Source organism: Pseudomonas sp. Snoq117.2, from assembly GCF_900110545.1.
Lineage (GTDB): Bacteria > Pseudomonadota > Gammaproteobacteria > Pseudomonadales > Pseudomonadaceae > Chryseomonas > Chryseomonas benzopyrenica.
The window spans coordinates 275703-331970 of sequence record NZ_FOED01000001.1; the positions used below are offsets into that span (position 1 = coordinate 275703).

52 protein-coding genes, 1 tRNA gene and 4 pseudogenes (2 of these 57 running past the window's edge) are annotated in these 56268 nt (G+C 64.9%); 20 read left to right on the forward strand and 37 right to left on the reverse strand.

Translation table 11 applies throughout. The features are described from left to right. From hrpA to BMZ43_RS01445, 3 genes are all read right to left on the reverse strand, one after another. Positions 1-584, reverse strand: the 5' portion of a protein-coding gene (hrpA, locus tag BMZ43_RS01435; protein ID WP_093249206.1) for an ATP-dependent RNA helicase HrpA. 3442 nt of this gene lie to the left of the window's left edge; 584 of the gene's 4026 nt are visible here — the first part of the coding sequence; the start codon lies at positions 582-584; its stop codon lies beyond the left edge, outside the window. Positions 585-726: 142 nt separating this feature from the next. Beyond that, positions 727-1506: an SGNH/GDSL hydrolase family protein gene (locus BMZ43_RS01440; RefSeq protein WP_093249211.1), complete on the reverse strand. Its 780-nt coding sequence runs from the start codon at positions 1504-1506 to the stop codon at positions 727-729. Between the two features lie 152 nt (positions 1507-1658). Next, on the reverse strand, positions 1659-3338 hold the full coding sequence (locus BMZ43_RS01445) for a long-chain fatty acid--CoA ligase (RefSeq protein ID WP_093249216.1): 1680 nt from the start codon (positions 3336-3338) through the stop codon (positions 1659-1661). A 259-nt stretch (positions 3339-3597) separates the two neighbouring features. Between BMZ43_RS01445 and BMZ43_RS01450 the strand changes: the two genes are divergently transcribed. After that, positions 3598-4068, forward strand: a complete 471-nt coding sequence (locus BMZ43_RS01450) for a MaoC family dehydratase (RefSeq protein WP_017642763.1) — start codon at positions 3598-3600, stop codon at positions 4066-4068. 153 nt (positions 4069-4221) lie between these two features. Here BMZ43_RS01450 and BMZ43_RS01455 read toward each other — a convergent pair whose 3' ends face one another. The 17 genes and pseudogenes from BMZ43_RS01455 to BMZ43_RS01525 all read right to left on the reverse strand — a co-directional run bounded on the left by BMZ43_RS01455 (position 4222) and on the right by BMZ43_RS01525 (position 22244). Then, positions 4222-4797: a DUF1349 domain-containing protein gene (locus BMZ43_RS01455; RefSeq protein ID WP_093249221.1), complete on the reverse strand. Its 576-nt coding sequence runs from the start codon at positions 4795-4797 to the stop codon at positions 4222-4224. 53 nt (positions 4798-4850) lie between these two features. After that, entirely contained in the window at positions 4851-5918 is a 1068-nt protein-coding gene (locus BMZ43_RS01460; protein ID WP_017642761.1) for a protein-glutamate methylesterase/protein-glutamine glutaminase, read from the reverse strand. Further along, positions 5918-6415: a chemotaxis protein CheD gene (locus BMZ43_RS01465; RefSeq protein WP_256562846.1), complete on the reverse strand. Its 498-nt coding sequence runs from the start codon at positions 6413-6415 to the stop codon at positions 5918-5920. The genes BMZ43_RS01460 and BMZ43_RS01465 overlap by 1 nt, the downstream gene beginning before the upstream one ends. An 11-nt stretch (positions 6416-6426) precedes the next feature. Beyond that, positions 6427-7239: a CheR family methyltransferase gene (locus tag BMZ43_RS01470; RefSeq protein ID WP_093249227.1), complete on the reverse strand. Its 813-nt coding sequence runs from the start codon at positions 7237-7239 to the stop codon at positions 6427-6429. Between the two features lie 2 nt (positions 7240-7241). Next, entirely contained in the window at positions 7242-7724 is a 483-nt protein-coding gene (locus tag BMZ43_RS01475; protein WP_093249230.1) for a chemotaxis protein CheW, read from the reverse strand. After that, positions 7724-9385: a methyl-accepting chemotaxis protein gene (locus BMZ43_RS01480; protein WP_017642757.1), complete on the reverse strand. Its 1662-nt coding sequence runs from the start codon at positions 9383-9385 to the stop codon at positions 7724-7726. Before BMZ43_RS01480 ends, BMZ43_RS01475 begins: the two co-directional genes overlap by 1 nt. Before the next feature lie 354 nt (positions 9386-9739). Beyond that, a complete protein-coding gene (locus BMZ43_RS27115) occupies positions 9740-12043 on the reverse strand; it encodes a methyl-accepting chemotaxis protein (protein WP_093249234.1) in 2304 nt (767 codons plus the stop codon). Between the two features lie 57 nt (positions 12044-12100). After that, on the reverse strand, positions 12101-12607 hold the full coding sequence (locus tag BMZ43_RS01490) for a chemotaxis protein CheW (protein WP_017642755.1): 507 nt from the start codon (positions 12605-12607) through the stop codon (positions 12101-12103). A 3-nt stretch (positions 12608-12610) separates the two neighbouring features. Then, positions 12611-13705 (reverse strand): methyl-accepting chemotaxis protein, encoded by a 1095-nt coding sequence (locus tag BMZ43_RS27120; protein WP_371913852.1) that lies wholly within the window; start codon positions 13703-13705, stop codon positions 12611-12613. A gap of 51 nt (positions 13706-13756) precedes the next feature. Then, positions 13757-14785, reverse strand: a pseudogene (locus tag BMZ43_RS27125) (MCP four helix bundle domain-containing protein); the annotation flags it as partial. Between the two features lie 48 nt (positions 14786-14833). Next, a pseudogene (locus tag BMZ43_RS27130) lies at positions 14834-15694 on the reverse strand (methyl-accepting chemotaxis protein); the annotation flags it as partial. Positions 15695-15751: 57 nt separating this feature from the next. Continuing rightward, a pseudogene (locus BMZ43_RS27135) lies at positions 15752-17272 on the reverse strand (MCP four helix bundle domain-containing protein); the annotation flags it as partial. Between the two features lie 20 nt (positions 17273-17292). After that, the gene (locus BMZ43_RS01505; RefSeq protein WP_093249242.1) at positions 17293-19458 is read right to left on the reverse strand and encodes a chemotaxis protein CheA; all 2166 of its coding nucleotides are present in this window, start codon (positions 19456-19458) and stop codon (positions 17293-17295) included. Continuing rightward, positions 19455-19760, reverse strand: a complete 306-nt coding sequence (locus BMZ43_RS01510; RefSeq protein ID WP_068384874.1) for an STAS domain-containing protein — start codon at positions 19758-19760, stop codon at positions 19455-19457. The genes BMZ43_RS01505 and BMZ43_RS01510 overlap by 4 nt, the downstream gene beginning before the upstream one ends. 18 nt (positions 19761-19778) lie before the next feature. Next, on the reverse strand, positions 19779-20150 hold the full coding sequence (locus BMZ43_RS01515; RefSeq protein WP_007162125.1) for a response regulator: 372 nt from the start codon (positions 20148-20150) through the stop codon (positions 19779-19781). A gap of 11 nt (positions 20151-20161) precedes the next feature. Continuing rightward, entirely contained in the window at positions 20162-21190 is a 1029-nt protein-coding gene (locus BMZ43_RS27065; protein ID WP_371913853.1) for a methyl-accepting chemotaxis protein, read from the reverse strand. 286 nt (positions 21191-21476) lie between these two features. Continuing rightward, positions 21477-22244, reverse strand: a complete 768-nt coding sequence (locus BMZ43_RS01525; RefSeq protein ID WP_064307183.1) for an FCD domain-containing protein — start codon at positions 22242-22244, stop codon at positions 21477-21479. A gap of 221 nt (positions 22245-22465) precedes the next feature. Here BMZ43_RS01525 and BMZ43_RS01530 point away from each other — a divergent pair, with 221 nt between their 5' ends. From BMZ43_RS01530 to BMZ43_RS01545, 4 genes are all read left to right on the forward strand, one after another. After that, positions 22466-24160 (forward strand): lactate permease LctP family transporter, encoded by a 1695-nt coding sequence (locus BMZ43_RS01530; RefSeq protein WP_093249253.1) that lies wholly within the window; start codon positions 22466-22468, stop codon positions 24158-24160. Between the two features lie 73 nt (positions 24161-24233). Further along, positions 24234-25058, forward strand: coding sequence for a (Fe-S)-binding protein (locus BMZ43_RS01535; protein ID WP_093249257.1), 825 nt, complete (start codon positions 24234-24236; stop codon positions 25056-25058). Between the two features lie 5 nt (positions 25059-25063). Then, positions 25064-26509: a LutB/LldF family L-lactate oxidation iron-sulfur protein gene (locus BMZ43_RS01540; protein WP_085984321.1), complete on the forward strand. Its 1446-nt coding sequence runs from the start codon at positions 25064-25066 to the stop codon at positions 26507-26509. Further along, positions 26506-27174 (forward strand): LutC/YkgG family protein, encoded by a 669-nt coding sequence (locus tag BMZ43_RS01545; protein WP_017642745.1) that lies wholly within the window; start codon positions 26506-26508, stop codon positions 27172-27174. The genes BMZ43_RS01540 and BMZ43_RS01545 overlap by 4 nt, the downstream gene beginning before the upstream one ends. A gap of 340 nt (positions 27175-27514) precedes the next feature. Here BMZ43_RS01545 and BMZ43_RS01550 read toward each other — a convergent pair whose 3' ends face one another. The 3 genes from BMZ43_RS01550 to BMZ43_RS01560 all read right to left on the reverse strand — a co-directional run bounded on the left by BMZ43_RS01550 (position 27515) and on the right by BMZ43_RS01560 (position 30318). Continuing rightward, positions 27515-27985 (reverse strand): MEKHLA domain-containing protein, encoded by a 471-nt coding sequence (locus BMZ43_RS01550; protein ID WP_017642744.1) that lies wholly within the window; start codon positions 27983-27985, stop codon positions 27515-27517. A 104-nt stretch (positions 27986-28089) separates the two neighbouring features. Next, entirely contained in the window at positions 28090-29211 is a 1122-nt protein-coding gene (locus tag BMZ43_RS01555; protein ID WP_017642743.1) for a YncE family protein, read from the reverse strand. Positions 29212-29313: 102 nt separating this feature from the next. Beyond that, entirely contained in the window at positions 29314-30318 is a 1005-nt protein-coding gene (locus tag BMZ43_RS01560; protein ID WP_068384855.1) for a ribonuclease Z, read from the reverse strand. A 186-nt stretch (positions 30319-30504) separates the two neighbouring features. Here BMZ43_RS01560 and BMZ43_RS01565 point away from each other — a divergent pair, with 186 nt between their 5' ends. Beyond that, a complete protein-coding gene (locus BMZ43_RS01565) occupies positions 30505-31749 on the forward strand; it encodes an acyl-CoA dehydrogenase family protein (protein ID WP_068384850.1) in 1245 nt (414 codons plus the stop codon). A gap of 67 nt (positions 31750-31816) precedes the next feature. On the opposite strand, the gene BMZ43_RS27140 is transcribed toward BMZ43_RS01565, so the two are convergent. Beyond that, positions 31817-32248, reverse strand: a complete 432-nt coding sequence (locus BMZ43_RS27140; protein WP_371099722.1) for a methyl-accepting chemotaxis protein — start codon at positions 32246-32248, stop codon at positions 31817-31819. Positions 32249-32356: 108 nt separating this feature from the next. Continuing rightward, positions 32357-33133 (reverse strand): annotated as a pseudogene (locus BMZ43_RS27145) (PAS domain-containing protein); the annotation flags it as partial. 211 nt (positions 33134-33344) lie between these two features. On the opposite strand from BMZ43_RS27145, the gene BMZ43_RS01575 reads away from it, so the two are divergent. From BMZ43_RS01575 to BMZ43_RS01590, 4 genes are all read left to right on the forward strand, one after another. Further along, positions 33345-34511, forward strand: coding sequence for an acyl-CoA dehydrogenase family protein (locus BMZ43_RS01575; protein ID WP_093249261.1), 1167 nt, complete (start codon positions 33345-33347; stop codon positions 34509-34511). A gap of 10 nt (positions 34512-34521) precedes the next feature. Next, positions 34522-35607 carry a sigma-54 interaction domain-containing protein gene (locus BMZ43_RS01580; RefSeq protein ID WP_068384840.1) on the forward strand — a complete coding sequence of 362 codons (1086 nt, stop codon included), beginning with the start codon at positions 34522-34524 and terminating at the stop codon, positions 35605-35607. Positions 35608-35684: 77 nt separating this feature from the next. Next, a complete protein-coding gene (locus BMZ43_RS01585) occupies positions 35685-36545 on the forward strand; it encodes a pirin family protein (protein WP_093249264.1) in 861 nt (286 codons plus the stop codon). A 59-nt stretch (positions 36546-36604) separates the two neighbouring features. Next, the gene (locus BMZ43_RS01590; RefSeq protein WP_007162786.1) at positions 36605-36946 is read left to right on the forward strand and encodes an FKBP-type peptidyl-prolyl cis-trans isomerase; all 342 of its coding nucleotides are present in this window, start codon (positions 36605-36607) and stop codon (positions 36944-36946) included. A 13-nt stretch (positions 36947-36959) separates the two neighbouring features. Here BMZ43_RS01590 and BMZ43_RS01595 read toward each other — a convergent pair whose 3' ends face one another. Next, positions 36960-37148, reverse strand: a complete 189-nt coding sequence (locus BMZ43_RS01595; RefSeq protein ID WP_093249267.1) for a hypothetical protein — start codon at positions 37146-37148, stop codon at positions 36960-36962. Between the two features lie 224 nt (positions 37149-37372). Next, positions 37373-40048 (reverse strand): glycoside hydrolase family 5 protein, encoded by a 2676-nt coding sequence (locus tag BMZ43_RS01600; RefSeq protein WP_093249271.1) that lies wholly within the window; start codon positions 40046-40048, stop codon positions 37373-37375. A gap of 443 nt (positions 40049-40491) precedes the next feature. Here BMZ43_RS01600 and xth point away from each other — a divergent pair, with 443 nt between their 5' ends. After that, positions 40492-41280 carry an exodeoxyribonuclease III gene (gene xth, locus BMZ43_RS01605; RefSeq protein WP_017640341.1) on the forward strand — a complete coding sequence of 263 codons (789 nt, stop codon included), beginning with the start codon at positions 40492-40494 and terminating at the stop codon, positions 41278-41280. A 6-nt stretch (positions 41281-41286) separates the two neighbouring features. Here the strand turns inward: xth and BMZ43_RS01610 are convergent, their stop codons facing one another. Further along, complete coding sequence (locus BMZ43_RS01610; RefSeq protein ID WP_017640340.1) at positions 41287-41679, reverse strand: hypothetical protein; 393 nt, start codon at positions 41677-41679, stop codon at positions 41287-41289. 273 nt (positions 41680-41952) lie between these two features. On the opposite strand from BMZ43_RS01610, the gene BMZ43_RS01615 reads away from it, so the two are divergent. Further along, the gene (locus BMZ43_RS01615; protein WP_256562847.1) at positions 41953-42777 is read left to right on the forward strand and encodes a sigma-54-dependent transcriptional regulator; all 825 of its coding nucleotides are present in this window, start codon (positions 41953-41955) and stop codon (positions 42775-42777) included. 249 nt (positions 42778-43026) lie between these two features. Further along, entirely contained in the window at positions 43027-43911 is an 885-nt protein-coding gene (gene rfbD, locus BMZ43_RS01620; RefSeq protein ID WP_017640338.1) for a dTDP-4-dehydrorhamnose reductase, read from the forward strand. A gap of 71 nt (positions 43912-43982) precedes the next feature. Here the strand turns inward: rfbD and BMZ43_RS01625 are convergent, their stop codons facing one another. Continuing rightward, positions 43983-45551, reverse strand: coding sequence for a catalase (locus BMZ43_RS01625; protein ID WP_017640337.1), 1569 nt, complete (start codon positions 45549-45551; stop codon positions 43983-43985). Positions 45552-45811: 260 nt separating this feature from the next. Between BMZ43_RS01625 and BMZ43_RS01630 the strand changes: the two genes are divergently transcribed. Then, on the forward strand, positions 45812-46072 hold the full coding sequence (locus tag BMZ43_RS01630) for a hypothetical protein (RefSeq protein ID WP_017640336.1): 261 nt from the start codon (positions 45812-45814) through the stop codon (positions 46070-46072). Positions 46073-46160: 88 nt separating this feature from the next. Continuing rightward, entirely contained in the window at positions 46161-46367 is a 207-nt protein-coding gene (locus BMZ43_RS01635; RefSeq protein ID WP_017640335.1) for a carbon storage regulator, read from the forward strand. Between the two features lie 21 nt (positions 46368-46388). Here BMZ43_RS01635 and BMZ43_RS01640 read toward each other — a convergent pair whose 3' ends face one another. After that, positions 46389-46859, reverse strand: a complete 471-nt coding sequence (locus BMZ43_RS01640) for a hypothetical protein (RefSeq protein ID WP_064307200.1) — start codon at positions 46857-46859, stop codon at positions 46389-46391. A gap of 577 nt (positions 46860-47436) precedes the next feature. On the opposite strand from BMZ43_RS01640, the gene BMZ43_RS01645 reads away from it, so the two are divergent. Beyond that, entirely contained in the window at positions 47437-47721 is a 285-nt protein-coding gene (locus tag BMZ43_RS01645) for a hypothetical protein (protein WP_017640333.1), read from the forward strand. A gap of 58 nt (positions 47722-47779) precedes the next feature. On the opposite strand, the gene BMZ43_RS01650 is transcribed toward BMZ43_RS01645, so the two are convergent. The 5 genes from BMZ43_RS01650 to dapA all read right to left on the reverse strand — a co-directional run bounded on the left by BMZ43_RS01650 (position 47780) and on the right by dapA (position 51592). Beyond that, positions 47780-47869, reverse strand: a tRNA-Ser gene (locus BMZ43_RS01650). A gap of 80 nt (positions 47870-47949) precedes the next feature. Beyond that, positions 47950-48660 (reverse strand): phosphoribosylaminoimidazolesuccinocarboxamide synthase, encoded by a 711-nt coding sequence (gene purC, locus BMZ43_RS01655; RefSeq protein ID WP_007162774.1) that lies wholly within the window; start codon positions 48658-48660, stop codon positions 47950-47952. A 157-nt stretch (positions 48661-48817) separates the two neighbouring features. Beyond that, positions 48818-49576 (reverse strand): MBL fold metallo-hydrolase, encoded by a 759-nt coding sequence (locus tag BMZ43_RS01660; protein ID WP_068384812.1) that lies wholly within the window; start codon positions 49574-49576, stop codon positions 48818-48820. Further along, positions 49515-50699 (reverse strand): outer membrane protein assembly factor BamC, encoded by a 1185-nt coding sequence (gene bamC, locus BMZ43_RS01665; RefSeq protein ID WP_093249280.1) that lies wholly within the window; start codon positions 50697-50699, stop codon positions 49515-49517. Before bamC ends, BMZ43_RS01660 begins: the two co-directional genes overlap by 62 nt. A gap of 14 nt (positions 50700-50713) precedes the next feature. Next, a complete protein-coding gene (dapA, locus tag BMZ43_RS01670; RefSeq protein ID WP_093249282.1) occupies positions 50714-51592 on the reverse strand; it encodes a 4-hydroxy-tetrahydrodipicolinate synthase in 879 nt (292 codons plus the stop codon). Positions 51593-51745: 153 nt separating this feature from the next. On the opposite strand from dapA, the gene BMZ43_RS01675 reads away from it, so the two are divergent. Together BMZ43_RS01675 and BMZ43_RS01680 are read left to right on the forward strand one after the other, a co-directional pair. Further along, positions 51746-52306, forward strand: coding sequence for a glycine cleavage system transcriptional repressor (locus tag BMZ43_RS01675; protein ID WP_007162770.1), 561 nt, complete (start codon positions 51746-51748; stop codon positions 52304-52306). A 22-nt stretch (positions 52307-52328) separates the two neighbouring features. Beyond that, on the forward strand, positions 52329-52802 hold the full coding sequence (locus BMZ43_RS01680; RefSeq protein WP_017640329.1) for a peroxiredoxin: 474 nt from the start codon (positions 52329-52331) through the stop codon (positions 52800-52802). Here the strand turns inward: BMZ43_RS01680 and BMZ43_RS01685 are convergent, their stop codons facing one another. After that, positions 52803-53057 (reverse strand): sulfurtransferase TusA family protein, encoded by a 255-nt coding sequence (locus BMZ43_RS01685; RefSeq protein WP_017640328.1) that lies wholly within the window; start codon positions 53055-53057, stop codon positions 52803-52805. A 95-nt stretch (positions 53058-53152) separates the two neighbouring features. Here BMZ43_RS01685 and BMZ43_RS01690 point away from each other — a divergent pair, with 95 nt between their 5' ends. Further along, positions 53153-54592: a M48 family metalloprotease gene (locus BMZ43_RS01690; RefSeq protein WP_017640327.1), complete on the forward strand. Its 1440-nt coding sequence runs from the start codon at positions 53153-53155 to the stop codon at positions 54590-54592. Positions 54593-54610: 18 nt separating this feature from the next. On the opposite strand, the gene nadA is transcribed toward BMZ43_RS01690, so the two are convergent. Then, positions 54611-55669: a quinolinate synthase NadA gene (gene nadA / locus BMZ43_RS01695; RefSeq protein WP_093250943.1), complete on the reverse strand. Its 1059-nt coding sequence runs from the start codon at positions 55667-55669 to the stop codon at positions 54611-54613. Between the two features lie 211 nt (positions 55670-55880). Here nadA and BMZ43_RS01700 point away from each other — a divergent pair, with 211 nt between their 5' ends. Continuing rightward, a protein-coding gene (locus BMZ43_RS01700) for a pyruvate kinase (protein WP_064307204.1) crosses the window boundary here: on the forward strand, positions 55881-56268 show its 5' end (the start). 1466 nt of this gene lie beyond the right edge of the window; the window shows 388 of its 1854 coding nt (coding positions 1-388); it begins with the start codon at positions 55881-55883; its stop codon lies off the right edge, out of view.

Here is a 56268-nt window from a genome sequence, read left to right on the forward strand (position 1 = left end):
TCGTGGGCCTCGTCGACGATAAGGGTGTCATAGCGCTCGAGAAAGCGGTCGTGCTGGGTCTCGGCCAGCAGGATGCCGTCGGTCATCAGCTTGATCAGGGTGGCGTCGGTGCTCTGGTCTTCGAAGCGCACCTGATAGCCCACCAGCTCGCCCAGCGGCGAACCCAGCTCCTCCGCTACCCGCGCACCCACGCTGCGTGCCGCCAGCCGGCGGGGCTGGGTGTGGCCGATCAGCCCTTGTACACCCCTGCCCAATTCCAGACAGATCTTGGGCAACTGGGTGGTCTTGCCCGAACCGGTCTCGCCGGCGATCACCACCACCTGATGGCCTTCGATGGCGCGCTTGATCTCCTCGCGCTTGGCCGCGATCGGTAGGGCATCGTCGTAACGGATGCGTGGCACGCTGGCACGCCGCGCCTCGACCTTGGCGCAGGATGCCTGAAAGCGTTCCAGCCACTGCGCCTCGCGGACTGGATCGGGCTGTTTCTGCAAGGCCTGGAGCTGGCGTCTCAGGCGATGGCGATCGGCGTTGAAGGCCTGATCCAGGTTGGCGGCAAGACGGGCAACGGCGGGGGTATCGGTCATGAAACTCTTTCGACGGCGGTCGTTTGGACCGGTAAGTGTAAAAGAGTTGGGGGGTGTGGCGGGGCTTTACAAGAACGGCGGCCGGAAAACCGCCCGGAAAGCGGATCCTGCGCGACGGACGTCGCGCAGGACTAGCACAGGATCAACGCTTGGCCTGGACACTGGCCATGTTCAATCCGGCCGGCGGCGTGCGCAGCGCCATGTCGAGGGATTGCAGCGCCTTCCAGGCATCCTGCTGCAGGTCGGCCGGATCGGCATGATCGAACTTGATCTTCTCGCCGGCGGCCGGCAGCGGCGGACGGGTGCCGTAGATCAGCGCATAGAACACCGAGGCGGTCAGGTAGGTGCCAGTAAAGGACGGGTGGCTGCCGTCGGGCAGGAACAGCCCCGGCTGCGGCTGATCGGCCAGGGCCTTCTGCCAGGCCTGGCCCACCGGGGCCAGCAGCGCGCCGGTTTCCTTGGCCAGGGGGGTGTAGACGCTGTCCAGCTGCGCCTGCATGGTCGGGTTGTTCTGCCGTGCCCAGGTCAGGTAGAGGATCGGCTGGGCGCCGTCCTTGCGCGCCAGATCGGCGATCAGGCGGACGTACCGACGGGTGAGGTCCGGATTCTTCACCGGCATCATGCTGTGGTCCTGGATCACCACGTAGTCGTAGTTGGCCTTGGCCAGCTCGTCCTGCACGTCGTGGCGCTTCCAATGTTCCTCAAGGCTGGCGCCGCTGAAGGTCACATGCTTGACGTCCAGCGGGCGGGATTGACCGGCCTCGACGGACATTTGACGGACCATCGCCGGCAGATCGTTGACGAAGGTATAGCTGTTGCCCACGAACAGGACGCGGATGGGTTCACCCGCCTGGACCTGGCCGAGCATGCTGGAGCCCAGCAGGAAGAGACCCAGCAAGGCCTGGCGTACGCAAATTCGCATGGTGTGTCCTCAAGGAGAGAGGTCGAAGAGATGACGGCAAAATGCCGCCTGCGGTTTATACCCGAACCTCTTGCGAAAACCATGCTTGGAAACCGGCGACACCGCTACCAGTCGACGAGAGGTAGCGGCGCAGGGGACATGGTGAAGTCCTGTTACGCCTTCTTGAGTTCGGCGTCACGCAGTTCGCGGCGCAGTATCTTGCCAACGTTGGTGGTCGGCAGGCTGTCGCGGAATTCCACCAGCTTGGGTCGCTTGTAGCCGGTGACGTTGTCGTGCATGTGCTTGAGCACCTGCTCGGTGGTCAGGGATGCACCCGGCTTGGGCACCACGAACACCTTGATCTTCTCCCCTGCCACCTCGTCGGGGATGCCGATGGCCGCGCACTGCAGCACCCCGGGTAACTGGGAGAGCACCTCTTCCAGTTCGTTGGGATAGACGTTGAAACCGGACACCAGGATCATGTCCTTCTTGCGATCGACGATGCGCAGATAGCCATCGGGTTCGATGACGGCGATATCGCCGGTGCGCAGCCAGCCTTCGGCGTCCAGGACTTCGGCGGTGGCCTCGGGGCGCAGCCAGTAGCCCTTCATCACCTGAGGCCCCTTGACGCACAGTTCACCGGGGGTGTCGAAGCCCAGGGCCACGCCATCGGCATCCACCACCTTGCAGTCGGTACCTGGTACCGGTACGCCAATGGTGCCCAGCCGGCGACGCTCCAGGGGATTGAAGCTCACCACGGGACTGGTCTCGGTCATGCCGTAGCCTTCGCAGATGCCGCAGCCGGTCACCTCTTCCCAGCGCAGGGCCACGGACTGCTGCAGCGCCATGCCACCAGAGAAGGTCACCTTGAGCTGGGAGAAATCCAGCTGGCGGAACTCCTCGCTGTTGCACAGGGCGGCGAACAGGGTGTTGAGACCAACGAAGCCGTTGAAGCGCCACTGCCTGAGTTCCTTGACCAGCGCGGGCAGGTCGCGGGGATTGGTGATCAGGACGTTGTGGTTACCCTGGATCAGCATGGCCATGCAGTGAATGGTGAAGGCATAGATGTGGTAGAGCGGCAGCGGCGCGATCATGACCTGGGCACCGCCGCCCAGGTACTTGGTCATCAGCACCTGGCACTGCAGCATGTTGGCCACGAGATTGCGGTGGGTCAGCATGGCGCCCTTGGCGATGCCGGTGGTGCCGCCGGTGTACTGCAGCACGGCGACATCCTCCGCCGCCGGGTCGGCGTCGACGAAATCGACGTGCTCGCCCTTGGTCATGGCATCGACGAAGCGGATGGAATGGGGAATGTGATAGGCCGGCACCATCTTCTTGACGTGGCGGACCACGGCGTTCACCAGCAGGCGCTTGAAGGTCGGCAGCAGGTCGCCGACCTCGGTGATGATGACGTGCCGGATGTCGGTCTGCGGCAGCACCTGTTCGGCCAGGTGCGCCATGTTGGCCAGGCACACCAGCGCCCGGGCGCCGGAATCCTTGAACTGGTGCTGCATCTCACGGGCGGTGTACAGCGGGTTGGTGTTGACCACCACCAGGCCGGCGCGCATGGCGCCAAACACCACCACCGGGTACTGCAGCACATTGGGCATCTGCACGGCGATGCGATCGCCGGGTTGCAGGTCGGTGTGCTTCTGCAGGTAGGCAGCGAACTGACCGGACAGCTCATAGAGTTCGCGGTAGCTCAGCGTCCGCCCGAGATTGCTGAACGCCGGGCGCTCGGCGTAGGTCTGGCAGGCCTCGCGGAATACCGCCAGGACGTTGCGATAACGGTCCAGGTCTATGTCTGTCTGGATGCCCTCGGGATATTTGTCACTCCAGAAATTCGGCATCATGCAGCCCGCTCCCGCTCTATGGTTATTGTTCGTTGGCGTGCCGTGATCAGCGCTGAACCGGCCCTGCGAGCCTAGCAGCTTTGCCCTGCCCGCAACAGCATCAATATCCGCCCTGAACGTCACCTAATGACCATAAAGTCATTTATGGTCACCTTCTCTATCGGCTTTTCCGGGCGTCGATTAGCCTCAGACGACCAGCCTGGGTAGAATGCCCGGCTTCGCGGCGTCTGCCGCCTTGCCACAGCTGCCGGAGCGCCTCATGAGCCTGACCGAAAACATCCCTTATGAAGCCCTCGAGATCGGCCAAAAGGTGACCGTGACCCGCACCATCGAGCAGCGCGACGTGCTGCTGTTCGCCGCCCTCTCCGGGGACTGCAACCCGTTGCACCTGGATGCCGACTTCGCCGCCAAGACGCTGTTTCGCGAGCCCATCGCCCACGGCATGCTCAGTGGCGCCCTGATCAGCGCCGCGGTGGCCTGCAACCTGCCGGGCCCAGGCACTCTTTATGTCGACCAGACCATGACCTTCGAAAAGCCGGTCAAGCTGGGCGATACCCTGACGGTGGAAATCGAGGTGCTGGAAAAGCTGCCGAAGTTTCGCGTGAACCTGGCCACCCGCGTGTTCAACCAACACGGTGACAAGGTCGTCGATGGCGTCGCCAAGGTGGTCGCGCCGCGCAAGGCGGTGCAGGTGCAGCAGGTAGAACTGCCCCCCGTCACCGTCGGCTGATGTTCAGCCACGATCTGCTGCGCGTCGGCCTAACTGCGTTAAAAACGCCTTCGGAATGCTCATTTACCATCTGTAAACTCCGCTTCCTCAGGCGTTTTCGCCTTGTTTGGCTCTAGCTCGCTAGATCGTAAAACATAGCTTATCAACACTACCTCAACTCAGATCGGCCAGGCCTCGTTGCAGCGGGGCTTGCAGACTGAACTCGCTGAACGCCACTTCCATGCCGCCCCGCTCCGGGGTGCCACAGACCGGACCGACCCGGTATTCCGCAGCGGCTGGCAAGCTGGCCAGGCGCAGCAGCGGCCAGCGCTGACCGTCCAGCGAGGCCTGCACCCGCAGGCTACCCTGGGTCAGGGTGACCCTCAGCCACACCTCTTCCCGCTCGCCCAACGGTGCGCCCACGGCCAGATCCGAACGGCCCTGGGTCAGGACGCTAAGCAGTTGCGGCGTGTCGTCGAAGTAGCCGATGCCAGCGCGCAGCCACTGCTGCTCGTCGATCCGCACCATCAGCCCGGCATGGTCACCCTGGTTCTTGCAGCGCGCGACGACCCGCACCTGCGCGGTGAAGCCGCTGGTAACCCGGGCGCCGAAGAAGTGACCACTGTGGCGCTCGGCACCGTCGTGGGTCTGACGCCAGAAGTCACTGTGGCGATCGGTGATGACCCGGAGCCGCTCGGGCTCGGCCAGCCAGGTCTCGGGTTCATTGATCCATTGGCAGATGTCGAACATGGGGCTCTCCTCGCGTGCTCGCGCTTGGAGTCCGGGCTGCCCCGCAAGTTCGTCTAGGCGCCGCCTTTGAGGATGGCGGCGGCGATCTGGTTGAGACCGATTTCCTGCTCCACGGCGCCGAGTTTCATGGCCTCCTTGGGCATGCCGTAGACCACGCAGCTGTCTTCGTCCTGGCCGAGGGTACGGCCGCCGGCTTCGCGTAGTTCCTTGAGGCCACGGGCGCCGTCGTCGCCCATGCCGGTCATGATGATGCCGAGGGCGTTGCTGCCGGCCGCCCGCGCCACCGAGCGGAACAGTACGTCCACCGAAGGTCGATGGCGGCTCACCGGCGGGCCATCGACCACGTCCACGTGGTACTGGGCACCACTGCGCTTGAGCAACATGTGCCGGCCACCCGGGGCGATGAGCACCCGTCCCGGGGTGACGCGATCACCGTGCCGCGCTTCGCGGACCTCAAGGTCGCAGAGGCGATCCAGGCGCTCGGCGAAGGCGGCGGTGAAACGCTCGGGCATATGCTGCACGACGACGATGCCGGGACAGACCCGCGGCAGGGAGGTGAGCACGGCTTCCAACGCCTGGGTACCCCCGGTGGAGGTGCCCAGCGCCACCAGCCGCTCGGTGGTCCGGGCCATGGCCGTGCCACCGGCGGGTAGGATGACATCGGCGCTGAGCTTGGGCGCTGCCACCACGGGCGCCGCCCGCGGCGCCAGGCGCTTCAGATTGGCGCGGGCTGCCGCCTTGATGGCATGCACCAGGTCCTCGGTCGAGCCCTGGAGGAACTGCTTGAGATTGGCCTGGGGCTTGGTGACGATGCTAACCGCGCCGGCCGCCATGGCCTGCAGGGTGGTGGCAGCGCCCTTCTCGGTGAGGGTGGAGCAGATCACCACCGGGGTCGGCCGCTCGGACATCAACTTCTTGAGAAAGGTGATGCCGTCCATGCGCGGCATCTCCACGTCCAGCACCAGGACGTCCGGCCATTGCTTGCGCATCTTGTCCATGGCGAACACCGGATCGGCCGCTACGCCGACCACCTCGATGCCCGGATCCAGGGCCAGGCTCTGTGCCAGCACCTGACGCACCACGGCTGAATCGTCGACGATGAGAACCTTGATCTTATTCATTAGGGGTAGTCCGGAGAGGAGGAATTTGCGCTCAGGGTCGCCTGCTGGAGAGAGACAGCGCCCGTGCGCAGATCGAGGATCAACTTGCGGTGTCCGATACCTTCGACATGGGTCTTGTCGCACCTTAGACCATAGGCGGCCAGCAAGGCGCGCGCGGCCTCCACGTTGCGCTGCCCGATGGACGCCGCCGGCGTGCTCGGCACTCCGGGGAACATGGAGCCACCGCCATAGAGGTGAATGCGATACCCGCGTGGATCGCTGCCATGGCGCGCCATGGCCCTGAGGACCAGATAGAGGGCATCGTCGATGTAATGGCCGTCGCGCCGGGTGGTCTTGGCGCCACCCAGCCGACTGGGCAGCAGGGAGTGGGTCATGCCCCCCAACCGATCACCCGGGTGCCAGAAGACGAAGGACACGCAAGAGCCCAGTACCGTCCGCAGTTGCAGATCGCCACGACCGAAATACCAGTCGCCGGGGGTGAGGAAGCGTTCGCCCACCGCCACGGTGCTCAGATCGGCCGCTGATAGATGGAAGGCGACACCATGCGCAAGGCCTCGGTCACGCCATTGAGGGTTTCCGAATGGCTGATGAAGAAATAGCCACCCGGACGCAGATGGCGGACCAGCCGTTCGACGACCTGGCGCTTGGTGGGCAGATCGAAATAGATCATCACGTTACGCAGAAAGATGACGTCGAATTTGCCCACCTCCGGCAACCGGGTATTGAGGTTGATCTGCATGAAGGAGATGCGCGCCGCCAGTGCCGGATCGACCAGGAAGATGCCGGCGTTGTTACCCACGCCCTTGAAGCAGTACCGCCGCAGCAGGGCTGCGGGAATGCCTTCGGCCTCCTCCAGCGGGTACTGCCCGAGGCGCGCCTTTTCCAGCACCCGGGTGCTGAGATCGGAGGCGAGCATCTCCCAGGGCTTCTCGCCGAGGCCCTCGGCCAGGGTCATGGCCAGGGTGTAGGGCTCTTCGCCGGAGGAACAGGCGCCGCTCCACAGGCGAAACGGCTGGCTGCCCTTCCAGTTCGGCAGCACCTGGTTGCGCAGGAAGTCGAAATGCTTCGGCTCGCGGAAAAAATAGGTCTCGTTGGTGGTGAGCAGATCCACCGCCATCTGGAATTCCCCCCGATCCTGCTGGATCAGGCGGAAGTAGGCACCGTAGCTGGGTAGCTGGCGCAAGCGGATGCGCTTGGCCAGCCGTCCGCCCACCAGCGGCTTCTTGGCATCGGACATGCTGATGCCCGCGACCTTGAAGATGAGGGAGCGGAATTGCTGGAACTCGGCATCGGTGAGCGCGAGGGCCTCGGACACGCTCATGCTCAGGCAGCCGGAATGGCAGCGAGCTGCTGGTAGTCGTCCTCACCGAGCACGCGCTCGATGTTGAGCAGGATGACGAAGCCGTCGCCCTGCTTGGCCATGCCGAGGATGAAATCGGTGCGCACCCGGGCGCCGAAATCCGGCGCCGGCTCGATGGCATCCGCGCCGATTTCCAGCACCTCGCTGACGGCATCCACCACCACCCCCAGCACCTGGGTGCGCTGCCCGCCCTGCACCTCCAGCACCACGATGCAGCTGCGCCGGCTCACCTCGGTGGGCTGGCCATGAAAACGCACGCCGAGGTCCATCACCGGTACCGCGGCGCCGCGCAGGTTGATCACCCCACGGATCGATGGCGGCAGCATGGGTACGCTGGTCACCGCGCCGTACTCGATGATCTCGCGCACGCATCCGGTACCCACCGCGTACATGTCACCGCCCAGTTGGAAGGTAAGAAACTGCCGGGGCAGATCTGCAGTACTCATCAGACACTCTCCTCGAAGTGGGCGAAGCCGACCGGGGCCTTGCCCCGGGTCGCAACGGTCACGGGTGCGGAGCGGAAGGCGGATGCCTTGCGCTTGGCCTTGCCCTGGCTCGAACCGGTATTCGGGGACAGGCCCGCGTTGACGCCCGGCAAGGCATTGTTCAGGGTGAAGAATTCCATCAGCTGCTGCAGTTGCTCGGCCTGGCCGCTCATCTCCTCGGAGGTGGCCGCCAGTTCTTCCGACGCCGAGGCGTTCTGCTGGGTGAGCTGACTCAGTTGCAGCATGGCGCTGTTGATCTGATCGACCCCGGCGCTCTGCTCTTCGGAAGCAGCGGTGATCTCCTGCACCAGATCCGAGGTCTTGTTGATCGAGGGGACCATCTCGCTGAGCAGGGTACCGGCGCGCTCGGCCAGGGCGACGCTGTTCTTGGCGACCTCACCGATCTCCTGGGCGGCCACCTGGCTGCGTTCGGCCAGCTTGCGCACCTCGGCCGCCACCACCGCGAAGCCCTTGCCGTGCTCGCCGGCGCGGGCCGCTTCGATGGCCGCGTTGAGTGCCAGCAGATTGGTCTGGTAGGCGATGGCGTCGACGATGCCGATCTTATCGGCGATGGTCTTCATCGCCACCAGGGTATCGCGCACCGCCTCGCCACCCTCGCCCGCTTCCCGTGCCGCCTTGCCGGCCATGCCGTCGGTGACCCGGGCATTCTCGGTGTTCTGGGCGATGGAAGCCGACATCTGCTCGATGCTGGCGCTGGTCTCCTCGACCGAGGCAGCCTGCTCGGTGCTGGCCTGGCTCATGCTCTGGGCGGTGGCCGAGACCTCTTCGGAGGCACTGGCCAGGGAATCGGCGTTGCCGCGTACCTCGCCGATGATCTGCCCGAGGCGTTCGGTCATGCCACGGATAGCCGCCAGCATGCTGGTGGTATCGCCTTCGCGGGTCTCGACCACGACGCTCAGATCACCGCGGGCGACCCGACTGACCACATCGGCGGCATAGGCCGGCTCGCCGCCCAGCTGGCGGATGAGGCTGCGGGCGATCAGGTAGCCCATGGCGACCGACATCAGCAACGCCACGGCACCCAGGACGATCATCAGGTTGCGGGCGTCCACATAGGCAGCGGTCGCGGCTTCGCCGGACTCGATCATGCGCTGGGCCTGGAGGTCATTGAGCTGATTGACCGCGGTGACCAGCTCGTTGTTGTTGGGGGCGAAGACGTTGAGCAGATAGTCACGCGCCTGCCCATGGTCGACGTCCAGCAGGCGGAAGAATTCGCTGTACTTGTCCTGCAGCCGCTGGCGACTTTCCAGCACGGCCTTGAGCTTCTGCTTGCCTTCGTCGCTCTGGATCTTCTTGCCCAGGTCGGTGAGGATGTCGCCGTTCTCGCCCCGAATGCGCTTGATCTCGTCGAGGGTCTTGGCACGCTGGTCAGCGCCGTCCTGCAGCAGCAGGTTACGCATCTGGCGGCCGGAATCCAGGGTGTTGCGGGCCAGGGTGTTGGCCTGCACCGTCATGGGAAAGCGATACTGCGACATGGAGTCAGCGGCTTCCCTCATCGTCCCCATGTTCAGCAGCGCCACGCCGATGGTCAGCAGCAGCATGAGGATGGCGGCGCCGAAGCCCAGCATCAATTTGGTCGAAACACGCATCTTGTTCAGCATGGAATGACTTCCTAATGGTTACTGTCCAGTTCTTCGGCCTAGCCCTGGCCTTCTTTAACCGTTCTGCTATCTAGCACTTACCGCGTGTCCGCTCTGGAATGCGCCTCATCCGTTGCTCGACAGGGCCTTGGCAGCGCGACTCAGCAATACCAAGGCCTAGCCTGGCTGGCGTGTGTGCCACTTCCTTTCCCCAAGGAAACGAAGCGTTACCCCTGGTCCGCAGCCGTCCATTCGGTTAGCACGGCGACCTAGCCAGCCGATCAATCGGTGGCATTACCTTCAAGGGGCGCGTCAGCCGGCGCAGCGGCGCCAGCCGATGGCTGTTCAGCCAGGCCACGGCATGGCGCCTAGGCGCTATTCACCGAAGCGTGTGAAACCTTCTGGAAAGCGGGCGATTGGCGCCTCGCCACGACTGGACCCCAGCGGATGATGGGACCTCGGCAACGACGGCCGGACGTGTTCCAGCGCGCGATCCAGGTCGCGCGGGGCGCGCCCTTCGCCGGTATGGAAGAAGTTCATGAGTCGTTGCAGCTGTTCGGCCTGGCCGCTCATCTCTTCGGCCGTGGCCGCCAGCTCTTCCGACGCCGAGGCATTCTGCTGGGTGATCTGATTGAGTTGCAGCATGGCGGCGTTGATCTGCCCTGCCCCGCCGCTCTGTTCGTCGCTGGCCGCGGCGATCTCCTGTACCAGGCCCGAGGTCTTGGTGATGGAAGGGACGATCTGATCCAGCAGGGTGCCGGCGCGTTCGGCCAAGGCCACGCTGTTCTTGGCCACGGCACCGATTTCCTGGGCCGCCACCTGGCTGCGCTCGGCCAACTTGCGCACCTCGGCGGCCACCACCGCGAAGCCACGACCGTGCTCCCCGGCCCGCGCCGCCTCGATGGCCGCGTTGAGCGCCAGCAGATTGGTCTGGTAGGCGATGTCGTCGACAATACCGATCCGGTCGGCGATGGTCTTCATCGCCACGGTGGTATCACGGACCGCAGCACCACCCTCTTGCGCCTCCTGGGCCGCCTTACCGGCCATGCCGTCGGTAACCTTGGCATTTTCCGAATTCTGCGCGATGGACGCCGACATCTCTTCGATGCTGGCACTGGCCTCTTCCACGGATGCCGCCTGCTCGGTGCTGGCTTGGCTCATGCTCTGAGCGGTGGCGGATATCTCCTCCGAGGCACTCGCCAGGGCATCGGCCGACAACCGCACCTCTCCGATGATCTGGTTGAGCTTGTCGACGGTGCCGTTGATGGAATTCTTCAGCTCCAGCAACTGGCCCTGGTAGTCGCCCTGAACGGTACGACTCAGATCCCCCTCCGCTAGCCTGGCCATCACGCCCATGGCCTCGTTCACCGGGGCGACAATGGCGTCCAAGGTACCGTTGATGCCAGCGACGATTCGACGGAAATCGCCCTGATGCAGGATGACATCGGCGCGCCTATCGAGGCGACCGGCCATGGCCGCCTCGCTGAGGTGTTGGGCGTCATCGATCAGACGCTGGATATTGATCCGAACCTGTTCGACGTTGTCGTTGATGAAGGCCTTCTTGCCGGGGAAGCGCTCCAGCGGCGCCGAGAGATCGCCTTCGCCGAAGGCCTTGATGCAGGCCATGGCCTTCTTCTTCACCGCGATATGACCGGCGACCATGGCATTGATGCCAGCGGCGATTTCGCGATAGGAGCCCTGGAAGCGTTCGGCGTCGATACTGACGTCGATGTCGCCGGCATCATGCTCCTGGGACATCCGCTGCATCTCCGCCATCAATCCCTGCAGATTGCCCCGCAGCTGCTCGATGTGGGCGTTGATGAAGGCTTTCTTGCCCGGGAAGGCCTCCAGCGGCGCCGTCAGGTCGCCCTCGCCAAAGGCCTTGACGCAGGCCATGGCCTTCTTCTTGACCTGGATGTGACTGTCGACCAGCGCGTTGATACCGCTGGCCATCTCGGCAAAGGCGCCCTGCAGGCCCTGGGCTTCGATGCAGACCTCGATATCGCCGATGGCATGCTCGTGGGACATCCGCTGCAATTCGCCCTGCAGGGTCTGCAGACTGCCGCGCAGTTCCTCGACACTGGCGTTGATGAAGCCCTTCTGCCCGGGATAGGGATCGAGCTTCGCCGTGAAATCGCCAGCGGCGATCGCGCTGACGCAGGCCATGGCACGTCTTTGCTCGTCCTGCTGCAGTTGCAGCGTGCCAGCGTACTGCTCCAACCAGTCGCGATAGCAACCCGGAAACGCCCTAGCATTGGAGCGACCGTCTAGGTGACCTCGCGCCTGCTCCGTGTTGATGCGTCCCCACTCGGCATCCACTTCGCGCAGGGTCGCCACCAGCCCGGCCAGTTGCGCCAACAGGCTCTGGGTATCCCCTTCGCGCAACGGCAACTGGCGTGGAAACTCACCACGCGCGAGCTGCGCCACCACCTGGGCGGCAACCCGCGGATCGGCGCCAAGCTGACGCTGCAAGGTGTGCATGATGAACCCGCCACCGAGGACCACTACGCCCAGGGCAGCCAGGCCCAGCACGCCCACCAGCCACTGGGCCGAACCGACATCTGGGCCACCCAAAGCTTTCAGCTGATAACAGGCCGCCCCCACTACCAGAAGCAGGGCTACGGCCATGCCCAGTACCGACCACACCACTCGAGTCCGTAGCGAGAACATCAACTGCATGTTGCGCTTCCTTTTTCCTGTCTTTTCTGAGTCTTTGCATCAGGGGTCCAGCGGCGCTCAGCTGGTACTACGCGCGGCCAGGCCGGCCAGTTCTTCGATATCCAGCACCCGCGGGACATCGAGGACGACGACGAAGCCGCTGCCCGACTTGACCATGCCGGCGATGAAGTCCGGGCGCAGGCGACTACCGAAGCTGGGCGCCGGGCGGATGTCGCCGGGGGCGATCTCCAGCACCTCGCTGACCGCATCGACGACCACGCCAAGCACCTGCAGGTCATCGCCCGTGGGCACCTCCAGGATGACGACGCAGGTCCGTGGCCCGACCTGGGTCGGACTACCGCCGAAGCGTGCCTCCAGATCGATCACCGGCACCACCGCCCCGCGCAGGTTGATGACGCCGCGGATGCACGCCGGCATCCGCGGAACCTGGGTGAGCTGGCCGAACTCGAGAATCTCGCGCACGGCCAGGGTATCCACCGCATAGGTCTCTTCCTGCACGACAAAGGTCAGGTGCTGGTGACCCAGGGTGTCTTGCTCTAGATCGGAGATCGTCAGGGCGTTCATGGGTTACTCCGAGAAACGTACGTAGCCTTCCGGCAAGCGACCACCGGCGGCGGACTGGGAACGGACGGCGACTTGCGGACTGCGCGGAGCGGCTGGCCGAGCCCGCTCCATGGCCCGTTCCAGGTCCTGTACCGCACGGCCTTCACCGGTGTGGAAGAAGCCCATCAGCTGCTGCAGTTGCTCGGCCTGGCCGCTCATTTCCTCGGCAGTGGCCGCCAACTCTTCCGAGGCCGAGGCGTTCTGCTGAGTCAGCTGATTCAACTGCAGCATAGCCCCGTTGATCTGACTTACCCCGCTGCTCTGCTCTTCGCTGGCCGCAGCGATCTCCTGCACCAGATCCGAGGTCTTGCCGATGGAGGGCACGATCTGGTCCAGCAGGGTACCGGCGCGCTCGGCCAGGGCCACGCTGTTCTTGGCCACGTCACCGATCTCCTGGGCCGCGACCTGGCTGCGTTCGGCCAGCTTGCGCACCTCGGCCGCCACCACCGCGAAGCCCTTGCCGTGCTCGCCGGCGCGGGCCGCTTCGATGGCCGCGTTGAGCGCCAGCAGATTGGTCTGGTAGGCGATGGCGTCGACGATGCCGATCTTGTCGGCGATGGTCTTCATCGCCACCGTGGTGTCACGCACCGCTTCACCACCCTCGCCCGCTTCCCGCGCGGCCTTGCCGGCCATGCCGTCGGTGACCCGGGCATTCTCGGTGTTCTGGGCGATGGAGGCCGACATCTGCTCGACGCTGGCACTGGTCTCCTCGACCGAGGCAGCTTGCTCGGTACTGGCCTGGCTCATGCTTTGAGCGGTGGCGGAAATCTCTTCTGAGGCACTGGCCAGGGCATCGGCCGACAACCGGACCTCGCCGATGATCTGGTTCAGCTTGCCGACGGTGCCGTTGATGGACGTCTTCAGCTCGTGCAACTGGCCCTGGTAATCACCCTGAACGGTGCGACTCAGATCGCCTTCGGCCAGCCCGGACATCACCGCCATGGCTTCATTGACCGGGGCGACGATGGCATCCAAGGTACCGTTGATGCCGGCGACGATGCGCCGGAAGTCACCCTGGTGGGCACTGGCATCGGCACGATTGTCGAGACGACCGGCCATGGCCGCCTGGCTCAGCTGGTTGGCGTCCTCGACCAGACGCTGGATATTGCCGCGCACCTGCTCGAGGTTGTCGTTGATCACCGCCTTCTGGCCGGGGAAGCGCTCCAGCGGCACCGACAGATCGCCTTCGCCAAAGCTCTTGACGCAAGCCATGGCCTTGGCGGAATCGCTGAGATGACCGGCAACCATGCCGTTGACGCCTTCGGCCATGCTGCGATAGGCACCTTGGAAACGGTCCGCCGGAATGCGGACCACGGTTTCGCCACGGTCATGGGCAGTCGACATGCTGGTCATTTCGGTGATCAGCCCGCGCAGGGTGGTAACCATGTTCTGCATGGCCGCCATCAGGCTGGTCTTGTCGTCGCCCCGCAGCTTGATGTCGTCGGGCAGATCGCCTGCAGCCACGCGGCCGGCTAAGGTGGCGACCACGGAGGGCTCACCACCCAGCTGACGCAGCAGATTGCGGGTGATGAAGAAACCCAGCAGGGCAACGGCCAGCAGGGTCGCCAGGGCGATGGACAGGGCCAGCCAGGTGGCCTCGACCTTGGTCTTCTGGGCGACTTGCACGCCCTGCTGCGCCAGGGTCTGGTTGTAACTGACGTGCTCGTCGAGGGCCTTGTTGATGGCGAGCATCACGTCGGTACGGCTGCGCATCAGGTTCTGGGCGTCGTCGTTGCGATTCTGCCGCGACAGGGCAATGACCTGCTCGCCCAGGCTGAACAGGGCATTGAAGGCGGCCTGATCGGTTGCCAGCAGTGTGCGATCACGATCATCCGAAACCAACGCATCGTACTTGCCGAGGTTCTGGCCGATGCGCTCCTTGGCCGCGGCCAGGTCCTGCTCGGCGGTGGTCATGGCTTCGCTGCTGGTCGCTAGCACGTGACGATAGATGCCTACCACGTAATCGGAGCGGCTATCGTTGATCTCGCCGAGCGCCTTCAAACTGGGCACGGTATTGTCGTTGCCATAGTTGGCGGCCTGGAACACCTGGTCGATTTCATATTGGCCGGTGCCGGCCAGCACCATGATGCCCAATAGCGCGGACAGCACCAGCAGCAGCATTTTCTTGATGACAGTCATGTCGGTAGTCTCAAAAAGGCCACCCGCAGGTGGCCATAGGATAAGGGGTCAGGAATCGAAGGGGGCGTAGCCTTCAGGTACGCCACCCGCGGTGCCATTGCGCAAGAGCTTGCCGGGGACCCGCGCCGTCCTTGGCCGTGTGGCTTCCAGCGCTCGATCCAAGTCCTGCACCACACGGCCTTCGCCGGTGTGGAAGAAGCCCATCAGCCGTTGCAGTTGCTCGGCCTGGCCGCTCATTTCCTCGGCAGTGGCCGCCAGCTCCTCCGAGGCCGAGGCGTTCTGCTGGGTCAGTTGGTTTAGTTGCAGCATGGCGCCGTTGATCTGACTCACCCCGCTGCTCTGCTCTTCGCTGGCCGCGGCGATCTCCTGCACCAGCTCCGAGGTCTTGCCGATGGAGGGCACGATCTGGTCCAGCAGGGTGCCGGCGCGCTCGGCCAGGGCCACGCTGTTCTTGGCCACGTCGCCGATCTCCTGGGCCGCGACCTGACTGCGTTCGGCCAGCTTGCGCACCTCGGCCGCCACCACCGCGAAGCCCTTGCCGTGCTCGCCGGCGCGGGCCGCTTCGATGGCCGCGTTGAGCGCCAGCAGATTGGTCTGGTAGGCGATGGCGTCGACGATGCCGATCTTGTCGGCGATGGTCTTCATCGCCACCGTGGTATCACGTACCGCTTCACCACCCTCGCCCGCCTCTCGCGCGGCCTTGCCGGCCATGCCGTCGGTGACCCGGGCATTCTCGGTGTTCTGGGCGATGGAGGCCGACATCTGCTCGACGCTGGCACTGGTCTCTTCCACCGAAGCGGCCTGTTCGGTACTGGCCTGGCTCATGCTCTGGGCGGTGGCGGAGATCTCTTCCGAGGCACTGGCCAGGGCATCGGCCGACAGCCGTACGTCGCCGATGATCTGGTTCAGCTTGCCGACGGTGCCGTTGATGGAATTCTTCAATTCCAGCAGCTGACCCTGGTAGGCGCCCTGGACGGTACGGCTCAGGTCACCCTGGGCCAGACCGGCCATCACGCCCATGGCCTCGTTGACCGGGGCGACGATGGCGTCCAGGGTGCCGTTGATGCCGGCGACGATACGGCGGAAGTCGCCCTGGTGGGCACTGGCGTCGGCACGGCTATCGAGGCGCCCGGCCATGGCCGCCTGGCTCAGCTGGGCGGCGTCTTCGACCAGGCGCTGGATGTTGCCGCGGACCTGCTCGAGGTTGTCGTTGATCACTGCCTTCTGCCCAGGGAAGCGTTCCAGCGGCACCGAAAGATCGCCTTCACCAAAGCTCTTCACACAGGCCATGGCCTTGCGCGAATCCTCCAGGTGCCCGGCGACCATGGCATTGACGCCTTCGGCCATGCTGCGGAAGGTACCCTGGAAACGCTCCACCGGAATGCGGGCGTCCGTCGCGCCGCGATCATGGGCCTCGGACAGCTGCACCATTTCCGCGACCAGGCGCTGGATGTTGCCGCGCACCTGTTCGAGGTTGTCGTTGATCACCGCCTTCTTGCCGGGGAAACGTTCCAGCTCGGCCGCCAGATCGCCTTCGCCAAAGCTCTTCACGCAGGCCATGGCCTTGTGGGAATCCTCCAGGTGACCGGCGACCATCGCATTGACCCCTTCGGCGACGTTGCGGAAGGCCCCCTGGAATCGCTCCTGCGGCAGGCGCGCGTCCGTCTCGCCGCGATCATGCTCGACGGCCATGGTGGTCATCTCCTGCACCAGGCCGCGCAGGGTCAGCACCATGCGCTGCATGGCGGCCATCAGGCTGGAATCGTCGCCAGCGCGTAGCTGCAGATCGTCGGGCAGGTCGCCTGCGGCCGTGCGGTTGGCGACCTTGGCCACCTCGGCCGGCTCGCCGCCCAGTTGGCGCAGCAGGTTGCGGGTAATGAAGAAACCGAGCAGGCCGACGGCCAGCAGGGTCACCAAGGCGATGCCGATGGAGAGGACGGTGGCCTGGCTCATGGTACGGCCGGCGACCTGCGCCTGCTCGCTGCCGAGCTTCTGGTTGTAACTGCGGTGCGCATCGAGGGCATCGCCGACATGGTCGATCACCTTGCGCTGCTCGCCGAGGATGCGTTTGACGTCCTCGTCCTGGCTCGCTCGCGACAGAGGCAACACCGTTGCCACCAGATCGTTCAGGGCCACGATGGCCTGGCGATCGTCCTGCAGCATGCGCCGATCGGCTTCGTCGGAGATCAGCGGCTCATAGTCCTTGAGCGCCTTTTCGGTCAGTTGCTGGGCCTCGGTCAGTTCCTTCTCGGCCTCGCGCGTGGCGACGTCGCCGTCCGCGGCCAGGTGGCGGTAGATGCCGGTGATGATGTCGGCCGAATGGGCATCGATGGCATCGATGCCCAGGATCGACGGTACGGTGTTGTCGTTGCCGTAATTGGCGCGGTCGTACACCTGGCTCAACTGCTGGTAGGCGATACCCGCGAGCAGGATGATGCCCAGCAGCGCGGAGAGCACCAGCAGGGACATGCGTTTGGTAACGGTCATGTATTCTTATTCCTTGTCGCTCAGGCCGGTACGGCGGCGTGGGCGGAGACTGTGGTGGACGAAGCCTCGCCGATCAACCCGGGCACGCTGAGGATCAGCGCCACGGCGCCGCTGCCGAGGATGGTGAAGCCGCCCAGGCTGCGGTTGTGGTCGAACAACGGACCGAGAGGCTTGATCACGGTCTGGAATTCACCGAGCAGCTGATCGACCACCAGACCGGCGCGCTGGCCGGCGTAGCGCACCACCACCACGTTCTGGCGCCGCGGCGGCGCTTCCTCGATGGCGAACAGCTGGCGCAGGCGCAGCACCGGCAGCACCTCGCCGCGCAGGTCGAGATAGTCGTTGCCGCTGGCCTGGACGCTGGCCGCCTCGGTCAATTCGATGCACTCCTCCACCGCTTCCAGGGGCACCACGTAGGCGGCCTTGCCAACGCCGATGAGGAAGCCGTCGATGATCGCCAGGGTCAGCGGCAGGCGGATCGTTACCGTGGTGCCCCGGCCCTCCTCGCTGGTGAGGTCGACGCTGCCGCGCAGGGCGGTGATGTTCTTTTTCACCACGTCCATGCCGACGCCGCGACCCGACAGGTTGCTGATCTGCTCGGCGGTGGAGAAACCCGGCTCGAAGATCAGGTTGAACACCTCCTTGTCGCCCAGCACCTGGCCTTCGCTGATCAGGCCGCGCTCGGTCGCCTTGCGCAGGATGCGCTCGCGCGACAGACCGCCACCGTCATCGGTGACTTCGATGACGATGCTGCTCGACTCGTGATAGGCGTTGAGGCCCACGGTGCCCTGGGCCGGCTTGCCGCGGGCCAGGCGCAATTCGGCGGATTCGATGCCATGGTCCATGGCGTTGCGAATCAGGTGGGTCAGCGGATCGCCGATCTTTTCCACCACGGTCTTGTCCAGCTCGGTATCGCCGCCGCTGATGCGCAGGGCGATGTCCTTGCCGATTTCCTTGGAGACGTCGCGCACCACGCGCTGGAAGCGGTTAAAGGTGGTGCCGATCTGCACCATGCGCAGGGTCAGGGCGGTATCCCGCACCTCCTCGACCAGGCGCGACAGCACCCCGGTGGATTCCACCAGGGTGGTCAGGCCGCTCTGCTGAGCGATCAGCTGGGTGCCGGCACCGGCGATGATGAGTTCGCCAATGAGGTCGATGAGCTGGTCGAGCTTGGTGGCGTCGATACGGATCAGTTGGCCTTCGCTGGCTGGCGCCCGCTGTTCCTTGATCTTGCGCTGCTTGTTCAGGGCCGCGTCCACCACCGGCGGATTGACCAGTTGGGCCTCGACCAAGACCTCGCCGATGGGCTTGCGCGGCACCGCCGGATCGGCCTGGCGGCGCAGCACCTCGTCCAGCTCGGTGGCGGTCAGGGTGCCGCAGCGCACCAGGATTTCGCCCAGGCGCAGGTCTTCCTCGGGCAGGTCGTCGATCAGTTGGCAATAGTCGCTGCTGCGGCTGTGCGGCGGCAGGATGCGGATCTGGCTGTCTTCGCGGACGAATTCGAAGGCCGCCTCGATGGTTTCCTTGTCGGCATCGCTGTCGAACGCGACCTCGAAGCCCAGGTAGCAGGTTTCCGGATCCATCTCGGCGGCGGTCGGAATGGCATCGAACAGGGTAACGATGTTGACGATGCGGCCGAAGGTATTGAGGTAGCGCACGAAGGCCAGCGGATCCATGCCATTGCGCAGCATGTCCGGGCCGAAGCGCAGCGACAAATGCCAGTGGCCGGCGGCCACGCCATCCACCGGTGTCACCAGGGCGCGCGCCACGGCGGTCGGCTGGGCCGCCTGGGCGCTCGGCTGCAGATAATGCTCCAGGCGCTGCACCAGAGCGGCGCCCACGGCCTGGAAGTCGGCCTCCGGCTCGCTGCCGGACGACACCCGGGCAATCAGGCCATTGAGGTGATCGCAAACCTCCAGGAACAGTGCCGACAGCGTCTCGTCGAACGCCATTTCACCACTGCGGATGCGATCGAGCACGCTTTCGGCGACATGGGTGAAGGCCACCACATGGTCCAGGCCGAACAGCCCCGCCGAACCCTTGATGGTATGGGCGGCGCGAAAGATGGCGTTGATCAGCTCGGCGTCATCCGGCGCCTGCTCGATCTGCAGCAGGGCGGCCTCCATCTGCTGCAACAGCTCCTCGCTCTCGGCGATGAACGTCTTGAGGATCTCGTCCATGTTCATGCGGCAACACCTTCCGCGGTAGCCGCGGTAAAGAAGTCGGCGAGACCTGCCAGCTCCAGCAATTCGGTGACGGCGGGGCTGGGATCGACCAGCTCGAGACTACCCCCCAACCGTTGCGCCTCCCGGTGGGCCAGCAGCAGCAACTGCAGCCCGGCCGAATCGAATTCATCGACCTCGGCCAGCTCCAACGCCACGGTGCCCCCGGCGGCCAGGGGCTCCATCAGCAGCGGCTTGCTGTCCGCCGCGGTGTAGATGGTCAGCGGCCCGGAGAAGGGTAACCGGGTACGAATGACGTCGTTCATGGGTAGCCTCCGGGGCTATCAGGGCATGATCAGCTTGGAAACCGCTGCCAGCATCTGTGCGGGCTGGAACGGCTTGACCATCCAGGCCTTGGCCCCAGCGGCCTGACCGGCGGCCTTCTTGGCGGCATCGGATTCGGTGGTGAGCATGATCACCGGAGTGAACTTGTACGCGGGCAGCTTCTTGGCCGCGGTGACGAAGGTGATGCCGTCCATGTTGGGCATGTTCACGTCGCTGATGATCAGGTGCACCTTGCGACCGTCCAGCTTGGTCAGGGCATCGCGACCGTCACAGCCCTCGATGACGTCGTAGCCCGCGCTTTTCAGCGTCATGGACACCACCTGGCGGATGGAGATGGAGTCGTCGACGATCAGAATGGTCTTGTTGCTCATGGCAGCTTTCCTTAGAAGAAGGTGATATCGGATTCGGCAGCGGCGGCGGCCGGTCGCTTGCCGTGGTGCACGGCGACCTGCTCGGCCATGGTGTAGGTACGGGCCAGCTCGGCGAGCCAGCCCTTGGTGTCGAGGGGCGGCAGCGGCTGGCCGCTGGCGGCCAGGGCGCGACGCTCGATCACCAGGCGCTCGAGGCGGGCCTGGTCGTCGCGGATGTGGCCGAGCATCTGGCTGACGCGATCCTGGAACTGCAGGGCGACCAGCACCTCGGCGATGGCGCCGCCCACGGCCGCGGCGTTGTCGGCCAGGGCATCGCTGCGCTCGACCACGTCGCGGGTGGTGCCGCCAAAGCTACCGATGACCTGTTCGATGGTCTCGCCGGACTGGTTAAGGGTGCCGGTGTCGCGCTCGGCGTGGAGTTGCGACAGCTCCAGGGTGCGGGCGATGGCGCCATTCACCGTTTCCACGGTTTCGCCGATCTTCTGCCCAGTGTCGCCGGACAACGTGGACAGCTTGCGGACCTCGTCGGCGACCACGGCGAAACCGCGCCCGGCTTCACCGGCACGCGCGGCTTCGATGGCGGCGTTGAGGGCCAGCAGGTTGGTCTGGCGGGCCACGTCGCCGACGTCCTTGGCCATGCTCTTGAGTTGCTCGGTCAGGCCGGCCAAGCCGTTGACCTCGGTGAGCAACGCCCCCTTGCTCGACAGCGCCTCACGCAGCGATTGCAGGATGCCGTCCAACTGGTTCTGGCTGCTGGCCATCAAGCTGACCAGGCGATCGCCACTGCCGTGATCGTTGCCAGCGACACTGTGGATACGGTCCGCCAGCTCGGCGAAGCGACTGGTCAGACTGACGATTTCCTGCTCGGTATGGACGCGCGCGGCTTCGATCTGCTCGGACCACACTGGCAGCACGGCTACACAGAGGGCTTCGAGAGCTTCGTCCCGGCCGCTGACCGGGCTCTGGTGGATGGCCTGACCGGCAGACTGCTCGACCTGCCGTGCCTGAGCGCGACGCAGCTGCCAGAAGCCCAGGCCCATGGCCAGGACCACCTGGGTGGCGCTCAGGGCCAGGGTGGTCGCAGTGACACCGCCCGCGTACAGGATCGCGCCGGTGCCGCAGGCACCCAGCAATGCAGGGGTGAAGGTAGAGTCGACGAGCGAAGGCGAGGAAGGGGCGTGTTCCACAGGAAGATACCGGTCTAGACGCCAGCGAAGGCGGGAAGGTGTGACCGGGTTATCAGCTCTGGAACGCTAAACTTTAGCCACGGACGGATAACTTATTGTAGTAGCTTAGTGCCACTACTAGTTTTTCCGCCAGCTTTTTTCAGAGTTCGTCGCGCCGTTTGGCCCGTGCTAGACGGCCTGCCATGGCTCCCGCCTCTTCCAGCACCTCTCGTACATAGCCCAGATGCAGGCTCGCTGCCTCGCGCGCGCGTTCGGCTTCACCCGCGACAATGGCTTGGTAGAGCGTCCGGTGCTGTTCCAGCAAGCGCTCGCGGGTTTCGCCACGCTGGGCCTGCATGCCGCCGATATTGGTCACCATGTGATGCCGCAGCAGTTCGAACAGGCTGCGAATGCTGTGCAGGTAGACGGCGTTGTGGCTGGCCTCGGCGATGGCCAGGTGAAAAGCCGCATCGGCCTCACCCTCCTCCTCCCGAGCCAGGGTCTCGCGCCGCCGATAGCAGTCTTCCAGTCGTTCCCAGGCTAGGGTCAGTCGCGCCAGATCAGGCTCGGTGGCCCGTTGCGCAGCGTAGTAGGCGCAGGCGCTTTCCAGGGTATGGCGAAATTCCAGCAGGTCGCGCCGGGTTTCCTCGCGGCTTTCCAACAGCGGCAGCAGCGGATCGGTGAAGGCACTGTTGAGCGCCTCGGTGACATAGGTACCGCCGCCCTGGCGGCTGAGCAGCAGTCCCCGCGCTACCAGTTTCTGGATGGCCTCACGCAGGGACGGTCGCGACACCCCGAAGCGCTCGGCCAGCACCCGCTCGGCTGGTAGGCGCTCGCCAGGTCGCAGGGAACCCTCGGCGATCAGCGCCTCGAGATTCTTGACGATGTCGTCCGACAGACGACGTTGCTTGACCGGTTCGAACCCCATGAAAAACCTCGAAAAATGCCGCAGACAGCAGCGGCCGTCCGCCGGGTGGAAGGGATGGGCCGACGAAAGTCGCACATCAAGGGGTTTGACAGAGGCAAAGACCCCGCTTAACGTGCGTGAAGTCGCACTTGTAAATTGGTCTTACCAATTTTTGCCACAGGTCGCGATCTTGTGCAACCCCGTCCTGCCGCCTCCCTACAAAAACAATCAAGGAGCACCCGATGGAAACCTGGCAACAGATCTATCTCCCCCTTGGCAGCCTGGGCCTTTCGGCCTTCGTCGCCGCCTTGCCCATTCTGTTCTTCTTCGTTGCCCTCGCCGGTCTGAGACTCAAGGGCCATGTGGCGGGCGCCATCACCCTGGCGATCGCCCTGCTCATCGCCCTGTTCGTCTATCGCATGCCGGTGGACAAGGCGCTGGCATCGGCCGGCTACGGTTTTCTCTATGGTCTCTGGCCCATCGCCTGGATCATCGTGACAGCGGTGTTCCTCTACAAGTTGACGGTCAAGTGCGGCCAGTTCGACATCATCCGCAGCTCGGTGCTGTCGATCACCGACGATCAACGCCTGCAGGTGCTGCTGATCGGCTTCTGCTTCGGCGCCTTCCTGGAGGGTGCGGCCGGTTTCGGCGCGCCGGTGGCCATCACCGCTGCGCTGCTGGTGGGCCTGGGCCACAATCCGCTGAAGGCGGCCGGGCTCTGCCTGATCGCCAACACCGCGCCGGTGGCCTTTGGCGCCCTGGGCATCCCGACCATCGTCGCCGGTCAGGTGACCGGCATCGACGCCTTCAAGATCGGCGCCATGACCGGTCGCCAGCTGCCACTGTTGGCGTTGCTGATACCGCTGTGGCTGATGTTCATGATGGATGGCATGCGTGGCCTGCGGGAAACCTGGAAACCGGCGCTGATCTGCGGTGGCACCTTCGCGGTGGTCCAGTACCTGACCTCCAACTTCCTCGGCCCAGAACTGCCTGACATCACCTCGTCTCTGGCTGCCATGATCGCCCTCACCGGCTACCTCAAGCTGAGCCAACCGCAGCAGGCCACTGCCGGTGCCAACACTGTGGTGAGCGGCGGCGGCGCAGCTGCGCTAGGCGGTGGTGCAGGCTTCGGCCAAGGCGGTCGCCTGCCACCGGAGCATTCGCTGGGCACCGTGATCAAGGCCTGGTCACCCTTCCTGATCCTGACCGTGATCGTCACCCTCTGGACCACCAAGGCCTTCAAGGCACTGTTCGCCACCGGCGGCGCTCTCTATGCCCTGGTGATCAACGTCCCAGTGCCCTATCTGGACAAGCTGGTGATCAAGACACTGCCGATCGTGGCCACCCCGACGCCCATGCCGGCGGTCTACAAGCTCGACCTGCTGTCGGCCTCGGGCACGGCCATCCTGATTTCCGCCCTGATCTCCATGGCCATCTTCCGCATCAAGCCATCGACCGCCCTGGGTGTGTTCAAGGAAACCCTGGTGGAACTGCGCAAGCCGATCCTGTCCATCGGGCTGGTGCTGGCCTTTGCCTTCGTCGTCAACTATTCGGGCATGTCCACCACCCTCGCCCTGTTGCTGGCCGGCACCGGCGCGCTGTTCCCCTTCTTCTCGCCGCTGTTGGGCTGGCTGGGGGTGTTCCTGACCGGCTCGGATACCTCCTCCAACGCCCTGTTCGGCTCGCTGCAGGCGACCACCGCGCACCAGATCGGCGTTTCCGACACCCTGCTGGTGGCCGCCAACAGCTCCGGCGGCGTGACCGGCAAGATGATCTCGCCGCAGTCCATCGCCGTGGCTTGCGCTGCCACCGGGATGGTGGGCAAGGAGTCCGACCTGTTCCGCTTCACCGTGCGCCACAGTATCGGCTTCGCCGTCCTGGTCGGCTTCATCACCCTGGCGCAGGCCTATGTGTTCACCGGGATGCTGGTGCACTGATCGCGCGGTTCCCGGCGGCGGCTCAGGCCGTCGCCGGTCCTCTTATTACCGGGCTAACCCGGAGTGACGCCTGATGAACGATCTTTTCTACAACGCCGCCCCCAACGCCACCCGTACCGCGCCGCCCCTGGCGCCGCCACGGACCTATCCACAGCAGAAACCGACCCAGGTTTATCTGTTCGGCACCTGCGTGGTCGACCTCTTCTATCCCGAAGCCGGCCTGGACAGCATTCGCCTGCTGGAGCGCGAGGGCATCCGCGTGCATTTTCCCCAGGCGCAGAGTTGCTGCGGCCAGCCGGCCTACACCTCGGGCTACACCGAGGAAGCCCGTGCCGTGGCCCGCGCCCAGTTGGCGCTGTTCGCCGAACCCTGGCCGGTGGTGGTGCCCTCCGGCTCCTGCGCCGGCATGCTACGCCATCATTATGCCGAGCTGTTCGCCGACGAGCCGGAGACCTTGCGCCAGGCGCTCGACCTGGCCGAACGCACCTACGAACTGGCGGAATTTCTGCTCAATGTCTGCCAGGTCGACTACCAGGACCACGGCGCCCCGACCAAGGTAGCCCTGCACACCTCCTGCAGCGCTCGGCGCGAGATGCAGACCCACCTGCACGGCCGCGCCCTGCTCAGCCAGTTGGCGGCCGTGGAGCGCGTCGACCATGATCACGAGAGCGAATGCTGCGGTTTTGGCGGCACCTTCTCGGTACGCATGCCGGACATCTCCGGCGCCATGGTGGCGGACAAGACCCGCGCCCTGCAGGACAGCGGTGCCGCCCAGGTGCTCACCGCCGACTGCGGATGCCTGATGAACATCAACGGCTCCTTGGAAAAGCAACGCGCCGCCTTGCGTGGCGAACACCTGGCGAGCTTTCTCTGGCGCCGTATCGGAGGTGCAGCGTGAACGAGATGCTGAAGATTCCCCTTACCGACATCAGCGAGGCGCCGCCCTTCAAGACGCGTGCGCGTCAGGCCCTGGGCGACGACCAGCTCAGACGCAACTTCCGCACGGCCATGGATTCGCTGATGACCAAGCGGCTGGCCAGCATGAGCGACGCCGACGAGCGCGAGCGCCTGCGCGAGTTGGGCAATCGCATCCGGGCCCGGGCGCTGTCCAAGCTGCCGGATCTGCTGGAGCGGCTGGAAGCCAATCTCAGACGCAATGGCGTCCAGGTGCACTGGGCCGAGACCACCGCCGAGGCCAACGTCATCGTCCAGGGGATCGCCGAGCGCCATGCGGCCAAACTGCTGATCAAGGGCAAGTCCATGGTCAGCGAAGAGATGGACATGAACCACGTCCTCGGCGCCCAGGGCATCGACTGCCTGGAGTCGGACATGGGCGAGTACATCATCCAGCTCGCCGGCGAGAAGCCGTCACACATCATCATGCCGGCCATCCACCTCAACCGGCAGCAGGTGGGCACCCTCTTCCACGAGCACCTGGCCGAGCCCTACACCACCGACGTCGATGAACTCATCCAGACCGGCCGGCGGGTGTTGCGGCAAAAATTCTTCGAGGCCGACATCGGCATCTCCGGGGTCAACTTCGCCGTGGCCGAGACCGGCACCCTGTTGCTGGTGGAAAACGAGGGCAACGGGCGAATGTCGACCACGGTGCCGCCCGTACATATCGCCGTGACCGGCATCGAGAAGGTGGTGGAAAACCTCAGAGACGTGGTGCCTCTGCTGTCGCTGCTGACCCGCTCGGCGCTGGGTCAGCCCATCACCACCTACGTCAACATGATCTCCGGGCCGCGCAAGGCCGAGGAATTGGACGGGCCGCGCGAGGTGCACCTGGTGCTGCTGGACAACGGCCGCAGCCAGGCCTTCGCCGACAGCGAATTGCGCCAGACCCTCAACTGCATCCGCTGCGGCGCCTGCATGAACCACTGCCCGGTCTATACCCGCATCGGCGGCCACGCCTATGGCGAGGTCTATCCCGGCCCCATCGGCGCCATCATCACCCCGCATCTGGTCGGCCTGGAACGGGCGCCCGATCATCCCAGCGCCTCGTCGTTGTGCGGCGCCTGTGGTGAAGTCTGCCCGGTGAAGATCCCGATTCCCGCCCTGCTGCGCCGACTGCGCGAGGAAAACGTCAAGGCGCCCGCGGCAGAGCCGCAGCTTCTGCGCGGCCAGGGCAGCAAGTTTTCCGCCCGCGAGCGCTGGACCTGGCATGCCTGGCAGAGCCTCTTCACCTCGCCGCTGCTCTATCGCGGCTTCAGCTACCTGGCCACCCGCTTCGGCCGCTTCACCCCGGGCCAACTCGGGCCCTGGACCGAGCACCACAGCGCGCCCAAGCCAGCGAAGCGCTCGCTCCACGAACTGGCCCGCGAACACCTGGAGAACCGCCCATGAGCGCCCGCGACAACATCCTCGCCAAGCTGCGTGGCAGTCTGCAGGGTACCCAGCCCCTGGCCGACAACTTCGACGAAGCCCTGGTGACCGAGCCCTGGCGCTACCCACCCACGGAGCGCGTCGCCCGTCTGCGGACCCTGATGGAAATGGTGCATACCGAGACGCACCTGACCACCACGGCGGACTGGCCGGCGCAGGTGGAGCGCGTCCTCGCCGAACGAGGTCTGGATCAGCTGTTGATCGCCCCCGGCACGCCGCATGGCGCGCGCCTGGTGGAGCGCTGGCAGGACCAAGACCAGCCGCGCTGGAAGGCCTATGACCGCCCCGTGGAAGAGTGGAAGGCCGAACTGTTCAACGACACCCCGGCGAGCCTCACCGGCACCCTCGGCGCCCTGGCCTCCACCGGCAGCCTGGTGCTCTGGCCGGATCGCCAGGAACCGCGGCTGATGAGCCTGGTGCCGCCGTTGCACATCGCCCTGCTCAGGGCCAGCACCGTGGTCGACAACTTCTATGAGTTGCAGCAACAACACCGCTGGCAGGATGGCATGCCGACCAACGCCCTCCTGATCTCCGGACCATCCAAGACCGCCGACATCGAGCAGGTGCTCGCCTATGGCGCCCATGGGCCCAAGGACCTGGTGGTGCTGATCGTCGAGAACGAGTGAGGGTTTTGCCCCCTTACCCCAGCCCTCTCCCCAAGGGAGAGGGCGCGGTCCAGCTCACCGCGTAGGTTGGGTTGAGCGCAGCGAAGCCCGACAGAGCCCAGCCTCGATGCATACCCTGTTGGGCTTCGACGATGAAGCTGTCTCAGCCCAACCTACGGTCCTCGCTGCAAAAGGAACACCGTAGGTTGGGTTGAGCGTTAGCGAAGCCCAACAGAGCCTAGCTTAGTGCGGATCCTGTTGGGCTTCGACGATGGAGCCGTCTCAATCCAACCTACAAGCATTATGGCCAAAGAGTCATCGTAGGTTGGGTTGAGCGCAGCGAAGCCCAACGATCTCCCTCTCACTCCAGCTGACCAACCCGCTGCGGATCCGGCCAGAACAACGCCGCCTGCCCTAACCGCTGTCCGTCGACATCGAGCAGATTCCAAACCACGCCGGCATGGATCTGGAAGGCCTCACCGTCTCGATCGACCCGCCAGCCCTCATAGCCACTGGCATAGCCCTGGCGCCCCACCGCCTCCATCAGGCGCTGACGCTCGTCCCGGTCCTTGGGCGAGGCGCTGAAGCGCGACGGCATGCCGAGAAACTCGGCGCGGGGATAGCCGAAGCAGCACAAGGCCTGGTAGTTGGTATAGCAGAACAGCGGATCCTGTTCGATGCCGTGGGCCAGCAGGGCATAGGGCGCCCTTTCGTGCAGCCACGTCAGAATGTCGGCCTGAGACAGGCCGGCAGGCCGCGGCAGCGGTTGGCCGAGCCAGTGGTGGTAGGAGGCGTCCAGCAGTGGAAGCAAACTGAGATCGGTAGCGGACAAACCGGTAGCTCCTTGGCGAGGGATCACCATTCAAGAGCAACCCGACGGGCTTGGGAAGCCCAGGGCCACCGCGGCAGGACGCCACGGCAGCCCGCAGGCGCGGTTTACTTCACCGCGGTCAGGTCGATGCGCACCACGCTTTCCGGCGCGGTGTTCATGTATTCCTTGTCGAAGGGCGTCTTCACCGTCGCATACAGCGTCTGGCCATCCGGACTCACCAGCAGGCTGTTGGGATTGGGCTTGAGGTCGTAGGCCTTCTTCTCGGCGTAGGTGGTGGCGTCCAAGATCAGCAGCCGACCGGTCTCGCGCTGAGTGATGTACAGCTCGTTACGCGTGGTATTGAGCTTGATGGCCAGGGCATCGCCCACCGGCAGACGCTTGATCACCTTGCCGCTGCGGATATCGAAGACCAGCACGGTCTTGGCTTCGGAATTGTCGGTAACGAACAACTGGTGGTTCGCGCGATCCTCGGCCAGATTCAGCAGCAGGTACTTGCCGCCATCGCCCGGGGTCCAGCGGTGCTCGATCTTGCGGGTACGCGGATTGATCACCAGCACTTCCCCGCTGCCATTGGCCGCATAGAGACGCCCGGTATCCTCGGAGTACAGCAGGCCGGTCACCCACTTGCCGGCATTGGGAATGCGCGCCTTGAGGGTCAGGGTCTTGGCGTCCACCACCCAGATCACGCCCGGATCGCCAACGCCGCCGACATACAGCAGACCGTCATGCAGGATGACCTGGCGCGGATTGACCGGATGGCCGTCGCGGCCCATCTCGTTGAATTTCAGGCGCTTCTCCACCTTGCCGGTGCGCAGGTCGATGCGGCTCAGACCACCATCCAAGGAGTTGGTGACGAACAGCGTCTCACCACTGGCGTCGGTGGTCAGGGCGAAATTCTTCAGATCGGTGTGGATCTGCCCGGTGATGGCCAGGGTCGCCGGGTCCAGCTGATAGATCACCCCGCCGGTGACGCCCTTGGTCAGTTGGGCGGTCGCAGCATAGACCGACTGCTTGGCCGGACTGTAGGCCAGTTCATAGACGCCGTAACCCAGCTCGATGCGCTTGAGTTCAGCGGGCGCCTGGGGCGGGGCCGGTTGCGCGGCCACGGGAGCCGGCGCGGGTGGCGGTGGCGTCGGTGCCTCCGGGCGATTGGAACAGGCGGCCACTGCCAGGGACAGTAGCGCCATGGCGCCCAGCGTCGAGACCTTGTTGAAAGACACCGCCATTTGCTTCTCCTAGGGACGAGGTACGAGAGATCAGGACAATCCTGAAATGATAAACGTTCGCACTATGCCCAAGGAGAACAGGTCAGACAAGGCCGAAAAATTTCAGCCTCTCACCTGATACGGGTCGTCATCCCCTGCCCCTCCGCTCTGGCCCAGGGTTTTCAGTCGTCCCTGACGATCCAGGCGAAAGCGCGAGAAATCCTCCGCTAGGTGCAGGTCGCCGCTATAGCAAGCCGCCGCCTCCTGGCGCAGCTCCTCGATGGAGGGCGAACGCCCCACAGCGGCCTGGTAGCGCGGACTGAAATGGGTGAGCAGCAAGGCGGGTAGCCCCTGCGCCTCGGCAAAGCGAGCGACCCCGGCCGCACTGCTGTGGCCCCAGCTCTGCCCGGTCTTGTCGATCTGCGCCTGGGCGTAGGTGGCTTCATGGACCAGCACCTGAGCGCCCCGGCAGGCCTCCGCCAGCAGCGCAGGATCGTCATTGTCCCCCGCCACCACCAGCCGCCGCTCCCCATGGGCCGCCTGCAGGAAGTCGGCGCTGCGCAGCAACCGGCCCTCGTGCGGCACATCCTCGCCTCCATGCAATCTTCCCCAGAGTGGGCCGCGCGGTACCTGGGCAGCCGCCAGGGCTGCCGGATCCAGCCGTTGCGGTCGGCGGGTCTCGCGGAAGCGAAAGGCGTGGCTGGGCACCCGATGGGAAAGCGCGAAGGCGTCGATATCCCAGGCGCCCACGGCAAGCCCGGTGAAACCTTCCAGGGCATGGAACTGCAACTCGAAGGGCAGGTGCAGCGCGGTCAGGGCCTGGGTAGCGGCCAGCCAGTCCTGTACCGCCTGGGGCGCGATCAGCACCAGCGGCTGGCTGCGTCCGGTCATGGCGGCGCTGGCCAGCAGCCCCGGCAGGCCATAGCAGTGGTCGCCGTGCACATGGGTGATGCAGATGGCGCGCAGGTCCGCCGCCGACAGCGGCGTGCGCAGCAGCTGGTGCTGGGTGGCCTCGCCACAATCGACGAGAAACCAGCCCTTGCCCTGGTCCTCGATCAGGGCAAGGGCCGAGACATTGCGCCGCCGGGTTGGCACCCCGGCCGAGGTGCCGAGAAACAAGAGGTCCATGGAGGCTCCAGGCAAAAGACCAGTCTAGCGTGGCTGCCCCGCTGTCGCCCGGGCAACAGCGGCCGGGCACTCCTGCTGCCGGCCAGGCAGGCCAGGCCCGGCAAACCCCGAGAACGCGGGCTTTTTCGCCCTGGCAACGCTCTTGCAAAGCCTCTGGCGTCGCCCCTACATCCGCCGAGGACCACCATGAATCTGCCCATTCGCCACCTGCCGCCTGCCCGCACGGAAAGCCCGGACTACGAACAACTGGCTGCGCGCTTCCGCCCGATCTTTACCCGCATCGCCGAGGGTGCCCTGGAGCGCGAACGCAACCGCAACCTGCCCTATGCCCCCATCGCCTGGCTCAAGGAGGCCGGCTTCGGTGCCGTGCGGGTGCCCGTGGCATTCGGTGGCGCCGGCGCCAGCCTGCCGCAGCTGGTCCAACTGCTGATCGAGCTGGCGGCTGCCGACAGCAATTTGCCCCAGGCCCTGCGCGGCCATTTCGCCTTTGTCGAGGATCGCCTCAACGCCCACGCCAGTGCCTCCCAGCAGATCTGGTTCGAGCGCTTCGTCGCCGGTGACCTGGTGGGCAATGCCTGGACCGAGATCGGCACGGTCAAGCTTGGCGAGGTCATCACCCGGGTCAGCCGTAAGGACGGCGAGTGGCGTCTCAACGGCACCAAGTACTACAGCACCGGCAGCCTGTTCGCCGACTGGATCGACGTCTACGCCCAGCGTGACGACACCGGCGGGGACGTCATCGCCGCCATTCGCACCGACCAACCAGGCGTGCGTCAGTCCGACGACTGGGACGGCTTCGGCCAGCGCACCACGGCCAGCGGCACCTCGGTGTTCGAAGATGTCGTCGTGGAACCCGACAACCTCATCGACTTCGCTACCCGCTTCAAGTACCAGACCGCCTTCTACCAGTTGGTGCTGCTGGCGGTGATCACCGGCAGCGGCCAGGCGGCCGTGCGCGAATTCGCCGGTGAAGTGCGCGGTCGTGCACGGGTATACAGCCACGGCAATGCCAGCGCGGCCAGTGCCGACCCCCAGGTACAGCAGGTGGTCGGCAAAGCCTCGGCCTTCGTCTATGCCGCCGAGGCGGCGACCCTGGCAGCCGCCGTTGCGGCCCAGGCCGCCTTCGAGGCCCGCTATGCCGGGGACCCTGCCGCCGAGCACGACGCCAACGTGGCGGCGGAACTGGAATCGGCCCAGGCGCAATCGGCGGTCGCCGAACTGGTGCTGCGCGCCACCAGCGATCTGTTCAATGCCCTGGGCGCCTCGGCCACCAGCACCCGCAAGGGACTCGATCGCCATTGGCGCAACACCCGCACGGCCGCCTCGCACAATCCACTGATCTACAAGGAGCGCATCGTCGGCGCCTGGGAGATCGAGGGCAGCGAACCGCCCTTCGTCTGGCAGATCGGCGGCGGCAGCAAGCAGGGCTGACGTCGAGTGACCACCTGAATGCACAACGGCAACCCCAAGGTTGCCGTTGTGCATTCAGCGCGCTAGATCAGTTCGACAGCTGGCGGGCGAACCGTCCCACGGCCCCGACCACCCGCTGGGCGCCGTCCTGGATCTCCACGATCACCTGCCCGGCCTGCCCGGCCAGTTCCAGGCCCTGCTCGGCCTGGCGCCGGCCATTCTCGATCACCGTCACCGCTTCGCCGGCCAGTTGCTGGTTCTGTTGCACCACCCCGACGATCTCCTCGGTCGCCTTGCTGGTGCGCGAGGCCAGTTGCCGGACCTCGTCGGCCACCACGGCGAAGCCGCGGCCCTGCTCGCCGGCCCGGGCCGCTTCGATGGCCGCGTTGAGTGCCAGCAGGTTGGTCTGCTCGGCGATGCCGCTGATGGTCTTGATAATGGTGCCGATCACCTGGGACTGATTGTCCAGCGCCTCGATGCCCTTCACCGCCTCCTGCATCTGGGTAGCCAGGGCACGCATGACGTCCACCGTCTGCTGCGCCACTGCCGCGCCTTTACGGGCGGTGTCATCGGTATGCCGGGAGGTCTCGAAGGCCACGCTGGCGGCTTCGGACACCGCTTGCTCCTGGTGAACCTGATCGGTGATCACGGTGGCGAACTTGACCACCTTGTACAGGCGATCATGGGCATCGATCACCGGGTTGTAGGAGGCTTCCAGCCAGACATCGCGACCGTGGGCATCCAGCCGCTTGAAGCGATCCACGACGAATTCGCCGCGACGCAGGCGCGCCCAGAACTGCCCATAGGCGTCGGAGTTGGCCTCGGCTGGCTCGCAGAACAGCCGGTGGTGCTTGCCCTTGATCTGCGCCAGGGAATAACCCATGGCCTGCAGGAATCGGTCATTGGCATCGAGCACCTCGCCGTCGAGGTTGAACTCGATGACCGCCGTGGAGCGACGCAGGGCCTTGAGCAGGCTTTCGTGCTCGCGCGAGGTCTCGATGGTTCGCGTCAGGTTGTTGCAGAACAGTCGGAAGCGCGTCACCTGGCCCTGGCTGTCATGGAAGGGGTGCAGGATGCCGCGCAACCAGGCTTCCTGACCGTCGCCACGCAAAAGATGCAGGGCACCGCTGTAGGGCTCACCGCGGCTCAGGGCCTGCTGCAGTCGGCGGCTGTATTCCTGGTTGCGGACGTGCGCCGGAATGAGGTCCGCCAGGGGGCGTCCCAGCAAATCCGCAGCGCGCACGCCCATCTCCTTTTCGAAGTTGGCGTTCACCGCGGAGATACACCCGCGGCCATCCAATTCCAAGCCCAGCATTTCCACGTCGAGCTCGGCCTTCAGCCGCTTGAAGGAGTCCACCTGCTCGCGGAGGCGCTGCAGTTCTTGTTTTAGGCCTTTGTTGAACATGACACGCCCCTGCTTGGGAGATTAAGTTACCGCTGTATCGACCGGGATTAGTCAGGCCTTTAATGCCGACAGCAGGACAATGACCAGACGTCCGGAATGAAAGATGGATGGCGGCGGGCCATTAACTAATAACAAAAAAATATTTCAACTCAGGGTTTGGCCGGCATTACGTTCTAACGCCTGTCTGCTCTCTCCACCGCAAGAGTCTTCCATGTCCGATTCCCTGCTGGACCCCCTCACTCCCCTGCTGGAGCGCTTCGCCGCCACCGCGGCGGAACGCGATCGTCAGGGCGGCACGCCCAAGGCCGAGCGCAATGCCTTGCGCCAGAGCGGCCTCCTGGCCCTGAGCATTCCCACGGAACTGGGCGGCCTCGGCGCCTCCTGGGATCGGACGCTGGAGGCGGTGCGGCGAATGGCCCGGGTCGACAGCTCCCTGGCCCACGTCTTCGGCTTCCATCACCTGCTGCTGGCCACCGCCCAGCTGTTCGGCCAGCCCGCGCAATGGCGACCCTGGCTGGAGGGCACCGCGCGCAATGGCCTGTTCTGGGGCAATGCCCTCAATCCCCTGGATCGCCGTACCCTCGCCCGCCGCAGCGGCGATGCCTGGCAAGTGGATGGCCAGAAGAGCTTTTGCAGTGGCGCCCTGGATTCGGATCTGTTGCTGCTTTCCGCGCTGGAAAACGATGACAGCGGACGCCTGCTGATCGCCGTGGTACCCACCGGCCGTGCCGGCATCCAGCTGTTCGACGACTGGGACAACAACGGCCAGCGCCAGACCGACAGCGGCAGCGCGCGCTTCGACGGGGTACGGGTCGAACAGCAGGAATGGCTGCTCGATCCCGGTCCGCTGAGCACCCCCTTCGCCTGCCTGCGCCCGCTGCTGGCCCAGCTGATCTTCGCCAACATCTTCCTCGGCCTGGCCGAGGGCGCCTTCGCCGAGGCGCGCCGCTACACCACCACCCAGGCGCGTCCCTGGTTCAAGTCACCCGCCGCCAGCGCCAGCGAAGACCCCTACATCCTGCGCCACTACGGAGAATTCTGGGTGGCCCTGGAGAGCAGCCGACTGCTGGTGGAGCGCGCCAACGGCGCCTTCGCCCAGGCCTGGCAGCAGGGCACGGCGCTGACCGCCGCGGCACGGGGCGAACTGGCCATCGCCATCGCCACGGCCAAGGTCGCCGCCAGTCGTCACGGCCTCGATATCGCCAGCCGCCTGTTCGAGGTCGGCGGGGCCCGCGCCACCGCCGGTGCCCTGCGCCTGGATCGCTACTGGCGCAACCTGCGCACCCAGACCCTGCACGATCCGGTCGATTACAAGCTGCACGAGCTGGGCGACTGGGCCCTCAACGACACCCTGCCCACCCCCAGTTTCTACTCCTGAGGAGCCCGCGATGACCCTGCTGACCCTGACGCGCACACCCGAGGTGCCCCGCTACCGGGCAACGGCCCAGGTGTTCGCCGATCCCAAGTCGCGCGACCTGCTCGCCCACCTGGAAAAGATCGCCCCGAGCGACGCCAGTGTGCTGGTGATCGGCGAAACCGGTACCGGCAAGGAACTGATCGCCCGGCATATCCATGCGCTGAGTCACCGCCATGCCGGCCCCTTCGTCGCCGTCAACTGCGGCGCCTTCGCCGAGAGCCTGGTCGAGGCGGAGTTGTTCGGTCATGAAAAGGGCGCCTTCACCGGCGCCCTGACCGCGCGCGCCGGCTGGTTCGAGGAGGCCAACGGCGGCACCCTGTTTCTCGACGAGATCGGCGACCTGCCGCTGTCGGTACAGGTGAAGCTGCTGCGCGTCCTGCAGGAGCGCGAGGTGGTGCGACTCGGCTCTCGCCGCAGCGTGCCGCTGAACGTGCGGATCATCGCCGCCACCAACGTCCCGCTGGAGCGGGCGGTGGCCGAAGGCACCTTTCGCGAAGACCTCTGGTACCGCCTCAATGTGGTCAGCCTGCCGCTGTTGCCGCTGCGCCAGCGCCAGGGCGATATCCTGCCGCTGGCCCGGCACTTCCTCCACGCCTATGCCCAGGCGCCGGTCGCCCTGACCCCGGCGGCGGAGCGACGTCTGCTGGAGCACCCCTGGCCGGGCAATATCCGCGAACTGGAAAACACCCTGCAGCACGTCCTGCTGCTCAAGCCCCAGGGCCTGCTGGATGCCGGTGACCTGTCGTTCGTCCAGCGTCCCAGCCTGGTCCCGGCGGCGCCGCGCCCGACCGAGGCGGCGCCGGTGGACAGCCTCCTGACCGACGCCTTCGCCCAGTTGTTCGAAGAGCAACCTGAGGCCCTGCACGAGCGCGTCGAAGATGCCCTGGTCCGCGCCGCTTATCGCTTCTGCCATCGCAACCAGGTCCATACCGCCCGCCTGCTGGGGCTGAGCCGCAACGTCACCCGTGCCCACCTGATACGTATCGGCGAACTGGTGGTCAATCACCGTCGGCCGCTCGCGCCCCGGCCGGAACGCGAGGTCCGCTTCTCCATCTGAAGGGTGGCCATACCCGGCGGGGTACCGACAGGCCATGGAGCGCCTTACACTGGGGTTTTGTTCCGCGAGGCCTCCGCATGACCGCCCGTACCCTGCTGCACCGCCATCCCGCCCGGCGTGACGACATCGGCGACCTCCAGACCCGGCGGCCGCTACCCGGCCCCGGCCTGCCCCATCTGGACCCCTTTCTCTTTCTCAACCACCACGGTCCCCAGGTCTATCCGCCGCACAATGCCGGTCTGCCCTTTGGTCCTCATCCCCATCGCGGCTTCGAGACGGTGACCTTCATCCTCTCCGGTTCGCTCGCCCACCGCGACAGCGGCGGCCATGAGAGCGTCATCGAAGCCGGGGGCATCCAATGGATGACCGCGGGCAGCGGCCTGGTGCATGCCGAGCTGTCGCCCGCCGCCTTCAAGCGCGACGGCGGCGACCTGGAGATCCTCCAGCTGTGGGTCAATCTCCCCGCCCGCCTCAAGTTCACCCCGCCGGCCTACCACGGCGTTTCCGCCGCGGACCTGCCCCTGATCGAGGCCGATAGCGGCCGGGTACGCCTGCACCTGGCATCGGGCAGTCATGAGGGTATCCAGGGTGCCGTGGCCACCCCGACCCCCATCACCCTGATGACCGTCGAGATCGCCCCGGGTGGCCGCGTCACCCTGCCTGCCCCGGCCGGCAACTCGGTGTTCTGCTATGGCGTGCGCGGCACCGTGCAGATCGCCGGCCAGGACGAAGCGCCGTGGCAGCTGTTCGAATTCGCCGATGACGGCGACCACCTCGACATCGGCAGTCGCGACGGCGCCGTGCTGCTCTATGGCCATGCGGCGCCCTTCGCCGAGCCCATCGTCGCCCACGGCCCCTTCGTGATGAACAGCGCCGAGGAGATCCGTCAGGCGATCCGCGACTACCAGGCCGGCCTGTTCGGTGACGTACCGGAGTGAGTCGCCCCGCCAGGACGCCGCGCCCAGGCTAGAATCCGGCTTTTGCCTGGAGCATGGCGATGAGTGACGAATTACGGATCGAGGATCTGGTGGTGGGCGACGGCAAGGCGGTGGTCAAGGGCGCCCTGATCACCACCCACTACGAGGGCTGGCTGGACGACGGCACTCTGTTCGATTCCTCCCGCGCCAAGGGACGACCCTTCCAGTGCGTCATCGGCACCGGGCGGGTGATCAAGGGCTGGGATCAGGGCCTGATGGGCATGCGGGTCGGCGGCAAGCGGCGCCTTGAGGTACCGGCGGCGCTCGCCTATGGCGAACGCCAGGTTGGTGCGCTGATCAAGCCACATGCCAACCTAACCTTTGAAATCGAATTGCTGGAAGTCCTGACGCGAGACGATTGAGGGCTGGCCGACTCTAGCCCGGCGTCTTGGTATTGCGGCGCACCAACTCGAGCTGGGCTTCGAGCACGCTCAGCCGGGCGAACTGGCGGGTGTAGATGACGAATTGCTCCTGAAAGCTCTGTCGGCTCCGGGCAAGGTCCTGTCGATGACTGCGGATCTGCTCTTCGAGAGTCTGCAGCCGCTCCTGGGTGGTTTGCGTCATGGCACCTACTCCTTGTGCTTGGGGTGTCAAATGGACTCTAACCGTGCCCTGACAAGTCAAGCTATAGCCGTTCGTCGTCCCTCAAACCGCCGCTACAGAGCCGTTTCGTCTCGCGAATGCGTCCTGGTCAGGCGTGAAAGGCGGGTCTTTCCTCACCGAGCGGTCAAGAAAAAAGGCGACGAACCCCGGGAGGTTCGCCGCCTTCAGGACAGCCGCAGCGAAACCTAGCGCGGGCCTACCGCCGTGCAGCTGTTGCTGGCATCGACGTACTTCTTCAGGGTCGGCCACTGCGGCCGCTCCACGCCATTGACCGGCTCCACCGCCAGCGCGGCAGTTCCCCAGCCCGGACCCGCCGCCCAGTACGTCAGCGGCATGCAGTTCTGCTGCAGGTAGGCCAGCAGATTGTCGGTAGCCGTCAGCCAGCGGCTGTCGCCAGCCGGTACGCCGAACTCGGCGATCATGCCGCGCTTGCCATTGCGCTTGAGCCATTCTACGAAGGGCTTGACGCGATTGACCCCCACCTGCGGATCGAAGTTGTTCATGTTCTGCGCGGCGTAGGTGCCACTGCCGTCCTCATCGAGGTAGACGTTCGCCGCGTAAATGATGTTGTTGGCCGGATCCTTCAGATTGAGCAAGGCATTGCTCGCGCTCGGCCAGTTGGCCGCGCTACCCCAGGCATTGCCCTGGACGATCACCGGGTGAGTGCGGTCCATGGTGCGCACCCCGTCGATGCCGGACTGCGCCGTCACCGGCCAGCTGCTGTCGGCGCCATTGGGCTCGCCCATGATGTCATAGCCATAGAGCGCGGCATGGTTGCCCCACTGGTAGGCCAGACGGTACATCAGATCCCAGTAGTTGAAGTTGGTGACGGTACCGGTGCCGATCAGGGTGCCCTTGTAGCGGCCGCCGTTGTCCAGCGCCAAGATCACCTTCATGTTGTACTTCTTGGCCAGCTCCAGCACCTGGGTGACCTGCTGGGTGTACGCCCCTTCAAGGCTCCCGAAGAAGCGCGTCTGCAGACGTTCCCAGATCACCGGGAAGCGGATCAGCCGTACGCCCTTGGCGCTCCACTGCTGGAAATGCGCCTCGCCCGGCATGATGTAGTTGACGTTGAGCACCCCCGGCAGGCTCTGGGGCGCGAAGGCGGCACCCGAGAAGTTCAGCCCCACCAGATTGAGCTTGGCGCTGTTGGCGGGTGTGCCGGTCGATCCCGTGGGTGTGGCCGTCGAACCGGTGGCGGGCGTGGTGGCACCCGAGGAGCCCGTGCTGCCGCTGCCGGCCGCAGGCTTCACCTCGGCCACTGGCGTCGTCACGGCCGGCGTCGCACTGCCCGAGTTGCTGCCCGAACTGGTGCTGCCGGTGCTGCCCGTAGAGCCCGTCGTGGTACCCGGCACCGTCGCCGGCGTGCTAGAGGTGGTGGTACCGGTCTTCAGGGTCTTGGGATAGCCGTAGGCGTTGCCATCGAGCTGCGGGCTCTCGATGAAGACGCTCATGTTGCTGCCGACGACCTGGGCATAGGTCACCTTGTAGCTCTTGCCATCGGCCGGCGTGATCTGCGCGCCTACCTTGAAGGCGCCCACATTGGCGGCCGAGGCCGGAATGGAGAAGCCGGCGGCCTTGCGATAGACGCCATGCAGCCAGTCTTCGTTGGTGAAATCGTTGATCGCGGTGGTCACCCCGGTCGTGGTAGAGCCTCCGGTATTGCCGCCGCCCGTGGCGGGAGCCGCGCCCGAGCTGCCACCGCTGCTCGAACCGGTATTGCCGCTGCTGGAACCACCGCTGCCGCCGGTGGCACCAGTGCCGCCACCCGTGGCCCCGGTGCCGCTGGCCGGGGTGCTGCCAGTACTGCTGGCGAAGGGACCGATGGCGGTGCAGCTGCTGTCATCGATGTACTTACGCAGGGTCGGCCACTGCGGCCGGTCGACGCCATTGATCGGCTCCACCGACAGGAAATAGTTGCCCCAGCCCGGGCCGGCGGCCCAGTAGGTGGCGGGAATGCAGTTCTGCTTGAGATAGGCCAGCATCCGGTCCATCAACGGCAGCCAACGGGGATCGTTATCCGGCACGCCGAACTCACCGATCATGCCCTTCTTCCTGTTCTTCTTCAGCCACTCGACGAACGGCCGAACACGCTCCACGCCGTAATCCTGGCTCAGCTTGCCGACATCGATCCCGGTGTAGTTGCCACCGGCGCTCTCGTCGAAATAGGAGTGCGCCTGGAAGATCAGGTTGTCGGAAGGATCCTTGAGCGCCAGCAGGGAGTCGTTCCACAGCGGCCAGCGGGTCGCTTCCGACCAACCGTTGCCCTCGATCATGATCGGCTTGGTCTTGTCGACCGCGCGGACCCCGTTGATGCCGTACTGGGCGGCGATCGGCCACTGGGCCATGGAGTCGTGGGGCTCGTTCATGATGTCGTAGGCGTACAGCGAGGGCTGACTGCTCCAGCGCTGGGCGATCCGGGTCATGATCTCCTGGTAGCGGTCATAGGGAACCGCCGCGCTGCCAATCACCGATCCGCGATAGAAGGTGTAGTTGTGCAGGTCGAGGATGATGCGCATGCCGTATTTCTGCGCATTGGCGAAGGTCTGGTCCACCAGTGCCGCATAGGTCGGGGCCAGCGGACCGCCCAGTACCGGTTGCAGGCGCTCCCAGATGATCGGGAAGCGGATCAGCTTGATGCCCTTGCCACTCCACTGCTTGAAGTAGGCCTCGACGGGAAAGATGTAATTCGTACCGTTGACGCCCGGCAGTACCTGGCCAGCGAAACCGGCCCCGGACAGGTTCAGGCCGACCAGATTGACCTGCTCGGCCTTGGCACCGCTAGCCAGGGTCAGGGCGGCAACGAAGGGCAGCACCTGGGCTGCTCTGCGGGAAAACTTCAGGAAGGATGGATTCATCATCACCAACTGCGCTAAATCGACAGCCCGCTCCCTGAACACTGGCCGATATGAAGTGAGAGAAGAGTCGCGCGCAGGAAATTTGGCACGACGTTGCCTCCAGGCAGGTTGACCTATACAAGCCACATGCCAACTTCATCAGCAGTTATGATGGCCACTATTTAGACATCACGGCAGAATAATAAAAGCCTTTGTTTTTATTGAATTTTTTAAAATTTCCGCTCATCGACTCAGACGAGTGAATCCATTCACCTCCGTTTTCCCAGCATCACACTCCCGCCCGCCGTCAAATTTACTTCCGCCATATTGGAACAACCGCCAAAAAGTTCCCTAAGGTGCCAAAAAAAGTAAGTCACAAATTAATGCGAAGTTGATCACATAATGGTGCAAGAGGAACTGGCTACATCAAGCCCGGGTCATGGCTATAACCGACTCAGGAGCGACCCATGACCGCCCTCACCCTTGCCACCTATAACGTCAATGGCATTCGCGCTCGGCTGCCCATCCTCCTGCAGTGGCTGGAGCGGGAGCAGCCCGACATCGTCTGCCTGCAGGAACTGAAGGCCAAGTCCGCCGACTTTCCCCAGGCAGAGCTGGAAGCGGCGGGCTACGGTGCGCTATGGGATGGACAGCCGTCCTGGAATGGGGTCGCTATCCTGGCGCGGGGCGACCAGCCCCTGGAGATTCGGCGCGGCCTCCCGGGACTGGCCGACGATCCGCAACGCCGCTATCTGGAAGCGGCGGTCAAGGGCGTGGTCGTCGCCAGCCTCTATCTGCCCAACGGCAACCCCTGGCCTGGTCCTAAATTCGACTACAAACTGGCCTGGTTCGAGCGCTTCATCGACCACGCTCAGAGTCTGTTGGAGAGTGGTCATCCGGTAGTGCTGGCCGGGGACTACAACGTGGTGCCGACCGACCATGACATCTACGATCCGAAGTCCTGGCGCAAGGACGCCCTGCTGCAACCCGAGAGCCGTGCCTGTTTCGAACGCCTATTGCGTCAAGGCTGGCTGGATGCCCTCCGGGCCTGCCATCCGGACGAGGCGATCTACACCTACTGGGACTATTTTCGCCAACGCTGGCAGCGCAACGCCGGCCTGCGCATCGATCATCTGTTGCTGAGTCCGGCACTGCAGGATTCCTTGCAGGAAGCGGGCGTGCATCGCTGGGTACGCGGCCTGGAAAAGACCAGCGACCACGCCCCCACCTGGATTCGCTTCAAGGCCCCTGCCTGAGCACGCTCAGGCGTCGCGCAGCAGATCGTTGGCATTGAGCAGCGCGAAGAGGACTTCCGGACGCTGGTTAAGACCACGGCGCACCGCCGCCGGTATTGACTGATGGAGCTTGCGGCACAGTCCCGGTCGCGGCTGCAATTCGATCAGCATGCCACGGGCGCTGCGTACCTCTCCGGGTCCCGGCCCGATCTCCAGGCGGATGCCAAGCTGTTCCTGAAGGCGCTGCTGCAGTCGCTCCAGCTCAGCTACGCTGGCGATGTTTTCCAGCCGTTCCAGTAGCCGCTGCTCTTCTTGGCGATTGAGCAACAGCGCTCGGGCATCACCGGCGGGGTCCGCCAGAATGGCGTCACGCTCGCAGGTGCAGACACCAGGTGGACAGGGAGCACGCAGGGAAGCCATCTGACCTCGATTCCTCTTCTTCAGGGGCAACAGGAATAGGCCCGTGGCTCCACCCTAGCGATAGTGGCAGCGGTCACGCAATGCAGCCTTGTTGGAAGAGGCAATTGCCGGTCTTCAGCAGACCTTCAGGTCACTACCCGGACTCCCAGCGCTGCGATCAATTCATACCCGATCCGTATAGATAACCAAACGAGCTAAAGGCATAGCTAAAGCTTATTTTTTGGCATAACAGCTACCACGTAGGATGAAGCTTTGACTGCCTACGACCTCACCATGCCTACGCTCTCATCCGATCTGCTGATCGTCCCTGCGGATCAGCAAAGTACCCTGACCATCCGCGCCAAGGCACTGGCCTTCGCCGATCCCCGCTCCCGACAGCTGCTCGAACAACTGGACGAGTGGGCACCCTTGCCAGGCCCTGTCGTACTGTCAGGCGAATGGGGAACCGGACGCGAGCTACTGGCGCGTCGGCTGCACGAACGCAGCGGCCGAAGCGGCCTGTTCAGCAGCCTGAATTGCGCCTCGCTCAGTCGCCGACATGGCGCTGCCGAATTGTTTGGCTATGTCCCCCGGGCCTATGCCGGCACCTCTGGCAGCCGCCTGGGCTGGTTCGGCACCGCTCACGAGGGCAGCCTCTATCTCGACGAAATCGCCGACCTGCCTGGCGCGTTGCAGGAAGAGCTGGTGGAGGTCCTGCTGGACGGCAGCATCCTGCGCCTGGGCAGTAGCTTACGCACAGCCGTGGATGTCCGCCTGATCGCCGGTTCCAGCGTCGACCTGGCACAGGCGGTTCAGGCGGGTAACTTCTCTGCTCGCCTCTGGGCGCTGCTTGCGCCAGGTCTGGTGGCCGTCCCGCCGCTCCGTGAGCGCCCGGCCGACCTGCTACCGCTGGCCCGGTATTTCCTCCAGCAGCACGCGGACCGTCTCGACCGCAGGGCGCCAGAGCTGACGACCCAGGACCAGGCTGCATTGATCGCCTATCCCTGGCCGGGAAACATTCGCGAACTTGAACAGGTTCTCCATACCGCGCTGTTGACTGCCTCGACGTCAGGACTCCAGCTTGGCAAGCTGCTGCCACTGTCCCTGGTACCCCGCTGAACTCTGCCGACAGACGGCAGTCCTAGCCGCGTACCCTTGTTCGAGTCCCAGCATGACCACCCTGTCCATCCTGTCGATGCCCACTCCGCCATAGCCAGCGGCTGCCATCTTTCCCAGGAAAGATGACCGGAATCCTCGTTTTGTTGCCTCGCGCGGCAGACGTTGACTCGTGTGGGAAAAGCCCAGGGCTTTTCAGGAATCGACCGACAGGACGTACGTCTTCCGCTGAAGACGTTCAGGCATGCTTTCATGAATATTGTGATCACTGGCCGTTCCGGCCAAGTTTCGCGCGCCTTGCAGCGCGAGTTCGGTAGCACCCATCAATTGACCGTGCTGGGTCAGGCGGATCTCGATCTGGCCCGGACCGAGCAACTGCGCGCGGCCTTCGACCAGCTGGAGCCCGACCTCATCCTCAACGCCGCCGCCTATACCGCCGTGGATCAGGCTGAAGCGGAAATCGAGCGTGCCGAGGCGATCAACGCCCGGGCGCCGCAAATCCTGGCCGAGTTGGCGCGTGAGCGGGATATCCCCTTCGTGCACTATTCATCCGACTACGTTTTCGATGGCCGCGGGCATCAGCCCTATACCGAGGCTTGCGCGCCGGCGCCCCTGAGCGTCTATGGCCGTTCCAAGCTGGCAGGCGAACAGGCGGTACTGGCGGCCGGGGGCCGCGCCCTGGTGCTGCGCACCTCCTGGGTCTACTCCCATGACGGCCAATGCTTCTTCAACACCATGCGCCAGCTGCTGGCCGAGCGCGACGAACTCCATGTGGTGGAGGATCAGCTCGGCGCCCCCACCTGGGCGCCCACGATCGCCACGGCCACCCGCCAGCTGGTCGAACGCCTGCTGGAGCACGGCGATGTCGGCGGTCTCTATCACCTGACCAATGCAGGCCAGACCTCCTGGTACGGCTTCGCCGCCGCCATCGCCGCGCGCCTGGAGCGACGCGGCGAACTGCGCGCCCGCCTCTATCCCACCACGACCGCACACTACCCCACGCCGGCGACGCGACCGCTCTATTCGTGTCTTGACTGCAGCAAGGTCGAAGCGGTCCTGCCGAACGCCCTGCCGGATTGGCAGGCCGACTTCGACCGTTGCTGGGCGCGGTTCGAACGCGATAGAACGCTGAATTGAGCGGGTCGGACCCCGGCGGCGCCTGTCCGCCGGGTCGCCTCGGCTTCAGCCGCAGGCGATGGCGTCCCCCCTCAACGGCTTTCCCGTTCGCCACCCTGGTAGGTAGGTTCAGCCACGTCCTCGTTGGGCGCTGGATGGCCCGGCAGATTCGGTAGCGCCTTGGCCCTTTCCAGGTCGATGCCGGCGCCCTGGGCCACCCGGGTGCCATAGTCCGGATCGCAATGCCAGAAGTGCCAGACCATGCGCAACTGGATATCTTCGGGACAGGCCTGCATGTCGGCGACCAGGTTGGCGATGAGATCGTCCCTTTCCCAGTCTTCGAAGCTGCGATAGCGCGCACCGGTCTGCTGGTAGTCGGCAGCCGTCTTGCGGGATTGATAGCGCCCCAGATGGCCTTCGATCCACTGACGATACTCGTGCTGCGGCCGCGGCGCCTCGCTCAGGCCACCCTGGGAACTGGGCTCGTAATTGACGTGGGGATTGCTCCCGCTGCGATCCACCTGCAGCGCCATCTGGCCATCGCGCTGATTGGTGGCGTAGGGGCATTTGGGCGCGTTGATCGGTAATTGCAGATAGTTGGCGCCGACCCGATAGCGCTGGGTATCGGAATAGGACAGCGTCCGCCCCTGCAGCATCTTGTCGTCGGAAAAGTCGATGCCCTCCACCAGCACCCCCGTGCCGAAGGCGGCCTGTTCGGTTTCGGCGAAGACGTTCGAGGGATTGCGATCCAGCACCAGCCGGCCCACCGGCAGCAGGGGAAACTGGTCTTCCGGCCAGCGCTTGGTGTCGTCCAGGGGATCGAAGGGCAGTTCGTCATGCGCCTCGTCCGTCATGATCTGCACGCACATCTCCCACTCGGGATAATCACCCCGCTCGATGGCGTCGTAGAGATCGCGACTGGCATGGCCCACGTCGTATTTCTGGATCTCGGCCGCCTGCTCGCTGGTGAGATTCCGGATGCCCTGCTTGGGCTCGAAGGAGAACTTGCACAGTACCGCCACGCCCTGGTCGTTGACCAGCTTGTAGGTGTTCACGCTGGAACCCTGCATGTGCCGATAGTCCGCCGGGATGCCCCAGGGGCTCTTCACCCAGGTCACCATGTGCAGGGCTTCCGGGTGATGCTGGACGAAGTCGTAGAAGCGCCAGGGCTCCTGGCGATTGGTGATGGGGTCGGGCTTGAAGGCATGGATCATGTCGGGAAACTTGATGGCGTCGCGAATGAAGAACACCTTCAGGTTGTTGCCCACCAGATCCCAGTTGCCGTCCTCGGTATAGAACTTGATCGCGAAGCCCCGCGGATCGCGCGCGGTCTCGGGCGACTCCTTGGCCCCGATGACGGTGGAAAATCTTAGAAAGACTGGCGTCTTCACCCCGGTTTTGGTCAGCACCTTGGCGCAGGTATAGCGGCTGGCGGGCTCGTCGCCGATGGTGCCATAGGCCTCGAACCAGCCATGGGCGGCGGTGCCCCGGGCATGCACCACCCGCTCGGGCACCCGCTCCCGATCGAAATGGGTGATCTTCTCGATGAACTGGTAGTTTTCCAGCGTGGCGGGGCCCCGCTCGCCCACGCTGCGCAGGCTTTGGTTGTCCCGTACCGGATGACCCTGGCGGGTCGTGAGAGTGATCTTGTCGTCGCTCATGGTGGTCTCCAGGCTAGTCACGTCGAACACTGCAGTGACCGGGCCTGTCCGCGGCAGTTGTCCGCCGTCAGACGAGCTGTCCGGAGACGAAACGGCGCCAGGGCCGCTTGCGCTGACCATCCGGGGCTCTAGCCGCTACCTCTCGTCCGTTCGGCGGAAAAAATCGCTGATCGCGCTATCGATCCCATCCAGACTGTTCATCAGCAGTCGATAAGACTCACGGCGATACTCTCCAACAAGAACAGCAGCCGGAGCTTCCCATGCCAGAAGACTACGAAAGCGATCCGCACCCCTGCCCGAAACCGGCGGGGCACTCCGACTTCAACGAAATGGCTGCTGCCGTCGCCGCCGCCATTTCCGTCTGGGCGCTGACCACCCTGGTCGCCTTGCTCGCGGGTTATCACGGCAGCGGTCCGACCAATGCCATCAACCTGCTGGTGATCCTCGCAGGCGCTCTGGGGTTCGTTGGACGGCGCTGGCAACTGGGGCGTCGGTGTCGCTCCGTACAGCGCGCCAGATAGCCGGCGGAACCCAACAATCTGCCTACTGATTCTCACCGGAGGCGGAACTGGTTATCATCGCCGCCCTGAAATCATGGCAGGGATGCTCATGTCTTATCTGGTCTTGACCCGTCGCACCGACGAAATCATCAATCTTTCCCTGAAGCCAGGGGCCGATGAAGAACAGGTGCTGGACCTGCTGTTCAATGGCGGCATCAACATCCGCATTCTCAAGGTGCAGGGCGACCGCGTGCAGGTAGGCATCCAGGCGCCGACCGACATCAGCGTGATGCGGCAGGAATTGCTGCCCTTCTGAGTCGCCGCTGACCGACGGTCGCTACCGCAACCAGGGCGAGTGGCGGTTGCGCACGTACTCGAAACGCCCCTCCAGACCCCGCCATTCAATGCCCTGCCAGAGCTCCGGCGCCAGCGTGCCTTCGGCCTGCAGGTCCGCTCGATAGTGGGCGAAGAATGGCTGGCCGTCGCGCAGGACGATGACGTTGTGGCGCTCTTCGATCTGGGCGATGAGATCCAGGACCGCTTCGGCCGAGCGGCCGCCACTCAGGCAATAGCAGCTGCCATATTGATGCAGCATGCTTTCGAAGCGGTAACGATAGAGAGTGCAGCGATCAGTCTCGAGGTGAACGCTCTGCCCCTTGGCATCCTGCAGGGCATGGTGGACGCAATGGTCGCAGTCCTCGAATTCCTGACGCGACTCCACCCATTCACCGAGAAACTGCTTCTTCCACCGCCATACCAGCAGCCCACGATCTTCAGGCCGTGAATACACGCTGACCTTGTAGAACATCGCTCGACTCCTCTTTTATTGTTATGCGCCGAAGTCACCTTCCAAGGTCTGCCGTTTGCCGCTCGCCCCTTGGGATCGCACGCGCTGTAGCGTACGTTTTCAGCATCGCTCCATTTGCCTGAGGCGTCCAGCCATTCCCAGGCGCCGGGCACTACCGCTCGACGGCGCGCAGTTTCGTCGACGCCATTGCGCTTGGCTGCCGAAAAAGTCGCGGCTTCGTCCAATTTCCATACAAGATGCAAGCGGCGGCACTTGCCGGATCAGCTGTTCCAGATCACGGCAAAACCCCACTCCAGAGCCGGATACAAGACAGGTACAGCTTTTCGTACCGCCTATCAGGCAACTCGATGTGGCCTGCTCAAGTTCTCTGCAGCGGACTAGTATTCAGCCAACATCGGCGCCTGGACCGATTCAAAGGCTCGCGTTAACAAGGACTTGGCAGGTCCTGACGTCATGCTGCCGACGCCAGACCGCGTTGCCGACGAGCAGTTGAAGAGGCGCTCCAGAGCGCTCGTCCTTTCGATAGTGATAAAGGCAAAGCTACTCGAAGAATCCCTTATCGACTCAAGGACTTTTTATGTCTGGTCTGGATAGCGACTTCAACGAAGCGCTTCATTACGCCATCAGAAACTGCCCTGCCCGTACGCCTGAGCAACGGGCCGCCATCGACCATGCCGAGAAGGTCATCCGCCAGGGGCCAGCCGCGCTCTCTCCGCTGGAGCGCAAGACCCTGGTCTTGGAACTGGGCTTCTGGCTGGACCGTTACCAGCGCCTGCAGGAATTCTCCGGCCAACGCCTGGTTGGTGCAGCGGCGGAGCCAAGCTGCTGCCTTGCGAACCAGGTCAGGGGCAAGGCTAGCTAGCCAAACGTCAGGCAATAAAAAACCCCGAGGTGCCTGGCACGCTCGGGGCTTCTGGATATGGCGGAGAGATAGGGATTTGAACCCTAGGAGCCATTGCTGACTCAACGGATTTCGAATCCGTCCCGTTCGACCACTCCGGCATCTCTCCAACGCGGCGCATGATACCAGCCATGGGGGCAAAAGCGAACAAGCAATTGCAAAAAAAGCTCTGGTATCAGCGGCTTGCGTTTAGAGTGGGACGCCCAGGCGCTGGGCGACCTCTTCGTAGGCCTCGATCACGCCGCCCAGACCCTGGCGGAAGCGATCCTTGTCCATCTTCTTGCGGGTTTCCTTGTCCCAGAGACGGCTGCCGTCCGGGCTGAATTCGTCGCCCAGCACGACCTTGCCGTGGAACAGGCCGAATTCCAGCTTGAAGTCCACCAGCAGCAGGCCGGCGTCGTCGAACAGCTGCTTGAGGATGTCGTTGATGCGGAAGGTCAGCGCCTTCATCTCGGCCAGTTGGTCGAGGGTGGCCCAGCCGAAGGCCTGGACATGGCTTTCGTTGACCATGGGGTCGTGCAGCGCATCGTTCTTCAGGAAGAGTTCGAAGGTCGGCGGCGTCAGCTCCAGGCCCTCTTCCACGCCCAGACGGCGCACCAGGCTGCCAGCAGCGAAGTTGCGCACCACGCACTCCACCGGAATCATCTCGAGCTTCTTGACCAAGCACTCGTTGTCGCCCAGCAGTTGTTCGAACTGGGTGGGGATACCGGCGGCTTCCAGCTTCTGCATGACGAAGGCGTTGAACTTGTTGTTCACCATGCCCTTGCGCTCGAGTTGCTCGATGCGCTCGCCATCGAAGGCAGAGGTATCGTTGCGGAACAACAGGACCAGGCGATCGGGATCGTCGGTGGTGAATACCGACTTGGCCTTGCCACGGTAGAGTTCTGCGCGTTTTTCCATCTTGGACTCCGGTTCGAATGGCTTGCAGGCTGTGGACGAACGCAGGTGAGACGAGCGGTTCGGGACGAGTACAGCCGGGAAGCGCAGTTTACATAGGATCGTGGGTATTTTGGCCGTGCAGCAGCGCCTGGCCGCGAAAGAAAACCGGGTCAGCGCCTCAGGCGATGGCCTGCCACTCCAGTCCCTGCTGCTGATCGGCGATCTGCAGCCAGTCCGCGTCGCAGCCGAGCACGTTGGTAAAGCAGGCGCGGGCAAGCCAGGGGTTGTTGTTCTTTTCGCTCAGGTGGGCGAGCACCAGATGCTGCAGGCCCGGACAGGCCAGCTCCATCACCAGCTCGGCCGATTGCCGGTTGTTGAGGTGGCCACGCACCCCGCCGACCCGTGCCTTGAGGTGATAGGGATAGGGGCCCGCGGCGAGCATGTTGCTGTCGTGGTTGGCTTCGATCACCAGGGCATCAAGGTCCCGGTAATGCGCCAGCACCCCGGGGGTGGCCTCGCCGAGATCGGTGAGCACGCCCAGACGCTTGCGGCCATCGTCGAAGACGAACTGGGTCGGCTCGAGGGCGTCATGGGACACTTGCACCACGGTCACTTCCAGCGCGTCCAGCACCAGCCGTTCGCCGTCCACCAGCAGGCCCTGGGCGGCCACCGGCTTGCGCAGGCCACGACCGGTACCGGCGCTGTAATAGACCGGCACCCCGTGCTTGCGCGCCAGGAGCTCGACGCCCTGCACGTGATCGGAGTGTTCGTGGGTGACCAGGACGGCGTCCAGCTGGGCAGGTACCACGCCCAGCCGGGCCAGACGACGTTCGGCTTCCCGCAGGGAGAAGCCGCAGTCGATCAGCACATAGCTGTTATGGCTGTGCACCAGGGTCGAGTTGCCCCGACTGCCGCTGCCCAGGATTGCGAAGCGCATACTGCATGCTCGTCTGAAGCTTTTTCAGCACGCCTTCGGCGATGTCCTGGGGTGCTGCGGTGTTGATGGTCTTGTCCAGGGTGACCTGGACGGTGTTGCCCACCGAGGTGAGGCGCACCTGGAAGCGCCGTGCGCGGGCGTCTTCCTCTTCCTTGGTCTCGCCCTTGCCGAACAGGCGACCGAAGAAGCCCGGCTTGCGCTCTTCGGGCTTCTGCGCGCCTTCGGCGATGTTCACGTAGTAGACGCCCAGGCTGCGATCCATGTCGTCGACGCGGATGTCGGCGCCTTCGATGGCGCGACCCACGCTGGACCAGGCGCGGTTCAAATCGCTTTCCAGCACCAGCATGGGCACGCCGCTGCCGTCGACCTCGTAGGTCACGCGCTCGGGGGTGTCGTAGCCACCGGCGGCCAGCAGCGAGACCGAGCCACTGCCCTGCTCGCTACGGTCCAGGCTGGCCAGCACCTGATTCAGCAGGGCGTCATCGAGCGCCGAGCTGTTCTGGCTGCTGGACCAGGACGGCTCGCTGGAGCTGCCCTGGCTGCGGGTCTGGGTCTGGAGGAAGATCTCGCTGCTGCCCGATTGCACGCCCGGCTCGATGCGCAGGCGGGTGCGCAGCTCGGTGCCCGGCTGCAGGCGGCCATTGGTGCTCAGGCTGCGGGCCAGGGGCGTCGACAGCTCGGTCGGCGACTGCCAGGCGGTGATGATCTCACCGGTCTGCGGACGCTCTTCGGCGATGCGGAAGCCATTGTCGGTCAGGTACTGACGGGCCACCGGCCAGACGTTGGCCGGGACCTTCTGGGCGGCCAGCCAGCGGGCGTTGCCGCTGCGCTGCACGCTGAACTGCTCGTTGCCACTGCCCTGGACGGCCAGCGCCTGGGGTTTCGGCACTTCGAAGCCATAGGAGCGATTCTGGGTGTCGGCCACGTTGGCCGGGATCGGCAGCAGCGGATCCATAGGTTTGGCCTGGACATCGGTCGGCACCTGCATGGGGCCGGTTTCGCGGGATTCGAGATAGTCATTGCCGCGATCGCGGAAATAACCGTGCTCGCCCCACACCCAGCTGCAGCCACTGGCGGTGGCCACGGCCAGCCCCAGGGTGGTCAAACCCAGAACACGTTTCATCGACTGTTTCCTGATCACGCCAGCACTCCCGCCTGACGCAGGGCCTGACGTACCACTTCATGGCAGCGCGAGCTCAGCCAGGTCAGCGGCAGGCGGATACCGGCGTCGATCATGCCCATTTCGTGGAGGGCCCACTTCACCGGGATCGGATTCGATTCGATGAACAGATTCTTGTGCAGCGGCATCAGCTTTTCGTTGAGCGCGCGTGCGGTGTCGGCGTCGCCCCGCATGGCAACGGCGCAGAGTTCGCTCATCGCCCTGGGCGCCACGTTGGCAGTCACCGAGATGTTGCCCTTGCCGCCCAGCAGCATGAGCTCCGCAGCGGTGGCGTCATCGCCCGAGTAGACCAGGAAGTCCTTGCTGACACGGGAGAGGATGTCGCGTGCGCGGGCCAGGTCGCCGGTGGCTTCCTTGATACCGATGATGTTCGGCACCTTGGCCAGGCGCTCGACGGTCTCGGCCAGCATGTCGCAGGCGGTACGGCCCGGCACGTTGTAGAGGATCTGCGGGATGGCGACGGTTTCGGCGATCATGCGGAAGTGCTGATACAGCCCTTCCTGGGTCGGCTTGTTGTAGTAGGGCACGACCAGCAGACAGGCATCGGCGCCCGCGTCCTTGGCGGCGCGGGTCAGGTCGATGGCCTCACGGGTGGAATTGCCACCGGTGCCGGCAATGACCGGGATGCGGCCCTTGACCTGCTCGACCACATGACGGATCACGGCCACGTGCTCGTCGACGTCGACCGTGGCGGATTCACCCGAGGTGCCCACCGCGACGATGGCGTCGGTGCCTTCGGCGAGATGGAAGTCCACCAGCTTGGTCAGGTTGTCCCAGTCGATACGCCCCTGGGCGTCCATAGGGGTGACCAGCGCCACCATGCTCCCCGCAATCATGCAACCGCTCCTGCCGGAAAAAGAGAGCGGTAATGGTACTGACGCCTCTGCGCCAGCACAAGCAACGTGCCCCCAACGGGCATTCCCCCCGCGGGCGCTTTTCGCTACCCTTTCGCCTTTGCCAGTCTGTATCTCCCCCTGCCAGGAACCCTAATGTCCGCTACCCCCCCGATTCGCGAACAATTTCTCGTCATCAGTGCGCTGGGCGCCAATCCCATGGAACTGACCAACGTGCTCTACCGCAGCTGCATGGACAACCGGTGCGCGGTGGTCAGCAGCCGGCTGAGCCGCCACGGGGAATACAGCGCGTTGATCCTGCAGGTCTCGGGCAACTGGGACGGTCTGGCGCGCCTCGAAGGGGGCCTCGCCGGCCTTGGCAAGCGTCACGGCTTCACCGTCGGCGTCACCCGCAGCGCCGCCCTGGAGAATCGCCCCCAGGCCCTGCCGTACGTCGTCTATGTCAGCGCCGCCTATCGTCCGGACATCCTCAACGAACTCTGCCAGTTCTTCGCTGACCACAAGATCGAGGTGGAGAACCTGGTCTGCGATTCCTACCAGGCGCCCCAGACCGGCGGCACCATGCTCAACGCCACCATCACCGTGACCCTGCCGGCTGGCACCCAGATCAGTTGGCTGCGCGACCAGTTCCTGGATTTCGCCGACGCCCTCAATCTCGATGCCCTGATCGAGCCCTGGCGCCCGCAGAGCAACTGACAGGACCCGCAAGGAGCTGCCCATGAGCGTGACCCTCGACCAACCGCTTCCGGATTTCCAGGCCCAGGCCACCAGCGGCCTCGAGGTCTCGCCCGCCAGCCTGCGCGGTCGCCAGGCGGTGCTGTACTTCTATCCCAAGGACAACACCCCCGGCTGCACCACCCAGGGCCAGGGCTTTCGTGATCTGCACGAGCAGTTCCAGGCGGCCGACACCCTGATCCTGGGCGTCAGCCGTGACAGCCTGCGCACCCACGAAAATTTCCGCACCAAGCAGGGCTTTCCCTTCGAGCTGATCAGCGACAAGGACGAGACCCTCTGCCAGCTGTTCGACGTGATGCGGCAAAAGAAGCTCTATGGCAAGGATTACATCGGCGTGGATCGCAGCACCTTCCTCATCGACCGGGAAGGTGTGGTGCGCCAGATCTGGCGCGGCGTGAAGGTGCCCGGGCACGTCGCCGAGGTGCTGGCCGCCGCCCAGGCGCTGAACGGAGCCTGATCAGGCCTTGCGCAGCCAGTAGCGGAAGGTCTCCCCTGCCACCTCTTCACCCACCAGAGCGTGTCCCGACAGCTTGGCGAAGGTGCGGAAGTCGCGTTGCGAGCCGGCATCGGTGGCCGTAACGGCGAGGACCTCGCCGGTTGCCAGACGGTTGAGTTCCAGCTTGGCTTTGAGCAACGGCATGGGACAGCTCAGGCCGGTGGCGTCCAGCTGGGCGGTCACCGCGCCGGTGTAGGGTTGGCTCAGGTCGGCCATGGGATTCTCCATTGTGGGGTACGCCAGTGTCAGGGTCGCTAGGCACCTAGACGGCGGGCCGCTAAAGTAGCCCTTTTGCGGCCACGAGTCATGCCATGAAAGTCCTGCGCCCTGCCCTGCTGTCCCTGGCGCTGCTCGCCGCGCCCTTCCTGGCGCAGGGGGCGAACGATCTGCCGTCGCTGGGCGATGCCAGCTCTTCGATCGTCTCGCCCGAGCAGGAGTTTCAGATGGGCCGCGCCTGGCTGAGCATGTTGCGCGGCCAGGTCCCGGCCATCAACGATCCGCAGCTCAAGCAATTCGTCGAACAGACCGTCTACAAGCTGGCCGAGACCAGCGACCTGCAGGACCACCGCATGGTCTTCATCCTGATCAAGGATCCGGAGATCAACGCCTTCGCCGCGCCCGGCGGGGTGATCGGGGTCAATGGCGGGCTGTTCCTGAAGTCGGAGACCGAAGCCGAGTACGCGGCGGTCATGGCCCATGAGCTGGGTCACCTCATCCAGCGCCACTTCGCCCGCGGGGTGGAAAACCAGCAGCGCATGCAGTTGCCGCTGATGGCCGCGCTGCTCGCCGGTATCGTAGCTGCGGCCGCGGGCGGTGGCGATGCAGGAATCGCCGCCATTGCCTCGACCCAGGCGGCGGCCATCCAGAGCCAGTTGCGCTTTTCCCGGCTCAATGAGCAGGAGGCCGACCGGGTCGGCATCGTCAATCTGGAGCGCGCCGGCTACGATCCGCGCGCGATGCCAGAGATGTTCGGCCGTCTCGCCCGCCAGTATCGCTATGACCGCACCCCGCCGGAATTCCTGCTGACCCACCCGGTCACCGACAGCCGGATCGCCGATACCCAGGCGCGTGCCGAGCGTTTTCCCAAGGGCGGCGTCGAGGACAGCAAGCGCTTCCAACTCATGAAGGTGCGTGCTCAGATGTATTTCGAGGAAACCGCCGGCCTGCTGGTGAAGCGCTATAGAGCCCAGCTGCAGGAAAACCCGGACAACGACGCTGTACGCTACGGCCTGGCCATGGGACTGACCAAGCAGGGTCAGCTCAACGAAGCGCGCGACACCCTGGCGCCGCTGCTGCGCAAGGCGCCGGACGATATCAGCTACAACCTTGCCCAGGTCGATCTGGACATCACCGCCAATCGCCTGCCCGACGCCCAGAAACGGGTGCAGCGGCTGCTGGAGCTCTATCCGGACGATCTGGCCGTGAGTCTGGCCCAGGTGGACATGCTCGGCCGCACCAAGCAGGCCAAGGCCGCCAGCCAACTGCTCGACAAGCTGCTCAAGCAGCGGCCGATCGATCCGGATCTGTGGAACCAGGCGGCGGACGTCCGCGGCCAGGCCGGTGATCTGGTCGGGGTGCACCAGGCGCGGGCCGAATACTTCGCCCTGACCGGCGACTACAACCAGGCCATCCAGCAGCTGGGCTTCGCCAAGCAGCGCGCCGCCAGCAACTATCAGCTGGCCGCGCGGATCGACGCCCGTCAGCAGGAGATGATCGCCCAGCGCAAGCTGAGCGAAGAGATCCTGCGCTAGCGTCCCAGGCAGCGCCTATTAGGCGTTGCCCTTGACCCTTAGCTGCAGCGCCTGGGTGAAATCGAGCATGCGCTTGAGCGGCTTGACCGCCCGGGGGATGAGGGCTGGATCGACCAGCACCTCGCCGGAGCCGTCGAGCAGGCAGTTGAGGGTGCGCTCCAGGGTATTCATCGCCATCCAGGGGCAGTGGGCGCAACTGCGGCAGGCGGCGCCGTTGCCCGCGGTGGGCGCCTCGATGAAGGTCTTGTCCGGACAGGCCTGCTGCATCTTGTAGAAGATGCCGCGATCGGTGGCGACGATGAACTGGCGATTGGGCAGCGTCTGGGCGGCCTTGATCATCTGGCTGGTGGAACCGACATGGTCGGCCAGTTCGATCACCGCCTCGGGCGATTCCGGATGCACCAGAATGGCGGCCTCCGGGTAGAGCCGCTTGAGGTCTTCCAGCTGGCTGGCCTTGAACTCCTCATGGACGATGCAGGAGCCTTCCCACAACAGCATGTCGGCACCGGTCTCGCGCTGGATGTAGCGACCCAGGTGACGATCGGGCGCCCAGAGGATGGTCTCGTCGTTGTCCATCAGGTGCTCGACGATATCCAGCGCGCAGCCGGACGTCACTACCCAGTCCGCGCGCGCCTTCACGGCGGCGGAGGTGTTGGCATAGACGACCACGGTGCGCTCGGGGTGCTGGTCGCAGAAGGCGGAGAATTCGTCCACCGGGCAGCCCAGGTCCAGAGAGCAGGTGGCTTCCAGGGTCGGCATCAGCACCCGCTTTTCCGGGTTGAGGATCTTGGCCGTCTCGCCCATGAACTTGACCCCGGCCACCACCACGGTGGACGCCGGATGGCGATTGCCGAAGCGGGCCATCTCCAGGGAATCGGCGACGCAACCGCCGGTCTCCTCGGCCAGGGCCTGGATCAGCGGATCGGTGTAGTAGTGGGCCAGCAGTACCGCGTTCTGCGCCTTGAGCTCGCGGGCGATGGCGGTCTTGTAGGCCGCGATCTCGTCCGGACCGAGCGCCTTGGGCTGCTTGGCGGCCAGATGGGCCTGGACCAGGAGACGTTCGGAAATCTGCACCATGGCGGGTACCTGAAAACGGGGGTCGTCAAGGCCGCGCATCATAGCAGCATCCTCGCCGACTCCCTATGGTCGCCCGCGGCTCCTCCATGATGAGTGGCCATGTGCCGCTAATGTCTGGCAACACTTGGCTTTTCACTTCTCCAGCGGCCGGAGGTCCGACACAGGAACGCCCGGCGAGAGTCTCGCCGGCCCCTGCTGCTGGAGACCTATCGTGCCGCCCCGTTCGACCTCGCGCTCCCGGACCCCCGATCACGCTCTCGCCACCCTCCTCGATGAGCTACGCGCCCTGCACGGCGCTCTGCAACAGGCCAGCGCGGACCCACGGCTGGATCGGCAGGCGCTCAATCCCGCCTACCGGGCCAGCGCGCAGAACCTGCTCGCCTATCTGGCGTTGCGCGACGGCGATCTGCATGACCTGCAGCTGCAACTCTCCGCCCTGGGGCTGTCGTCCTTGGGGCGCTCCGAAGCTGCCGTGCTGCCGACCGTGGCGACCCTCATCAACACCCTGGAGCGCCTGCTCGGTGGCCGCCCGGCGGCGCGGCCGACAGCCAGGGCGGCCAATCCCCTGGCCGACCATGCGCGGGCACTGTTCGGCACGC

Coding starts and splice junctions, on each gene's coding strand:
- BMZ43_RS01565 (WP_068384850.1), top strand. CDS start 30,505: ATGAATCTGCCCATTCGCCACCTGCCGCCTGCCCGCACGGAAAGCCCG.
- BMZ43_RS01660 (WP_068384812.1), bottom strand. CDS start 49,576: ATGCGCTTCGCAATCCTGGGCAGCGGCAGTCGGGGCAACTCGACCCTG.
- BMZ43_RS01505 (WP_093249242.1), bottom strand. CDS start 19,458: ATGAACATGGACGAGATCCTCAAGACGTTCATCGCCGAGAGCGAGGAG.
- BMZ43_RS01630 (WP_017640336.1), top strand. CDS start 45,812: ATGCCAGAAGACTACGAAAGCGATCCGCACCCCTGCCCGAAACCGGCG.
- BMZ43_RS01480 (WP_017642757.1), bottom strand. CDS start 9,385: ATGCTGAACAAGATGCGTGTTTCGACCAAATTGATGCTGGGCTTCGGC.
- BMZ43_RS01575 (WP_093249261.1), top strand. CDS start 33,345: ATGTCCGATTCCCTGCTGGACCCCCTCACTCCCCTGCTGGAGCGCTTC.
- BMZ43_RS01475 (WP_093249230.1), bottom strand. CDS start 7,724: ATGAGTACTGCAGATCTGCCCCGGCAGTTTCTTACCTTCCAACTGGGC.
- BMZ43_RS01680 (WP_017640329.1), top strand. CDS start 52,329: ATGAGCGTGACCCTCGACCAACCGCTTCCGGATTTCCAGGCCCAGGCC.
- bamC (WP_093249280.1), bottom strand. CDS start 50,699: ATGAAACGTGTTCTGGGTTTGACCACCCTGGGGCTGGCCGTGGCCACC.
- BMZ43_RS01595 (WP_093249267.1), bottom strand. CDS start 37,148: ATGACGCAAACCACCCAGGAGCGGCTGCAGACTCTCGAAGAGCAGATC.
- BMZ43_RS01545 (WP_017642745.1), top strand. CDS start 26,506: ATGAGCGCCCGCGACAACATCCTCGCCAAGCTGCGTGGCAGTCTGCAG.
- BMZ43_RS27065 (WP_371913853.1), bottom strand. CDS start 21,190: ATGGGCCTGGGCTTCTGGCAGCTGCGTCGCGCTCAGGCACGGCAGGTC.
- BMZ43_RS01535 (WP_093249257.1), top strand. CDS start 24,234: ATGAACGATCTTTTCTACAACGCCGCCCCCAACGCCACCCGTACCGCG.
- BMZ43_RS01675 (WP_007162770.1), top strand. CDS start 51,746: ATGTCCGCTACCCCCCCGATTCGCGAACAATTTCTCGTCATCAGTGCG.
- BMZ43_RS27115 (WP_093249234.1), bottom strand. CDS start 12,043: ATGCAGTTGATGTTCTCGCTACGGACTCGAGTGGTGTGGTCGGTACTG.
- BMZ43_RS01635 (WP_017640335.1), top strand. CDS start 46,161: ATGTCTTATCTGGTCTTGACCCGTCGCACCGACGAAATCATCAATCTT.
- BMZ43_RS01615 (WP_256562847.1), top strand. CDS start 41,953: ATGCCTACGCTCTCATCCGATCTGCTGATCGTCCCTGCGGATCAGCAA.
- BMZ43_RS27120 (WP_371913852.1), bottom strand. CDS start 13,705: ATGGCCGGTCGTCTCGACAATCGTGCCGATGCCAGTGCCCACCAGGGT.
- BMZ43_RS01610 (WP_017640340.1), bottom strand. CDS start 41,679: ATGGCTTCCCTGCGTGCTCCCTGTCCACCTGGTGTCTGCACCTGCGAG.
- BMZ43_RS01525 (WP_064307183.1), bottom strand. CDS start 22,244: ATGGGGTTCGAACCGGTCAAGCAACGTCGTCTGTCGGACGACATCGTC.
- BMZ43_RS01645 (WP_017640333.1), top strand. CDS start 47,437: ATGTCTGGTCTGGATAGCGACTTCAACGAAGCGCTTCATTACGCCATC.
- BMZ43_RS01455 (WP_093249221.1), bottom strand. CDS start 4,797: ATGTTCGACATCTGCCAATGGATCAATGAACCCGAGACCTGGCTGGCC.
- BMZ43_RS01690 (WP_017640327.1), top strand. CDS start 53,153: ATGAAAGTCCTGCGCCCTGCCCTGCTGTCCCTGGCGCTGCTCGCCGCG.
- BMZ43_RS01585 (WP_093249264.1), top strand. CDS start 35,685: ATGACCGCCCGTACCCTGCTGCACCGCCATCCCGCCCGGCGTGACGAC.
- BMZ43_RS01470 (WP_093249227.1), bottom strand. CDS start 7,239: ATGAGCGTGTCCGAGGCCCTCGCGCTCACCGATGCCGAGTTCCAGCAA.
- BMZ43_RS01590 (WP_007162786.1), top strand. CDS start 36,605: ATGAGTGACGAATTACGGATCGAGGATCTGGTGGTGGGCGACGGCAAG.
- BMZ43_RS01530 (WP_093249253.1), top strand. CDS start 22,466: ATGGAAACCTGGCAACAGATCTATCTCCCCCTTGGCAGCCTGGGCCTT.
- BMZ43_RS01600 (WP_093249271.1), bottom strand. CDS start 40,048: ATGATGAATCCATCCTTCCTGAAGTTTTCCCGCAGAGCAGCCCAGGTG.
- BMZ43_RS01625 (WP_017640337.1), bottom strand. CDS start 45,551: ATGAGCGACGACAAGATCACTCTCACGACCCGCCAGGGTCATCCGGTA.
- BMZ43_RS27140 (WP_371099722.1), bottom strand. CDS start 32,248: ATGCGTGCCCTGGCTACCCAGATGCAGGAGGCGGTGAAGGGCATCGAG.
- BMZ43_RS01515 (WP_007162125.1), bottom strand. CDS start 20,150: ATGAGCAACAAGACCATTCTGATCGTCGACGACTCCATCTCCATCCGC.
- BMZ43_RS01560 (WP_068384855.1), bottom strand. CDS start 30,318: ATGGACCTCTTGTTTCTCGGCACCTCGGCCGGGGTGCCAACCCGGCGG.
- BMZ43_RS01510 (WP_068384874.1), bottom strand. CDS start 19,760: ATGAACGACGTCATTCGTACCCGGTTACCCTTCTCCGGGCCGCTGACC.
- purC (WP_007162774.1), bottom strand. CDS start 48,660: ATGGAAAAACGCGCAGAACTCTACCGTGGCAAGGCCAAGTCGGTATTC.
- BMZ43_RS01580 (WP_068384840.1), top strand. CDS start 34,522: ATGACCCTGCTGACCCTGACGCGCACACCCGAGGTGCCCCGCTACCGG.
- BMZ43_RS01640 (WP_064307200.1), bottom strand. CDS start 46,859: ATGTTCTACAAGGTCAGCGTGTATTCACGGCCTGAAGATCGTGGGCTG.
- dapA (WP_093249282.1), bottom strand. CDS start 51,592: ATGATTGCGGGGAGCATGGTGGCGCTGGTCACCCCTATGGACGCCCAG.
- BMZ43_RS01490 (WP_017642755.1), bottom strand. CDS start 12,607: ATGAACGCCCTGACGATCTCCGATCTAGAGCAAGACACCCTGGGTCAC.
- BMZ43_RS01685 (WP_017640328.1), bottom strand. CDS start 53,057: ATGGCCGACCTGAGCCAACCCTACACCGGCGCGGTGACCGCCCAGCTG.
- BMZ43_RS01540 (WP_085984321.1), top strand. CDS start 25,064: ATGCTGAAGATTCCCCTTACCGACATCAGCGAGGCGCCGCCCTTCAAG.
- xth (WP_017640341.1), top strand. CDS start 40,492: ATGACCGCCCTCACCCTTGCCACCTATAACGTCAATGGCATTCGCGCT.
- nadA (WP_093250943.1), bottom strand. CDS start 55,669: ATGGTGCAGATTTCCGAACGTCTCCTGGTCCAGGCCCATCTGGCCGCC.
- BMZ43_RS01555 (WP_017642743.1), bottom strand. CDS start 29,211: ATGGCGGTGTCTTTCAACAAGGTCTCGACGCTGGGCGCCATGGCGCTA.
- rfbD (WP_017640338.1), top strand. CDS start 43,027: ATGAATATTGTGATCACTGGCCGTTCCGGCCAAGTTTCGCGCGCCTTG.
- BMZ43_RS01450 (WP_017642763.1), top strand. CDS start 3,598: ATGAGCCTGACCGAAAACATCCCTTATGAAGCCCTCGAGATCGGCCAA.
- BMZ43_RS01445 (WP_093249216.1), bottom strand. CDS start 3,338: ATGATGCCGAATTTCTGGAGTGACAAATATCCCGAGGGCATCCAGACA.
- BMZ43_RS01440 (WP_093249211.1), bottom strand. CDS start 1,506: ATGCGAATTTGCGTACGCCAGGCCTTGCTGGGTCTCTTCCTGCTGGGC.
- BMZ43_RS01460 (WP_017642761.1), bottom strand. CDS start 5,918: ATGAATAAGATCAAGGTTCTCATCGTCGACGATTCAGCCGTGGTGCGT.